The following is a 57,671-nucleotide window of genomic DNA, read 5'->3' as shown; positions in this document are numbered from 1 at the left end:
ATCTCGTCGTCGCCGTGGCCCCAGCCGAGCCGCAACAGATAATTGTTGAGCGCTTCGGGGAGGATCCCGAGCTCGTCGCGATAGGCGTCGACGCCGAGGGCGCCGTGGCGCTTGCTCAGCTTGGCGCCGTCCGAACCGTGGATGAGAGGGACGTGGGCATAGACCGGCTCGGGCCAGCCCATCGCCTTGATGATCGCCAACTGGCGGAAGGCGTTGTTGAGGTGGTCGTCGCCGCGAATGACGTGGGTGACGCCCATGTCGTGGTCATCGACCACCACCGCGAGCATGTAGGTCGGGGTGCCGTCCGAGCGGAGCAGGACGAAATCGTCGAGCTCGACGTTCTGGACGGTGACCCGGCCCTGGACCTGGTCGTCGATCACCGTTTCGCCCTCCTGCGGCGCGCGGAGCCGGACGACGAAAGGCTTATCGGCTTGGGTCTCGGTAACGTCGCGCCACGGGCTGCGGATGCGGAAGGGGCGGCGTTCGGCCTGGGCCGCCTCGCGCTGCGCCTGGAGTTCCTCCTGGGTCAGGTAGCAGCGATAAGCCTGCCCCTTGGCCAGCATCTCGTGCGCGACCTCGGCGTGGCGTGCCCAGAATTGCGACTGGTAGTATTCGTGCCCGTCCCAATCGAGCTCGAGCCAGCGCATGCCGTCGAGAATGGCGTCGATTGCCGGCTTGGTCGACCGCGCCTTGTCGGTATCTTCGATCCTGAGCAGGAACTTGCCGCCGTGGGCCCGGGCGAACAGCCAGTTGAACAGCGCGGTCCGCGCTCCACCGATGTGCAGAAAGCCGGTCGGGGAGGGGGCGAAGCGGGTGACGACGGAGCTTGCGCTCAAGCGGGCTTTCCTCTTTGATATAGCGGCCGGATCGCCCTTGCGAGTGAGACCTTGCGCGAGCAAGTCGCCACCTTTGGACGATGGGTTCCGGTGCTCCCGCACTGGCGCGTCCCGCCGCTCTTCGCAAGTGCGGAATCATTTCTCGACCGCGAGCGCGAGGCGCTGCCCTTATGGTGGGTCGTCAGCTTCGGAAGCGGGATCGCGCTGTGGCTGATCCTGCCAGGGCTGCGCAGCTGGCTGGCGATGCTGTGGGTGTGCGCCGGCCTGTCCGCCGCCGGCTGGGCGCTGAAGGGCCGGCTGCGGCGATCGGTGTGCGGCGGCGCCGTTGGGCTGGCGCTCGGCCTTGTGGTCGTCTGGTGGCAGGCGGATCGCGCGGCCACCGCCCGGCTCGACCGACCGGTGATCACGACGCTGACCGGCACCGTCGACAGCGCCGAGCCCTTGCCGGCGCGCGACCTCGTGCGCCTTCTGGTGAGGCCTGACGATCCCGCCTTGCCGCCGCTCATCCGGATCAATGTCGCGACCGCCGACGCGCCTGCCGGCCTTGGCAGCGGGGCGCGGCTGACGGTCAAGGCGCGGCTGACCGGGCCGATGGATATGCCATTGCCCGGTGCGCACGACTATGCCCGCGACCTGTGGTTCGCCGGGATCGGTGGGATGGGGAAGGCGCTCGGTCCGGTCGAGCTGCTGACGCCCGCGGAGGCCAGCGGGCTCGACAGCTGGCGTGCTCGGCTCGATCGCCACATCCGCGCCCAGCTCGACGTCAGCAAAGGCGGCATCGCGACCTCGCTGGTTACCGGCGACCAGGGCGCCTTGCCCGAGGCCGATGCTGACGCCATGCGGCGCTCGGGGCTTGCCCACCTCCTGTCGGTGAGCGGGCTGCACATCGCCGCCGCGATTGGCGCGACTTTCCTGCTGACTCTGCGGCTGCTGTCGCTGTCCGAGCGGCTTGCCCTGCGGTTCAACTTGGTGCTGGTCGCGGCGGGCGTGGGTTCGCTCGCGGGGATCGCCTACACGCTGCTGACCGGGATGCAGGTCCCGACCGTGCGAAGCTGCCTTGCTGCGCTGCTGGTGCTCGCCGGGATCGCGCTCGGCCGGGAAGCGCTGAGCCTGCGGATGATCGCCACCGGGGCGCTGGTGATCCTGCTGATCAAGCCCGAGAGCCTGTATGGACCAAGCTTCCAACTGTCCTTCGCGGCCGTGACGACGCTGGTCGCGCTTTTCAGCTGGCCGTGGTTCAAGCGCCTGGTCGAGCCGCGCGAGGATGGGGCGGGGCGGCGGCTGCTTCGGCACGTCATCGAGCTGTTGATGACCGGTCTCGCGATCGAGCTCGCGCTGATGCCCTTCGCGCTGTTCCATTTTCATCGCGAGGGGCTGTACGGCGTCTTCGCCAATCTGATCGCGATCCCGCTGACCACCTTCGTGATCATGCCGCTCGAGGCCGGCGCCCTGCTATTCGACCTCGCGGGATGGGGGTGGCCCTGGTGGCAGGCGACAGGGATGGCGATCGGCCTGCTGCTCAAAGTCGCGCATGCGGCCGCCGCAGCCCCCGGCTCGGTGGCGCTGCGCCCGCAGATGCCCGACTGGGCATTCGCGGCGATGGTCCTGGGCGGCCTGTGGCTGGCACTCTGGCGGACTGGACGTGTCCGCCTGCTCGGGCTGGTTCCGATCGCGATAGGCGCGGTCGCGGCCCTCTTCAGCGCGCGTCCGGACCTCCTCATCACCGGCGACGGTCGACATCTGGCGATCGTCGCCGATGACGGCACTCCCCATCTCTTGCGGGAACGAGCCAAGGATTATGTTCGCAGCCTGTTGGGGGAGACGGCGGCTTTCGACGGCGAATTGCCGGCGCTCGACAACTGGCATGCCGCGCAATGCAGCCTCGACAGCTGCGTCGCCCGGATTTATCGCGCCGGGCAAAGCTGGACCGTGCTAGCGGTCCGCTCGGGCCAGAAGCTCGAATGGGACGAGTTGACCGCCGCTTGCGACGGTGCCGACATCGTCGTCGCCGACCGCCGGCTGCCGCGCAATTGCCAGCCGCGCTGGCTGCGGCTGGATTCGCAGGCACTGCGGCAGACCGGGGGAATGACGATCAAGCTGGGCAGCGAGCCCGTCATCAGCACGGTGACCGGCGAGACCGCCGGCCATCCGTGGAGCGTGCGCCCCTGATCAGTTGAGGCCGACCGAGAGGAAGCTGGGGAGGGGGCCGTTCCAGCCGTCGTCGCCGGCGCCTTCGAGTTCGGACGCCGGTTGAGACCGTGCCGGCTCGGCACGGGGCCGCTCGGGACGTGAACGCTCAGCCCGTGCCGGCTGCTCGGTCGGCTGATCGTCCTTCCGCGACTTGGCGGCGGGCTTGTCCTCACGCGGGGCGCGGTCGGTCTTGCGGGCGACCGGCTCGGCTTTTGGCTTCGCGTCGGCGGCCTTGCCTCGGGCGCGCCGTGGGGCCTTTTCCTCCGTCGCCGTATCGTCACTGACCGGCTCACCGCCGCCTAGCTTGACCCGCGCGATTTTGGTGCCGGTGAGATGCTCGATCCGCGCCAGCGCCTCGGCATCTTCCTTAGTGGCCAGCGTGATCGCGGTCCCCTTGGCGCCCGCGCGGCCGGTCCGTCCGATCCGATGGACATAATCGTCGGGCTGCCACGGCACGTCGAAGTTGATCACATGGCTGACACCGCGGACGTCGAGCCCGCGCGCGGCGACGTCCGACGCCACCAGCACGGTGATCTCGTCATTCTTGAACCGATCGAACTCGGCGATCCGGTCCGACTGCTCCATGTCGCCGTGGATTTGTCCGACGGCGAACCCCGAGCGCTTCAAGCTGGTGTAAAGATCGCGGACCATCGTCTTGCGATTGCTGAAAATAATCGCGTTCTTGACCCGGTCGCTGCGGAGGATGTCGCGCAGCACGTCACGCTTCTTGTCGGTGCGAACCTCGATAACTTGCTGGTCGATGTTGACGTTGGCGGTCGCCGGGCGGGCGACCTCGACCGTCTTCGGCTCCGACAGGAATTTCGACGCAAGCTTCTGGATCGGTGGCGGCATGGTCGCCGAGAAGAGCAAGGTCTGACGCTGCTTGGGCAGGCGCGAGCAGATTTCCTCGATGTCGGGGATGAATCCCATGTCGAGCATTCGGTCGGCCTCGTCGATCACCAAGAGGTCACAGCCGGTCAGAAGGATTTTGCCGCGGCCGAACAGGTCCATCAGCCGGCCGGGGGTAGCGATCAGCACGTCGACGCCCTTCTCGAGCGCCTTGACCTGGTCGCCCATCTGCACGCCGCCGATCAGCAGCGCCATCGAGAGCTTGTGATATTTGCCGTATTTCTCGAAATTCTCGGCGACCTGCGCGGCAAGTTCGCGGGTCGGTTCAAGGATCAGCGAGCGCGGCATCCGGGCCCGGCTGCGGCCGTTGCCAAGGATGTCGATCATCGGCAGCACGAATGCGGCGGTCTTGCCAGTGCCGGTCTGGGCGATGCCGACCAGGTCGCGCCCCATCAGCACGGACGGGATCGCCTTGGACTGGATCGGCGTGGCTTCGGTGTAGCCGCTGTCCTCGACAGCGCGCAGCAGTTCGTCGGAAAGGCCGAGATCGGCAAAATTCATGTAATTATCCGGAATAAGCCCGCGCAGGCGATCGTCGCCGCAGGCGCTCTGCGCCGTGCGTGATAAGTCGTTCAAAGTCAAGAAATGTCAGCGGATGGGGTGGGGGACCATCCGCCGGAAACGTTCGATCGCACACGATCCGCCGATCCGACTGCGCACTTCGTCGCGGCGGGCGCAGATCGCCCCGTCGACCGACTGTAGATAGAGGCCGCCGTAGAAATCGAGCGTCGGACACTGATTTTCGAGCTGGCCCCGGATGCGCTCGCGGCTGCGCATGAGGAAATCGATGCTGCCGTCGTCGGCGAGCGCGGTCGCCAGGATGTTGTCGGCCCTGATGCAGCGCGGCCCCTTGGCCTCCTCCCAGCGGATCGGCACGGGGAAGCGCGGGCGGATCACCGGCACGCGCATCACGATCTCCTCGCTGACCGTCACTCGCGCAATGCTGACGGCTTCAGGCGGAGCGCCGAACAGCGTGAGCAAGGCGGTAAACAGGGGAAAGGCCGAAAGGATCAACCGGGGCACCGATCAGGAAGGCAAGGAGCATGGGCTTCGTTGGCCGCCGTTGAACACCCGATGAACCCGGCCGCCCTTGCCAGATGCAGCCGGCGCTTTTAGAGCGCGACCCGCGTCCTACCGGGGCCTTTTTTCCAGGAGTTTCTTGATCATGGCGACTGCCGCGCCGACTGCGCTGCCGATTCTGTATAATCAGCTTGAGCCGCTCAATAGCCAGGCGCACGGCTCGCTGAAGGTGCGCGGGATCGAGTCTCTGCCCGCGCTCGCCCAGATCCATGCCATCCCGCTGACGGTGGACGAGTTCTCGTCGGCCCAGCGTCATTACCCGATCATCTTCTCGGTCGGCGACGAGCCGGTGCCGCTGGCGCTGATGGCGCTCAACGAGGGGCTCAACACGTTCGTCGACAAGGACGGCAAGCCGCTCGACAGCAGCGTTTACATGCCGGCCTATCTGCGCCGCTACCCGTTCCTGCTCGCGCGCCTAGCGCCCGACAGCGACGAATTATCGCTCTGCTTCGACCCGACCGCCAATGCGATCGGTGATTTCGAGGACGGCCAGGCGCTGTTCGACGGCGACCAGCCGAGCGAGGCGACCCGCGCCATTCTCGAGTTCTGCGAGCAGTTCGAGCAGGCCGGGCAGCGCACCCAGTTCTTCATGACCGAACTCAAGAAGTCGGGCCTGCTAATGGATGGCGAAGTTGCGATCCAGCCCGAGGGCAGCGAGCAGCCGTTCGTTTATCGCGGTTTCCAGATGATCGACGAAGAGAAGTTCCGCGAGACCCGCGGCGACGAGCTTCGCAAGATGAATCAGAACGGCATGTTGCCGCTGCTCTACGCGCACCTGTTCAGCTTGGGCCAAGTCCGCGACCTGTTCAGCCGTCAGGTGCAGCAGGGCACGGGCCCGCTGCCCGCATCGTTCCAGCCGCAGGCGACCGCCGTCCAGTCGTGAGTCTGGCGCGGCGGGCCGTGCCCTAGGGGCTTGGCGGCGACGGCCCGGCTTCCCATCTGGGTGGAGCCGGGCCGCGTGTCCCCCCTTCGTGGCCCGGCCTTCGCAGTCGTCCACCGCGACAGCTGCGTTCTTCCCTGAACTCGGCCATCTTGCCTGCGGGCGAGGTGGCCGTTTTTCTATTCAGCAGCTTCGAGCGACGCCTGGCGGTCGAGCAAGGCTTCGCCAGCGTCGCGCGCCATTTGTTCAAGCAGCCGGGCAACGCGGTCGAAACCCGCTCCGGGCGAGCGCCCGTCCGCCGCCAAGTAACAACCGCGATCAAACTCGAGCTGAAGCGCGTGGACCCCCGTGCGCGGGCGACCGTGGCGCTCGACGACATAGCCTCCGGCGTAGGGGTCGTTGAAGGCGGTCGAGACCCTGGCGCCTTCCGCTGTGCGGCGCACGAGGTCGCCGAGCCAGGCAGCGGCGCTGCGGCCGTGGCGGTCTCCGATCACAAGGCGCGGCAATCCTGCCGCGCGCGCCGGCATCGAATGGACGTCGAGCAACAGCACTTCGCCGTGGCGGCGATGGAGAAGTCTCAGTTGCTCCGCCAGCGCGTCGTGAAAGGGGGTCCAGGCGCTGTTCTTGCGGCGCTGGAGCTCGCTGCGGCTGAGCGGTCGCCGCCACAGTTCGCCGTGACGCGGGGTGCGGGTCGGGACCAGGCCGAGGCCGCCGCGGGCACGGGGACCGGGGTCGTGCCCCGGCTCAGCATCGATCATCCGCGCGTCCATCTCGAGCGGTCCGCGATTGCAGTCGATAAGCCCGCGCGGCGCGCGCGCGATGACCGCCCCGATACCGAGCGCTGCCGCCCGCCAGATTAGCCGGTCGACCAGCGGATCCTCGAGCGCCTCCAGCGCGCGGCGGCCGTGGCGGGAATCCGCCAGCAGGGCCGGGGGATAAGAGGTCCCGGCATGCGGAACTGACAGCAGCACCGGCCAGCGACCGGTCCCGGGCCGGACGATCGGCGACAGCGGCGTTGTTTCCGTCATCGGGCTGCCGTTCCTTGTTGTGTGCCGGCCATGCTATAACGAACTGCTGCCATCATCGATGGCATCGCCTCCCTTGGCGCCTTTTTGCGCAAGGTTCACGTGCCAGATTGGGAGGGGCCGCTACAAGGCATGGAAAATGTTAAGCAGCGGGCGCATAGGAGCGGTCATATGTTTCGAATCCTGCTGGCCGAAGACGACACTTCGATGCGCGAGTATCTGGCGCGCGCGCTGACCCGCGTCGGTTACGATGTGGCCGCCGTCGGCTGCGGCACCGAGGCGATGCCCCTGCTTGAGCAGGAGCGCTTCGACCTCCTGCTGACCGACATCGTCATGCCCGAGATGGACGGGATCGAGCTGGCGCAGAAGGCGGCGGTGATCGATCCCGCGATCCGGGTGATGTTCATCACGGGCTTCGCCGCCGTCGCGCTGCAAAGCGGCCGCACCGCGCCTGAGGCCAAGCTGCTGAGCAAGCCGTTCCATCTCAAGGACCTCGTCGCCGAGGTCGATCGCATCTTCCAGACCGAAGACCAGCACAGCCGGCTTTAGTGCGCTGACAAGGCTTGCACCCCCGGCCAAGTCCGACTAGGTGCCGCGTCGAGTGGGCGTGTAGCTCAGTGGTAGAGCACTGTGTTGACATCGCAGGGGTCGCAAGTTCAATCCTTGCCACGCCCACCATTTTTCCATCTTTCCTATTCGCCGAGCCGAGCCGAGCCGAGCCGAGCCGAGCCGAGCCGAGCCGAGCCGAGCCGAGCAGAGCCGAGCTGAAGCGAGCGTCGTAGCGCCCGCTCGGGCGGCGGTCGGGCATCAACTATTCGGCTGGCACCAGGCTCGGCTCGCCTCCGCCTGAGCGCGGCGCCTGCCGCCAGCGGGCGCTGCGTTCGGCGAGGCTGCGGCAGACCACGTAGAACGTGGGCGTGAAGATCAGCCCGAAGGCAGTCACTCCGATCATCCCGAAGAAGACCGCGGTGCCCAATGCCTGGCGGAGCTCGGCGCCGGCGCCCTTTGCTACCAGCAGCGGCAGCGAGCCGAGGATGAAGGCGAAGCTGGTCATCAGGATCGGCCGCAGGCGGTCGCGGGCGGCGCGGACGGCCGCTTCGATCGGCGACATGCCCGCCGCCTCGTCCTGCTGGGCGAACTCGACGATCAGGATCGCATTCTTGGCGGCCAGCGCGATCAGCACCACCAGGCCGATCTGGGTCAGCACATTGTTGTCCATGCCGCGGAGGGTCACGCCAGCCATTGCCGCCAGCAGGCACATCGGCACGATCAGGATGATCGACAGCGGAAGCACCAGGCTCTCGAACTGCGCCGCGAGCACAAGGAAGATGAACAGGACGGCCATGGCGAACACCAGCCCGGCCGTGCTTCCGGCGGCCTTCTGCTGATAGGCAATGCCGGTCCACTCGGTGTGGAAGCCGGCGGGCAGGACCTCGGACGCAATCCTGTCCATCGCATCGAGCGACTGGCCAGACGAATATCCGGGCGCGGTGTCGCCGTCGATCTCGACCGCTGGGAAGCCGTTGTAGCGTGAGACGCGATAGGGGCCGGTGCGGTCCTCGAAGGTCGCGACCGAGCCGATCGGGACCATCGCGCCCGAGTTCGAGCGGGCGCGGAGGTTGGCGATGTCGGATTCGCTCGCCCGATAGGGGGCGTCGGCCTGCGCGGTGACGTGGTAAGTGCGGCCGAGCAAGTTGAAATCGTTGACGAAGGCCGAGCCGAGATAGACCTGGAGCGCCTCGAAAATCCGCTCTGGCGGCACGCCGAGCAGGTCGGCCTTTGTCCGGTCGATGTCGGCAAACACCCGCGGCGTGTTGATGTCGAACAGCGTGTAGACCTGCTTGAGGCCTGGGGTCTGATTGGCCTTGCCGATGATCCCCCACGACAGGCCCGACAATTGCTGGAAGCTGTGACCGCCGGTATCCTGAACGATCATCCGATAGCCGCCGGCCGAGCCGATGCCTTGGATCAGCGGCGGCGGGACGATCAGCAGCCGCGCCTCGTTGATGTCGCCGGTGCGCTTCTGCGCCTCGGTCATGATGTCCGCGAGCTTGACGCCGAGCTTCTCGCGCTCGGCGAACGACTTGAGCGGGATGTAGGCGGCGGCGGCGTTGGGCGCCTGGGTCTGCGAGGCGCCGTCGAAGCCGGCGAGCATCACCGCGCCCTCGACGCCCTTGATCGGCAGGATCCGGTCGACGACCTTGCGCATCACCGCGTCGGTCCGCTCGAGTGACGAGCCGGGCGGGAGCTGGATGACGGTCAGAAAGTAGCCCTGGTCCTGCGCGGGGATGAAGCCGGTGGGCGTTATCGTGAACAGCCCGACGGTGGCCGCGATCAGCACCGCATAGGCAGCCATCATCCGCTTGGGCGCGCGCACCAGCCGGGCGGTCAACGCCGCGTAACGCTCGCTGAAATGCTCGAACGCGCGGTTGAAGCGGTCGCCGGCCGCAGCCGCCAGCGCGACCAGCCGATTGCTCGGCGCGACATGGCTGTGCGGGCGGAGCAGCAGCGCTGCCAGCGCCGGCGACAGGGTCAGCGACAGGAGCAGCGAAATGAGCGTGGCGGCCGAGATGGTCACCGCGAACTGGTGGTAGAAGGCGCCCGACAGGCCGTTGAGGAAAAGCGTCGGCAGGAACACCGCGCACAGCACCAGCACGATCGCGACCAGCGCGCCGGCGACCTCGTCCATCGAGGTACGCGCGGCCTCGAGCGCGCTCATCCCTTTGGCGAGATTGCGTTCGACATTTTCGACCACGACGATGGCGTCGTCGACCACGATGCCGATCGCCAGCACCAGCCCGAACAGCGACAGGCTGTTCAGCGAATAGCCGACCAGCTCTAGCACCGCGAAGGTCCCGATCAGCGAGACGGGAATCGCAACCACCGGGATCACCGCCGCGCGCCAGCGCTGGAGGAAGACGATGATCACCAGCACCACCAGCCCGATCGCCTCGAGCAGGGTGTGGCCGACGGCGTCGATCGACTGGGCGATGAACTCGGTCGGGTTGTAGATGACCTTATACTCGAGGCCGGGCGGAAAGGACTTGGACGCCGCCTTCATCTCGTTCTGGACCGCCGCTGCAGCCGCCAGCGCGTTCGAGCCGGGCCGCTGGAAAACGCCGAGCAGCACCGTCGGCTGACCCGACAGATAGGTGTTGGAGGCGTAATCGGCCGCCCCGAGCTCGACCCGGGCGACATCGGACACGCGGACCTGGCGGCCGTCAGAGTCGCTGCGGATGACGACGTTGGCGAATTGCTGCGGGTCGGTCAGCCGACCCTGGGTCTCGACATTGAGCTGGTAAGCGCTGCCCGTGGCGTAGGGCGGCTGGCCGAGCGTGCCGGCGGCAACCTGGACGTTCTGCGCCTGCAGCGCCGCGACGATCTCGCCGGCGGTCAGGTTCAGGGCGGCGGCGCGGTCGGGATCGATCCACACCCGCATGGCATAATCGCGCGAGCCGAACAGCTGGACGTCGCCGACCCCGTCAAGCCGCGCGATGCGGTCGCGGATCTGGCTCAGCGCGTAATTGGACATGTAGCCGCGATCGAGCTTGTTGCCCGGTGAGACGAGGTTCACGACCATCAGGAAGTCGGGCGACGTCTTGCGGGTGACGATGCCGAGCCGCTGCACTTCTTGCGGCAGCCGCGGCGCGGCGATCGCGACGCGGTTCTGGACGAGCACCTGCGCGGCGTTGAGGTCGGTGCCCTGCTTGAACGTCACCGTTATGGTCAGGCGGCCGTCGCCGGTCGACTGCGACGACATGTAGAGCATGTTGTCGACGCCGTTGATTTCCTGCTCGATCGGCGCCGCCACCGTCGAGCTGACCGTCTCGGCCGAGGCGCCGGGATAGCTGGCGTTCACCGTCACCGTCGGCGGCACGATGTCGGGATATTGCGACACCGGCAGCGCGAAATAGGCGATGCCGCCCATCACGGTGATTAGCACCGCAATGACCGCCGCGAAGATCGGCCGCGTGATGAAGAAACGGGATAGGCGCATGACGAAGGCTCCACGCCCGGAGGCGTTGGGTGAACGGGAAGGAGAGTTTCGGTGCTAGCGGGAGAAGGTCGCGGTGCCGGAGACCGGCGCCACCGGGCCTGGCGCGGGGGGCGCGGCCGCGGGGGCGATCGTGCTCATCCGGACCTTGACCCGGGTGCCCGGCATCGCGAGCTGCGCGCCGTCGACCACCACATGATCGCTGGGGCTGAGCCCCGAGCGGATGACGCGCAAGCCGTCGATCAGCGGTCCGACCGAGACCGGGTGCGGCGACAGGTTGCCGTCGCCGTCGACCACGGTCACGACCTTGCGCGCCTGATCCGTCGTCACCGCCGCGTCGGGCACGAGCAGCGCGCTGACCGGCGCGCCCGAGGCCAGGCGAAGGTTGCCGAACATCCCCGGGGTCAGGAACTGCCCGCCGTTGTTCACCACCGCGCGGAGGCGAATGGTGCCCGAGCGCGTGTCGAGGCCGTTGTCGGTGAACTCAAGGCGCCCCTTCCAGCGATAGTCGGTCTCGTCCTGCAGGCGGATGGCGACTTCGGTCGGCGCCTGGCCGGTCTCACGTGCCCGCCGCGCTTTGAGGAACAGCGCCTCGGACGCGTCGAAGGCGAAATAGATCGGGTCGAGCGCGTTGATGGTGGTCAGCAAGGTCGCCTCGCTGCCAGTGGCGCCGCCCGCGACCAGATTGCCCGGATCGATCCGGCGGTCGGAAATCCTCCCGGTGATCGGCGCCCGCACCTGGGTGAAGCCGAGGTCAAGTTCGCGCGAGCGCACCCGCGCCTGCGCGGCGGCGAGCTCGGCCTGCGCGGCCTGGACCTTGGCCCGCAGCCGGTCGATATCGGCGCGCGACACGAAGCCTTTGGCGACCAGCGCGTCGGACCGCGCCAGCTCGGCATTGGCGAGCGCGAGATCGCTGCGGGCACCGGCGACGGCGGCGCGAGCCTCAGCCACCGCCGCGGCGAACGGCCGCGGGTCGATGGTGAAGAGCAATTGGCCTTGGCGGACCACCGCGCCGTCCGTGAAGTGAACGCCAATGATGGCGCCCGAGACGCGCGGCCGCACCTCGACCGCACGGCTGGCTTCGAAGCGGCCGCTGTAATCATCCCACTCGGCGATCGAGCGGATGAGCGGAGTCGCGGCGGTCACCGTCACCGGCGGCGGTGCCGCCGGAGCGGCCGAGCCGCCGCTACGCGCCAGCAACAGGCCACCCGCGAGGGCGACGGGAAGCGCGCCGAGCGCAACTTTCTGCCGCGTCGACCAGCGCCGGAGGCCGGCGGGCGGGGGAACCCTTTCGAGCGTCTCCTCGCGGGGAGGTGTGGTCGGGGCATTCATCGACGATAGCTCCCGCGGCGGCGGCGCGACTGCTGATGGCTTTTGGCGATGCTGAGCTGGATGAGTTCATACTGGTCGAGCGTGAAACCGGCATCGGTGAAAGCGCGCAGCTCATCGCCCGGCACTTTCCAGCGATTGCGCCAGACGTGGACGGAAACGCGGCGCAGGGCCTCGAGCCGCGGATCGGCAAGCCGATTGGGGCGGGCGAGGCCGAACAAACTCTCGAGCGCGGCGGCGATGCGCCCGGGCTCGCGCAGGCTGGCGAGGCTGTCGCGCTCGGCCAGCGCGACGATCGACCACTCGAGCGCGGACAGGCGCGCTTCGGGGACAATGCTGACGCGCTCGACCGGCACCACCTTGGGGGCGACAGCGGGGAGGACGGTGGGGCGGGGGGCGGGCAAAGCGGTGATGGGCAGGCTGGCCATGGGATTGTTCCTGTTCGGCGGGCAAGGCTCGACCGATCGCCGCGGCCGGGGCCGGCGGACGGAGGTCGAAACGGAGGTTTGGCGGGCGCGGACCGGACATCCCCGGCGTCAAAAAAGACGTCGGCGATGAGCGAGCCGCTGGTGAGTGATGCTAGACGCCCCTAGCGGGCGTCAGACGGATCCACAGTACAGAGTTTGAGCATCGGCGCTTCTCTCGACGATTGTTCTATACTGAGCGGTATATAAACGCGGAGGGCGGCGGTCAAGGGTTTTGTACCGCTTGGTAGAAAACTTTTTTGGCTATTTGCCGGGCCATATGGCGATCGTGGTCCTGACGACCTCGGCCAGCTGTTCCTTCGTCGCGCCATTGCCGGCCTGCACGGACATGCCCTGGAGTACGGCCAGGAGATAATTGGTGATGCCCGCGACGTCGGTATGCGCCGGCAGATCGCCGTCGGCCTTCGCCTGTTCCATTCGCTGGAGAATAGCCTGATGCGACGATGCCCGGCGCGCCTGAAGGTCGGCTTTGACCGATTCGGCTTCCGCGCCGCAGGTCACTGAGCTGATCACTCGGAGGCAACCGCGCGGCTCGCATTCACTGGTCTGCGTCGCCAGCGCGCCGCTGAGCAGCCGGTGGGCGACTTCGCGCGAAGTCGGCGCGGCGAGTGCCTCACCGATATAAGCGAGCTTCTCGGATTCGTAGAGGTCGAGCGCCTTGCGAAACAGCGACTCCTTGTTGCCAAAGGCGGCATAGAGACTCGGGCGGGTGATCCCCATCGCCTCGGTCAGATCGGTCAGCGAGGTGCCTTCATAGCCCTTTTGCCAAAACACGCGTAGCGCTGCCGCCAACGCATCGTCGACGTCGAATTCGCGGGGACGACCCTTGCAGGCCCGTTGCAGAAGCGCTTCCATATCGATCGGTATATAATGGCTAAGTGGTTGATGTCCAGAGTCCTTCCCGGCCGGGGCGCCGACAGTGCCAAGCTATGCTGGAGCGCCTGGCCCGGGTATCCCGGGCGACGTCGTCCGACCATCGCCGGTCGGTCCCTGCCGCCCGCCCGTCGAAGGTCATGCACCGGTCACCCGACGTTCACCCCTTTTTGGTGTAGCGACGCGGCCATGACCCGTTTTCTCCTGACCGGCGGCGCCATTGCCGCGCTCGCAATCCCCATTCATGCTCAGACCACTCCGGCACCCGCGCCAGCTCCAGCTCCAGCTCCAGCTCCAGCTCCAGCTCCAGCGGAGGGGCCCGCAACGACGGCCGCCCCAACTTCGACCACGGCGCCGGTGACCACTGCTGCGCAGGTTCCCTCCGCCAGTTCTTCCACCGCCGTCGACGACGAAGAGGGCGAGGAAGTGACGGTGATCGGGCGCCGCGATCCGACCGCGGTGATCGGCGACATTCCGCCTGAAAATACGCTCACCTCGCGCGACATTCGGGCCTACGGCGCCAGCAGCGTCGCCGAGCTGTTGCAGCAATTGAGCCCGCAGCTCGGCAGCATCCGCGGACGCGGCGGCGAGCAGCCGGTGGTGCTGCTCAACGGCCGGCGGATCTCGGGCTTCCGCGAAATCCGCGATCTGCCGCCCGAGGCGATCCTCCGCCTCGACATCCTGCCCGAGGAAGTCGCACTCAAATATGGCTACAGTGCCAACCAGCGGGTCGTGAACATCGTGCTTCGCTCGCGTTTCCGCTCGACCTCGGTGCAGGCGCAGGGAACCGTCCCGACCGCGGGCGGCAACAGCAGTGGCCAAGCTGACGTGACGCGGCTTCAGATCGGCAAGACCAGTCGCACCACCCTTAACGCGCACGTTGAGGGCAATAGTGCCATCACCGAAAATGAGCGGCTGATTATGCTCAGCGGCCCCGGACCAGATCCGCGGCCGTATCGCACGCTAGTGGGCTCGCAGGAGTTGGCGCGCGTCGGGGGGACGCACAATTTCAGTATCGGCAAGGCCTCGGCGACAGTTGATGGGCAGGTGCAGCAGCAGAGCGGTGACAATCTCCTCGGACCATCGCTGATCGTCCCGGGAGTCGGCCTCGACCGGCACAGCAACACGCTTTCGGGTCAGCTCAACTTCGCCCTCAACGGCAATCAGGACGATTGGCGATGGTCGTTCACGGGCGGCTATCAGGCGGCGCGGACGACCACCGAGACCGACCGCGAAACGGCGGCGCTCACGGGCTACACCGACAATGCCCGGGTCAATACGCAGACCGGCAACATCGACGCGGTGCTTAACGGCAGCCTGTTCAAGCTGCCGGCGGGCGAGCTGGCAGTGACGCTCAAGGCCGGGGCCGACGCCGAGAGTATCTCCAGCCGCTCGTCCCGCCAGGGCGTGGCAGTCGATCCGACCCACTTCACGCGCCAGTCGGTCAACGCCGGCTTCAGCGTGGATATGCCGCTATCGCGTCGCCGCTCGGATTTCGACGCGCTCGGCAATCTAACCCTCAACCTGAATGGCAATGTCGAGCACCTGTCCGACGTCAAGTCGCTCAACACCATCGGTGCGGGGGTTAACTGGTCGCCCTCCGTCCCGTTCAATTTCATCCTCAGCTACACCCGCGACGAGTCTGCTCCGACGCTCGACCAGCTTGGTGACCCGCAACTCGTCACGCCGGCCACCCGCGTGTTCGACTTCGTCACTGGAACGACCGTACTGGCCGACGTGGTAAGCGGCGGCAATCCGGCGCTGACGCCCGACCGCCGCAACGTCACCAAGTTCGGCGTGACCTGGAAGCCATGGGCCGAAAAGGACATCAACCTACGCGCCGATTACAGCCATACGCGGTCGAGCAACGTCATCAGCGATTTCCCGGGCGTGACCGCGGCGGTGCAGAGTGCGTTCCCGGACCGGATTACGCGCGACCCGGTCACCGGTACGCTGCTGCGGGTGGATGTGACGCCGGTGAACCTCTACCGCGCTAGCCGGGACGAGCTGCGCTGGGGGATCAACTTCTCCAAGCCCCTGACGTCGGCACGGCCGACCCAAGCCGTGATAGACGCCTTCCGCAAGCAATTCGGACTGCCGCCAGGCGGTGGGCGGCCCGGCGCAGGTGGGCCGCCAGGTGGCGGCCGAGACGGCGGGGGCGGCGGTGGACGCGGCGGCGGCGGCGGCAACTTCCGCCAGGGCGGGCGCCTGCAATTCTCATTGTACCACACCTGGGTGTTCCGCGATGACGCGCAGATTGGTCCGGGTGGGCCGATCCTGAGCTACCTTAACGGTGAACTTGTCAGTGGCGGCTTCCAGCCGCGTCACAAGCTCGAAGCCGAGGGCGGCTATTTCAATAATGGCCTGGGCTTGCGGCTGTCGGGAACCTGGCAGAATGGCGGCGACGTCCAGAGCGGCACCAGCAATCTACGCTTCTCGCCGCTCGCGCAGCTCAACATTTCGGCATTCGCCAATCTCGGGGAGAGGCCCGACCTGGTGCTCAAGCATCCCTGGCTGCGCGGGGTTCAATTCCGCCTTGGCGTCAATAACCTGTTCGATTCCAAGCAGCAGGTCCGCGACAATCTTGGGGCCATCCCGTTCAACTATCAGCCCGACCTGCTCAATCCGGCCGGACGGACCGTCTCGATCAGCTTGCGGAAGCTGTTCCTGCCGCCACCCTCCTTCTTCCGTCGCGCCGCGGCGGATGGCGGCGGAGCGCGCTAGCGACCGACGATTCGGTGGGGCAGGGGCGGCGGCGCGCTTGCCCCCACCGGATCGCACGGGCAGGATGGCGGCCTCATCAGAAGGGGAGTGCCGATGTCCGCGCGTGTCTGGCTGTTGCCGTTGTCGCTTGTCACTGCCAGTCCGGCTGCTGCGCAGATCGTCAATGCCGCGCCGGCGGAGCTTGCGGCCAACCCCGTCATCACCCTCGTCATAAGCGAGCAATTGCGCACCGCGCCGGACCAGGCGACGTTGACAATCTCCACCGAGGGGCGGGCACCCAAGGCGACCGATGCGCTGGCGGAGAACCGGATCAAGACCGAGGCGCTGCTCGGCGCCATCCGCCGCGCGGGTATCGCCGACAAGGACGTGCAGACCCAGGGCATCTCGCTCAACGCCGATTACGTCTACGAAAATGTTGGCGGGGTCGGGCGCCAGCGCTTCAACGGCTACATCGCCAGCAACAGTGTGCGCATCAAGACCCGTAACCTCGATCGCCTGACCGCGCTGCTCGATACGTTGACCAGCGCCGGTGCGACCGGGATCAGCGGGCCCTATTTCGAGATTGCCGACCCCCTGCCGATCCGCGCCCGGGCACGGACGCAGGCGATGGCGCGAGGCGTGGCCGAGGCGACCGAATATGCCCGCAGCGCCGGCTTCGCGAAGGTCAGCCTGCTTACGGTGCAGGAGGGTGTTTCCTACCGCGCTAGCGAAATCGTGGTGACCGGCAGCCGCCTCCGGGCCGGCGCTCCTCCGCCGCCGCCGCCGCCGGCTCCCGAGCGCGATAGCATCGCGCCCGGCCAGATCGAGACGGGCGTCACGCTGACCCTGCAATATCGGATGGAGCGCTGACGGCATCACCCGGGCACGATTGCGACGAATTCATCTCGAGCCGCCGCCTCCAAATCGTCCCTCCATCGTTGAGTGGGCAAAGGAGTGATTATGGCCGACGGCGCGGAGCGAACGAGCGATCAGGTGCAGACGGTGAACCCGGCGACGGGTGAACCGGGCAAGAGCTACCAATCAAATTCCTTGGACGAGGCGCGGGCGGCGGCGCGGGCGGCCAAGGCGGCCCACCAGGCGTGGCGCCGGACGAGCTTCGCCGACCGGGCGGCGGTCATGCGCCGAGCGGCGGGGCTGCTGCGCGAGCGGGAGGGCGATTATGCCGCGCTGATGACCGCCGAGATGGGCAAGACCTTGACCGAGGGCCGCGCCGAGATCGAGAAGTGCGCTTTCCATTGCGACTGGTTCGCCGATCATGCCGAGCATTACTTGGCCGAGGAGCCGGTCGATCTCGGCACCGATGCAGAAGCGTTCGTCACCTTCAATCCGATTGGCGTCGTGCTGGCGGTGATGCCGTGGAACTTCCCCTTCTGGCAGGTGATCCGCTTCGCCGCCCCGGCGCTTATGGCGGGGAATGGTGCGCTACTCAAACATGCCAGTAACGTGCCTGGCTGCGCCTTGGCGATCGAGCAGGTGCTGCACGATGCCGGAGTGCCCAAGGACCTGTTCCGGACGCTGATCCTGCCGAGCAAGGAGGTCGCCGCGCTGATCGAGGACGAACATGTCGCGGCGGTGACGCTGACCGGCAGCGTGCCGGCGGGGAAGAGCGTCGCTACCGCCGCGGGAGGTGTGCTCAAGAAGTGCGTACTCGAGCTTGGCGGGTCGGACGCCTACGTCGTGCTCGAGGATGCCGACGTGGCGGCTGCGGCAAAAGTCGCGGCGACCGCGCGGATGGTCAACGGCGGGCAGAGTTGCATCGCCGGCAAGCGCTTCATCGTGGTCGAGGCGATCAAGCCCGCCTTCGAGCAGGCGCTGGTCGAGGCGATGCGCGGGTTTACAATGGGCGATCCGACACAGGAAGCCACCAAGCTCGGGCCGATGCAGAGCGTCGCGGCGCGGGACGAGATCCACGAGCAGGTGGAAAAGAGCGTGGCGCACGGCGCCCGGCTGCTACTCGGCGGTGAGAAGCCCGACCAACCCGGGGCCTGGTATCCGGCGACGGTCCTAACCGACGTCAAGGCCGGGCAGCCGGCGCATGACGAAGAGGTATTCGGACCGGTCGCGGCGATCATCTCGGCCAAGGACGAGGCGGACGCCATTGCCATCGCCAATGCCAGCGAATTCGGTCTTGGCTCGGGCGTGCTAACCGGCGACCTCGCGCGCGGGCGGCGGATCGCGGCGGAAGAGCTCGAAGCGGGGATGAGCTTCGTCAACGAGAACGTCCGTTCGGACAGCCGAATGCCATTCGGCGGCGTCAAGCATTCGGGCTACGGCCGCGAGTGCGCCGCCTTCGGCATTCGCGAGTTCGTTAACATCAAGGCGGTGCACGTGAAGCCGCTTGAAATCACCAAAACGTCGTAGGTTTGTAGTACGGTCGGATCGTAGTACTAGTTTTTAGGGGTGGCTGCCGGCGGACCCCGAACTACCCTTGGCCGCGATGACGACCGACCTTCACCGACTGACCGAGAAGGAAAAGCAGACGCTGCGTCTGATCGTGCGCGGGCACGATGCCAAGTCGACCGCGCGCGAACTCGGCCTTTCGGTGCACACGATCAACGAGCGGCTGCGCGACGCCCGTCGCAAGCTTGCCGTATCAAGCAGCCGCGAAGCTGCGCGCCTGCTCCTCGATCAGGAAGGGGCGGACCCCGAAAAGTTGGGGGACAAGGCTTTGCGGGATGACGAAGTTGCGGAAAGCTCCCCATCCTCTGCCGTCGCCGATCAAGTGGCACCCGACGCACAGCGTCGCGCGCTAGCTTCACGGCTGATCGAAGGAGCGATTGCCATGTCATTGTTGTTCGGACTTTTTCTGCTTGCCGCAGCTCAGCCGTCGTCGCCGGTAACGCTGGCGCCGGCCACCTCCCAGCCGGTCGCCGAAGGCGCAGCCGCGGCCGCCGCCCGCGGCTTCCTCGAGCTGGGCGACGCGGCGCGCTGGCAGGACGCCTATGCCGCGACCAGCACTTCGTTCCGGTCGCTCAACACGCTGCAAAATTGGACCGGCGCGGCTCAAAAGGTACGGGTACCGCTGGGCGCGGTCGTTTCGCGGACCTTTGTTGCCGAGAGTGACGTCCCGGCGCCGCCGGCAGGGGTCCACGTCGTCCAGTATCGGACCCGCTTCGCCAGCGGCCGCGAGGCGATCGAGACGGTTTCGCTCGACCAGGAGCAAGGCGCTTGGAAGGTGGTCGGAATCTACGTTGAGTGAGAAGGGGGAGGGGCTGTCCACCGGGGACGGCCCCTCCTGGATTTCAAAGTCTTACAGGCACGCTTCAAGGTAAGGCTGGTCGAAGCCGTACTGCTTGGCCTTTTCGAGCGTGTAGGGGCGCAGGCCCATCGAACGATATTCGCCGATGATCTTTCCGTCGGCGGTCTCGTCGAGATATTCGAACTTAAACAGCTCCTGGGTGACGATAACCTCGCCCTCCATGCCGATCACCTCGGTGACGTTGGTGGTGCGACGCGAGCCGTCGCGGAGACGCTTCACCTGGACGATGAGGTCGACCGAGTCGGCGATCTGGCGACTGATGGCCTCTTTCGGGATCTTGATGTCGCCCATCATCACCATGTTCTCCATACGCGCGAGGCATTCGCGCGGGGAGTTGGAGTGGAGCGTCGCCATCGAGCCGTCGTGGCCGGTATTCATCGCGGCCAGGAGATCGAACGCTTCCTGACCACGAATCTCGCCCAGGATGATCCGGTCGGGACGCATACGCAGGGCGTTGATGACGAGGTCGCGGATGGTGATCGCGCCTTGGCCCTCAAGATTGGGCGGGCGGGTTTCGAGTGGCAGCCAGTGCGGCTGCTGCAGGCGAAGTTCGGCCGCGTCCTCGATGGTGATCACGCGCTCGCCCGGGTCGATCATCTTCGACAGGGCGTTGAGCATGGTCGTCTTGCCCGAGCCGGTACCGCCCGAGATGATCACGTTCATCCGCGCGGCGCCGGCGATCTTGAGCACGGTCGCCATCTTCTCCGACATCGACCCGAAGCCACGCATCATGTCGAGCGTGATCGGCTTTTCGGAGAACTTACGAATCGAGATGGCGGTGCCGCGCAGCGAGAGCGGCGGGATGATGACGTTGACGCGGCTGCCGTCGGCGAGACGGGCGTCGGCGAGCGGGGTGGTCTGGTCGACGCGGCGGCCGACCTTGTTCACGATCCGCTGGGCGATCTGGAACAGATGCTCCTCATCGCGGAACTGGATTTGCGCGACCTCGAGCTTGCCCTTGCGTTCGACGAAGGTCTGGTCAGGTCCGTTGACCATGATGTCGCTGACCGCCGGGTCGGCGAGCAGCTCTTCCAACGGCCCGAGGCCGAGCAGTTCGTCGACCAGCACCTTCTCCAGCGCGAACTGCTCGCGCCGGTTGAGGTTGATCTTGAGCTCGGCGAGCACCTCGGAAATGATCGGGCGGAATTCCTCGGCCAGCTCGTCCTTGCCGAGCGTGGCGGCGGCTTCCGGGTCGACCCGCTCGAGCAGGCGCGGGAGCACCTGCTCCTTGATCTTGTGGACGCTGGCCTCGAACCCTTCGGTCTTGGACGAAGCGGCATCGCCGCTGCCGTTCATGCGGTTGTTAAGACGATCCATGGCGTCGGCGTTGGCCGGCATGGAGCTGTCGAACGGGGTGGGAACGTCGTCGACCGGTGCGGGTGCGGGCTCGCTGCCGGGACCAGCCTTCATCGGCCGGGCCACGCCGAAGGCGGGGCGTGCTCCCGCTCCGTTCATGCCGCCGCGCTTGCCGAATGCGTTCATTGTTTCACCTGAAATCCGAGAATTCGCGGAGATGGTGAATAAGCGGCAAACTTAAACGAATGGATAATTGGGGAAAACGAACGAAAAAGGGCGCCCCTCGCGGAGCGCCCTTTCGAATCACAACGGACGGATGCGTCAGGCGGTGACGGCGCTTTCGGCGAGGACAGTAAGGCCGTTAGCGCCGACTTCGGCGAAGCCACCGCTGACTTGGATGCGCTCAGGCGTGGCCCCGGCGGTGCGGTAGACCGCCAGCTCGCCGTCGCGGAGCGTGGTCGTGAAGGGCGCGTGGCCGACCATGACCCCGAATTCGCCCTCGCTGCCGGGAACGACGACCATATGGACGTCGGCCGACAGCACCTGCTTCTCGGGCGTGACCAGCTCGAAGTGCAGCTCGGCCATTTAGGCTTCCGCCGCCATCTTCTCGGCCTTGGCGATCGCCTCGTCGATGCCGCCGACCATGTAGAAGGCCGCCTCGGGTAGGTGGTCGTAGTCGCCGTTCACTACCGCCTTGAAGCTGCGCACCGTCTCCTCGACCGCTACGAACTTGCCCGAGATGCCGGTGAAGACCTCGGCGACGTGGAACGGCTGGCTGAGGAAGCGCTGGATCTTGCGGGCGCGGGCGACGGTGAGCTTATCTTCTTCCGACAGCTCATCCATGCCGAGGATGGCGATGATATCCTGCAGCGACTTGTACTTCTGCAGCGTCTCCTGAACGGCGCGGGCTGTCTCGTAGTGCTCCTGACCGACGACCGCCGGGGTGAGCACGCGGCTGACCGAGTCGAGCGGATCGACCGCCGGGTAGATGCCGAGCTCGGAGATAGCGCGCGACAGCGTGGTGGTCGCGTCCAAGTGGGCGAACGAGGTCGCCGGAGCCGGGTCGGTCAGATCGTCCGCGGGGACGTAGATCGCCTGCACCGAGGTGATCGAGCCCTTGTTGGTCGAGGTGATCCGCTCCTGTAGCGCGCCCATGTCGGTCGACAGGGTCGGCTGATAGCCCACCGCCGACGGGATGCGGCCGAGCAGCGCCGACACTTCCGAACCCGCCTGGGTGAAGCGGAAGATGTTGTCGACGAAGAACAACACGTCCTGGCCTTCGACGTCGCGGAAATATTCGGCCTGCGTGAGGCCCGACAGCGCGACGCGGGCGCGTGCTCCCGGCGGCTCGTTCATCTGGCCGAACACGAGGGCGACCTTCGAGCCCTCTGGGGTCGGGTTGCCGTCGGCGTCCTTGGCGATGACGCCGGCGTCGAGGAACTCGTGATAGAGGTCGTTACCCTCGCGGGTGCGCTCGCCGACGCCCGCGAAGACGCTGACGCCGCCGTGGCCCTTGGCGATGTTGTTGATCAGCTCCTGGATGAGCACGGTCTTGCCGACGCCGGCGCCGCCGAACAGGCCGATCTTGCCGCCCTTGGCGTAGGGGGCGAGGAGGTCGATGACCTTGATTCCGGTGACCAGAATGGCGGCTTCGGTCGACTGGTCGACGAAGGCCGGGGCCTGAGCGTGGATCGAGGACTTGAGGTCGCTGCCGATCGGGCCGCGCTCGTCGATCGGCTCACCGATGACGTTCATGATCCGGCCGAGGGTCTTGGGACCGACGGGGACCTGGATCTGCTCGCCGGTGGCCTTGACCACCTGGCCGCGGGTGAGGCCCTCGGTCGCGTCCATCGCGATGGTGCGGACGACGTTCTCGCCGAGGTGCTGGGCGACCTCGAGGACGAGGCGCTGACCGTTGTTCTCGGTCTCGAGCGCCGAGAGGATCGGCGGCAGCTCACCCTCGAACGACACGTCGACGACGGCGCCGATGACCTGCGCGACGCGGCCGGTCAGGTTGCTGGTGGCGCCCGTGGGGGCGATGGTGTCGGCGGCGGTGGCCATGGCTTTGCTTCCTTGCCTTGCTTGGTCGGTTAGAGCGCTTCGGCGCCCGAGATGATTTCCACCAGTTCGGTCGTGATCGCGGCCTGGCGCTGGCGGTTGTAGATGATGCCGAGCTTCTTGATCATGTCGCCGGCGTTGCGGGTGGCGTTGTCCATCGCGGTCATCTGGCTGCCGTAGAAGCCGGCCTGATTCTCGAGAAGGGCACGATAGATTTGCACCGCGACATTTCGCGGCAGAAGCGCGGCGAGGATGTCCTCCTCGTCGGGCTCGTATTCGACCGCGGCCGAGGCGGCGCCGATGCCGGAGTCGTTGGCCGCGGCGGGCTTGACCGGGATGATCTGGTCGACCGTCGGCTCCTGCAGGAGGACCGAGCGGAAGTTCGAGTAAGCGAGGTCGACGACGTCGCACTGGCCCGAGTTGAAGCGGTGCATGACCTCGGCCGCGATCGCCTGCGCGTCGGCATAGGTCGGGTTCTTCATCTCCGACGTGTCGTACTGGCCGACGATCGCCTTGGCGCCGTAAAAGCGCTGGATGACCGGGCGGCCCTTGCGGCCGACGAGGTAGAATTGAACGTCCTTGCCCTGGGCGATCAGCTCATCGGCGGCGCGGCGGACGGCGCGGACGATGTTGGTGTTGAACGCACCGGCGAGGCCGCGGTCAGAAGCGGCGACGACGATCAGGTGACGCTGGTCGCTTCCGGTCCCGGCGATGAGCTTGGGGCTCTGCGGACCGACGGTGATCCGCGAGGCCAGGCTGGCAACCACCTCCGACAGGCGCGCCGAATAAGGGCGGCCATGCTCGGCGTTCGACTGCGCCCGGCGCAGCTTCGCCGCGGCGACCATCTTCATCGCCTTGGTGATCTTCTGCGTCGACTTCACCGAGCCGATGCGGAGTTTCAGGGCCTTGAGACTTGCCATCTGCTTCCTGTCGTCATCCCGGCGGAGGCCGGGATCTCAGCGGGATTCTTGCGGCCAGAGGCCCCGGCCTGCGCCGGGGCGACGGGCGTTTACGCGAACTGGTTGCCGAACGTCGTCAGCGCATCCTTGAGCGCCGCCGCCGTATCGTCGTCGAGCGCCTTGGTGTCGCGGATCTTGGCGAGAACCTCGGGCTTCTCCGAGCGGAGGAAGCTCAGCATCGCGGCTTCGTAGCGGGTGACGTCGCGGGTCTCGACCTTGTCGAGGAAGCCCTGCGTCCCGGCGTAGATCGAGGCGACCTGCTCCTCGACCGGCATCGGCTGATACTGCGGCTGCTTGAGCAGCTCGGTCAGGCGGGCGCCGCGGTTGAGCAGCTTCTGGGTCGAGGCGTCGAGGTCCGATCCGAACTGCGCGAAGGCAGCCATCTCGCGATACTGGGCGAGCTCGAGCTTGATCGAGCCGGCGACCTTCTTCATCGCCTTGGTCTGCGCGGCCGAGCCGACGCGGCTGACCGAGAGGCCGACGTTGATGGCCGGACGGATGCCCTGGTAGAACAGGTCGGTCTCGAGGAAGATCTGACCGTCAGTGATCGAGATGACGTTGGTCGGGATGTAGGCCGACACGTCGCCCGCCTGAGTCTCAATGACCGGCAGCGCGGTCAGCGAACCGTTGCCGTTGGCGTCGTTCATCTTGGCGGCGCGCTCGAGCAGGCGGCTGTGGAGATAGAAGACGTCGCCCGGATAGGCCTCGCGGCCCGGCGGGCGGCGCAGCAGCAGCGACATCTGGCGGTAAGCGACGGCCTGCTTGGAGAGGTCGTCATAAACGATCACGGCGTGCATGCCGTTGTCGCGGAAATATTCGCCCATCGCGCAGCCGGTGTAGGGCGCGAGGAACTGCATCGGGGCCGGCTCCGAGGCGGTCGCGGCGACGACGATGGAATATTCCATCGCGCCATTCTCTTCGAGCGCGCGGACGATCTGCGCGACGGTGGAGCGCTTCTGCCCGACCGCGACGTAGATGCAGTAGAGCTTCTGGCCCTCGTCGTCGCCGGCGTTGGCGGCCTTCTGGTTGATGAAGGTGTCGAGCGCGACGGCGGTCTTGCCGGTCTGGCGGTCGCCGATGATCAGCTCACGCTGGCCGCGGCCGACGGGGACCAGCGCGTCAAGCGCCTTAAGGCCGGTCTGCACCGGCTCGTGGACCGACTTGCGCGGGATGATGCCGGGGGCCTTGACCTCGACGCGGCTGCGCTGCTCGGCGACGATCGGGCCCTTGCCGTCGATCGGGTTGCCGAGTGCGTCGACGACGCGGCCGAGCAGGCCCTTGCCGACGGGAACGTCGACGATAGTGCCAGTGCGCTTGGCGCTCGAGCCCTCGGAGATGTCGGAGTCCGAACCGAAGATCACGACCCCGACGTTGTCGCTCTCGAGGTTGAGGGCCATGCCCTTGGTGCCGTTCTCGAACTCGACCATCTCGCCGGCCTGGACGTTGTCGAGGCCGTGGATGCGGGCGATGCCGTCGCCGACCGACAGCACCTGACCGACTTCGGAGACCTGCGCATCGGCATCGAAGTTCGCGATCTGGTCGCGGATGACGCGGGAGATTTCAGCGGCGCGGATGTCCATGATCAGCCTTTCATAGCCGTGGCTAGAGTGTTCAACTTGGTGCGGATGGAAGCGTCGATCATCTGGCTGCCGAGCCGGACGACGATGCCCCCGAGGATGGCGGGATCGACCTTGCTGTCGATAGTGACCTCACGCCCGGCGCGAGCGCGCAGGCTGGCCTTCAAGGCAGCGACCTGGTCGTCGTCGAGCGGGCGGGCAGTAGTGACTTCGGCGGTCGTCTCGCCGCGATGATCGGCGGCGAGCCGCTCGAACAGGCGGACGATCTCGGGCAGCTGACGCAGACGACCGTTGCCCGCCACGACACCGAGGAAATTGGTCGTGGTGGGATCGAGCTGAAGCGAGCCGGCGGTGGCGGCGATCGCCTTGGCGGCGTCCTTTCGCTGGATCAGCGGCGAGGAGATGAGCTCCTTTAGGTCGGCCGACTGGGCGAGCGCGTCCTTCAAGGTCTTGAGGCTGGTCGAGACCGCGTCGATCTTCCGCTCGTCGCGAGCCAGTTCGAACAGGGCCGAGGCATAGCGACCTGCTAAGCTTGCCCGAATGCCGCCGGATGTCTCCACGCGCCTGTAAGCTCCGAAAAAGATATGCAAAGCGGGGCGCCGCGACTGGTGAAAACCGCACGCCCCCGCTGGGTTGCGAGGCCCCTAGCAGCGCCTCCCCAGCGATGCAAGGCGGCTAGAGATGGAGCGCGAGGAAGCGGGTGAAGGGGCTTGGCGGATAGCCCCCAAAGGCTTCGGTTTCGACGAAGCCGGCCCGGTCGTAGAGTGCGTTGGCCGCGGCGAACTCGGGGCCGGTCCCGGTTTCGAGCAACAGGCGTTGGTAGCCGCGCTGGCAGGCTTCGGCGACGATGGCGCGCAGCAAGGCTGCGGCGACCCCGCGCCGGAGGGCAGCGGACGCGGTGCGCATCGACTTGATCTCGCCCTCGGTCGGACTGAGCGCCTTGAGCGCACCGACGCCGAGCAATCGGCCGTCCTCACGCGCGGAGAGGAACAGGATGTCGGGGCGGTCGAGCGCGGTGGCGGGAAGGACGTGGCACGCATCGGCGGGCGAATGTCCGCGCATCGCGGCGACGTGGAGGTCGAGCAGCGCCTGGACGTCGGGGGCCGCCAGCTCGCCGCGATGGATGGTGATCGCCATAGCGGTCGCCTAGCCAAGGTGGCGGAATCCGACGAGGTGAAGGTTTGACCGCAAGTTTCGGGAAGGCGGCGAGGGCTCGGTGCTGGCAGGAGAGGGACATGACCTACCGCATCACCGGGCTCGACCCCGCCGCCTTCGCCCCGCTGCATCTCCTCTCCGATGCCGAGCTCGCCGAGCGAGAGATCGTCCGGATGACGGTCACGCAATGTCCTGATGCGCCGTGCCGTATCACGCTCGACGACGTATTGGTGGGCGGGGAGGTGCTGCTGCTCAACCACCAGAGCGTGGCGAGCGGACCGTATCGCACCTCGCACGCGATCTTCGTCAGCGAGGCCCAGCAGGCGGCCAGCTATCGCGACACAGTCCCGCCGGCGCTGGCCCGGCGGGTGCTGTCGCTGCGGGCGTTCGATGCCGCGCATGACATGCGGCAGGCGGTGCTGGCCGCGCCCGGCGAGGCAGATGCGAAGCTGACGGCGCTTCTGGCCGACCCCGAAACCGCCTATATCCATGCCCATTATGCGACCCGCGGCTGCTTCGCCGCGCGGGTGGAGCGAGACTGAGCATGGTCGACGAACAACTCGCCTGGCAGGCGTTCGAAGAACGCAGCCGCCGGTTCGACGGTCAATTCGTCGGCGCGGTTGTCACCACCGGCATTTATTGCCGGCCATCCTGTCCGGCCCGACGGCCCAAGCGCGAAAACGTCCGCTTCTTCGAATCGGGCGCAGAGGCCGCCGCCGCCGGCTTTCGCGCCTGTCTCCGCTGTCGACCCGACGCGGTCACCCGGGACGAGCAGGCGGTGGCCGAGGCGGTAGCGCTGCTCGACCGGGCCGAGGAACCGCTGCGGCTCGAACCCTTGGCGGCGCAGGTCGGCTATGCGCCGCACCATTTCCAACGCCTGTTCACCCGGCAGATCGGCCTGTCGCCCGCGGCTTATGCGCGCGCCGTGCGACGCAAGCGTGCCGAGCAGGCTCTCGAGGAGACCGATACCGTGACCGAAGCGATCTACGAAGCGGGCTATTCGGCTCCGAGCCGGTTCTACGAGGAAGCGGGCAGCCAGCTCGGCATGACCCCGTCGGCATGGCGCGACGGCGGCCGCGGCGAAACGATCCGTTGGGCGGTTGCCGACAGCGCGGTGGGCAAGCTGCTGGTCGCGGTGACCGATCGCGGAATTTGCCGGTTGACGTTCGACGAGAGCGTCGACGCACTCAAGCGGCGCTTTCCCAACGCGGACCTGGTTCACGACCCCGATGCGCCGCTGATCAACGCGGCGCTGGCGGCGGTGGCCGAGCCCGCGCGGCGCCACGACCTGCCGCTCGACGTCAGCGGCAGCGCCTTCCAGCAGCGGGTGTGGGCCGAACTGCGCAAAATACCGCCGGGCGAAACCCGTAGCTATGCCGACATCGCCGCCGCGGTCGGCCAACCGGGGGCGGTGCGCGCGGTGGGGACGGCCAACGGCGCCAACCCGGTCGCGGTGGTGGTACCGTGCCACCGCGTGGTGCGCTCCGACGGTAGCTTGGGTGGCTACGCCGGCGGGCTCGACCGCAAGCGCCAGCTGCTCAAGGCCGAGGGGATCGAGCTCGAGGCGCCGACGCTGCTCTAGTCGGTGCGCGCCCAACCCGGCGCGGCGGGCTCGAGCCGGGCAAGGATGCGTTCCGCCCAATCGCGATAGGCGGCCTGTTTCTCCGGCCCGAGGCGGTGCCAGGTGGCATATTGATTGCGAAGGCGGTGATTGGCCTTGAGCCGTTGCTCGTGGCGAGCGAGGAAGTCCCAGTAGAGCGCGTTGAAGGGGCAGGCGCGGGGACCGACTTTCTTCTTCACGTCGTAGACGCAGTTGCGGCAATAATCGCTCATCCGGTCAATGTAGGCGCCCGAGGCGGCATAGGGCTTGGTCGCGATGTGGCCGCCGTCAGCCCACTGGCTCATGCCGATGACGTTGGGATGCTCGACCCACTCGTACGCGTCGGCGTAGACCACCAGGAACCAGTCGCTGATCGCCTTTGGGTCAATCCCGGCGAGCAGCGCGAAGTTGCCGAGCACCATCAACCGCTGGATGTGGTGGGCATAGGCGTGGTCGTGGGTGGTGCGGACGCACTCCGACATACACTTCATGTCGGTCTCGCCGGTCCAGTAGAACTCGGGCAGCGGACGATTGGCGCCGAGCGCATTGGCGTCGCTCAAGCCCGGCATCTCGCGCCAGTACATCCCGCGCATATATTCGCGCCAACCGAGGATCTGGCGGATGAATCCCTCGGCGGCGTTAAGCGGAGCATGGCCGGCGCGAAAGGCGGCTTCCGCCCGGCGGCAGGCGTCGAGCGGGTCGAGCAGGCCGCAATTGAGCGAGGTCGAGATGGCGGCATGGAACATCCAGTCCTCGCCGACCAGCATCGCATCCTGGTAGGTGCCGAAAAGCGGCAGGCGGCGGGTGATGAATTCGTCGAGGCGCGCCTCGGCTTGGGCCGCGGTCACCGGGAGGCTGAAGCTTTCGACGCGGCCGAAATGCTTCGAGAAGCGGCGCTCGACGAGGGCGATGACCTCGTCGGTCATGGCGTCGGGGGGAAAGGGTTCGATGGACGGAAAGTTCGACTGCGTAGGCGGGCCTTCGCGGTTGAATTTGTCGTAATTCCACTGGCCGCCGGTCGGCTTGCCATTCGACTCGATCAGCAGCCCGGTGCGACGGCGCATCTCCCGGTAGAAATATTCCATCACGGGATGCTCGGTCTCGCCGGCCCAGGCGAAGAAGTCGGGCAGCGGGCAGATGAAGCGGTCGTCGGCGAGGATCTCGACCGGAACGCCCAAGCTTTTCTGCCAGCGTTCGAGCGCTTGCTGGACGCGCCATTCGCCGGCCTCGACGACGCGGATCGCCTCGGCGGCATGGCGGTCGAGCGCACGGCGGACCTCGCCGGTGAAGCTACCGGTGTTCCCCTCGTCCTCGAGCTGAACGTAGTCGACCGTCCAGCCGCGCTCGCGAAGTTCGGCCGCGAAGTGGCGCATGGCCGAGAAAATCAGGATGATCTTGTGCGGGTGATGGCGGACGTATCGCGTTTCCTCGACCACCTCCATCAGGAGCACGACCGTTTCGCCGGGGTCGACGTTGCGGAGCGAGGCGAGGCCGTGGCTGAGCTGGTCGCCGAGGACGGGAATGAGAAGCTTGGGCATGGATTGCAGGGCTAACGCGTCGCTCGACTGAACGGCTCACGCCAGCTGGACCTTCGGCTCGGCGAAAACGGGCGCCGGTCGTGCTTGCGTTGCAGGGCGCAGTGCGCATCATTTGCGGCCGGGGCGAGGGCCGGGGGCTCTCGCGAGGTTGGGGTCCAGTTTTCGATGCGTTTGGGTGCAGCGCTGGCCGCGGTGGCGGCCATGGCGATGGTTGGCGGACCAGCGAATGCCGTCAGCCGGATCGTCTATCCGATCTCGATGCGGCTGCTGGCCCCGCACAATATCGAACGGTCACGCTGGGGCGTCGCCCCGCTGCAATGGGATCAGGGCTTGGCCGAAGCGGCGGATGGCTATGCCGCCGAGCTGGCGCGCACCAATCGCTGGCAGCATAGCGCCAAGGCCAGCCGCCAGGGGCAGGGCGAGAACCTGTGGATGGGCAGCCATGGCGCGTTCAGTCCCGAGCAAATGGTCGGGCGCTGGCTGAGCGAAGGCGGCGCCTATCGCCGGGGCGTCTTTCCGCAAGTCAGTCGGACCGGACACTGGTCGGACGTCGGCCATTTCACGCAAATCATCTGGCGTCAGACCACCAGGGTCGGTTGCGCGATCCGCTCGAACGGGCAGTGGGACTATCTCGTCTGCCGCTACTCTCCGCACGGCAATGTCGACGGGCGGGTCGCCGCCTAGGCCTTTAGAGAAAGCTGTACGGGTCGACGTCGACCGCGACCCGGACCTTCGCGCCCCATTCGACCCCGGCAAGCCAGTCGCGGATGACGTCCTGGACGTCGAGGCTGCGCGCGGCGTGGACCAGGAGCCGGTAGCGGTGGCGGCTGCGCAGCATGGCGAGCGGGGCGGGGGCAGGGCCAAATACCGCCATGCCTTCGATGGCGGGTGCGGCGCGGCCGATGCGACGGGCGACGGCCTCGGCCTCTTCCTTGTCCTCGCTCGAGATGATCAGCGCGGCGAGGCGGCCGAACGGCGGCATCGCGGCCTCGCGGCGGCTTTCAGTCTCTGCGGCGACGAAGCTGTCGGCATCGCCACTGACCAGCGCGGCGATCACCGGCGCCTCCGGATCGTGGGTCTGGACCAGGACGCGACCGGGCTTCTCACCGCGCCCGGCGCGGCCGGCGACCTGCGCGATCTGCTGGAAGCTGCGCTCGGCGGCGCGCAGATCCCCGCCCTGAAGGCCGAGGTCGGCGTCGACCACGCCGACCAGCGTGAGGTTGGGAAAGTGATAGCCTTTGGTGACGAGCTGGGTCCCAATCACGATGTCGATCGCGCCCGCTTCCATCGCTGCGACAAACTCGGCCGCCTTGACCGGCGACCAGATGGTGTCGCTGGTGACGAGCGCGGTCCGGGCTTCGGGAAAGAGCGCCTGCACTTCATCGGCGATCCGCTCGACCCCAGGACCGCAGGCGACCAGGCTGTCCTCGTCGCCGCATTCGGGGCACAGCCGGGGCGGTGGCATGACGTGGCCGCAATGGTGGCAGGCCAGCCGATGCATCAGCCGATGCTCGACCATCCAGGCCGTGCAGTTGGGGCATTGAAAGCGATGGCCGCAGGTCCGGCAGAGCGTCAGCGGAGCAAAACCGCGGCGGTTTAGAAACAGCAGCGACTGCTCGCCCGCTTCGAGGTTGGCGGCGAGCTCGGCGACCAGGGTCGGCGCCAGCCAGCGTCCGCGCGGAGGCGGGTCCTGGGTGAGATCGATCGCTGACAGATGCGGCAGGCGGGCGCCGGCAAAGCGGCTGGCGAGCTTGACCTCGCGGTAGCGGCCGAGCTCGACCATGTGACGAGTCTCGATCGCGGGCGTGGCCGAGGACAGCACCACCGGGATGTTCTCGAAGAAGCCGCGCATCACCGCGACGTCGCGGGCGTGATACTGGACGCCATCCTCCTGCTTGAAGCTCGGTTCATGCGCTTCGTCGACGACGATCAGGCCGAGGTCGGCATAAGGCAGGAACAAAGCGGAGCGGGCACCGATCACGACCTTGGCCTCGCCGCTGGCGATGGCGCGATAGTCACGGCGGCGCTGGGACGAGCGGAGGCCCGAGTGCCAGGCGGTCGGGGTACAACCGAAGCGCGCCTCGAAGCGCTTGAGGAACGGTTCTGTGAGCGCGATCTCGGGGAGGAGAATGAGCGCCTGGCGACCTTGCCGCACCGCCTCGGCGATCGCTTCGAAATAGACTTCGGTCTTGCCCGAACCAGTCACTCCGTCGAGCAACACCGGATCGAAACCTTGGCCGACCGCGGCGACCAAGCTGGCGGCGGCGTCGGCCTGCTCGGAGTTGAGGTCGGGCGCAGCGAAATCCGGGTCGGGACAGCCCACCGGCTTGTCGGCATCGACCAGCACCGGCTCGAGCGCGCCAGCGTTGACGAGACCGCGGAGCACGGCGTCGCTGACCTCGGCATGCGCGGCGAGTTCGCGGATCGTGCCTTGCCGGCCTTCGAGCTGCTCGAGCGCGGTACGGCGCTGCGGGGTCAAGCGATCGGGCAGGAGGCCGGTCGGCCGGTATTCGACCAGCTGGCGCTGATCGTGCAACGCGTAGGAAGATGGCAGCACCATCCGCAGCACGGCGGCCAGCGGACTGAGGTAATAATCCGCGGTCCATTCGCACAGGCGACGGAGGGCGGGAGCGACGACCGGCTGGTCGAGGACCGAGGTCAGATAGCGCAGCCGATTATCGCCGACCTCGTCAGTCGGCAGCCGTTCGGGCTCCCACACCACGCCGATCATCGGCCGCGGCCCGAGCGGCGCGACGACGACCTGACCGGGCGCGGCATCAACCCCGTCGGGAACGCGATAGTCGAGCGGCCCCAGCGCAGCGTTCAGGGTGACAATGCGGACGCGGCGGACGGACATGCCGGGGCGACTTGGGGAAAGCAGACCCCGCTGGCAAGCGCGACAGCGGGGTTCAGCCGGTCAGCGCGGCTCCGCTCAGTCCGCTCACCATCTCGGCACCCCAGAAGCGGACCGTGAAGAACCAGGTTGCCAGAACAACGAAGGCGGAGGCCGCTAACAACACCGCTGCGGTTGCCCAATCGATGACACTGCCACGACGATTGTCGCGCCGCCGCGACCGAATGAACAGTTCGGCAGCGGCCAAGTTCGGGAGAAAAAAGAAGACATCCATGACGAGATCGAAGCCGCCACGGAAATTGTGCGTGTGACCGGCATGGCCGACCGTCATAAACCACAATCCATATTCCATCCGGTACAGCCACGAGCCGACGACCAGCGCGAAAAGGCGGATGGCCCAGGCACGGTGGCGCTCCACCAGGCGCGCCCGGGCAAAGCGATAGGTGTTCGCCGCGGCCACGATCATCAGCGCACCGTAAAGACCGAAGCCGGCGCTCATGGCCGGGCCTCCAACGGTGCCTCCGGCAAGGATGAATGCAAGTCCACCTGCTCCGGCCAGAGCGGCCGACGCAACGTATAGGCGACCCAGCCAGCGATGGAGCCACGGCCACCGCTCCCGGACAGCGGCAACCAGTTGGACCGGGCCGAGGATCAGTAGCAGCCCGCCAGCGGCGAAATGGGCGCCGATACCGGCAGTGGCGGCCGGCAGTTGAGGTCGGTAGAGCGCCGACACCGACCGTTCCAGCGCTCAAGAGCTCCGTGGAGCGCGTTGCCCCCGAAGAAAAGCAGGATGTAGAGGCCGAAGACCGCGCCGCTTGCCCATACCACTGCCGCGAGGACCCAGCCGCTCCAGCGGACAGCGGCGGCCGATCTTGTGAGCGGCGGAGCAAAGGCCTGGTTCACCGCGCCAAATTGACGGTCAACCCAGCGCAAAAGCAAGCGAAAGCGGCTACAGCCCCTTCTTCTTGCGATGGCTATCGAGGTCGAGGACCGCGAATTCCTCGTCGCGAAGCAGGCCGAGGCGGCGGGCGACTTCCTGATAGGCTTCGGCCTCGCCGCCGAGGCTCTGGCGGAAGCGGTCCTTGTCGAGCTTCTCGCCCGACTTCATGTCCCACAGGCGGCAGCCGTCGGGGCTGATCTCGTCGGCGAGGATGATCCGCGGATAGTCGTTCTCGTAGACCCGCCCGAATTCGAGCTTGAAGTCGACCAGGCGGATGTTGATGGCGGCGAAAAGCCCGGCCATGAAGTCGTTCACGCGGATCGCCATGTCGGCGATGTCGTTCATCTCTTCCTGGCTGGCCCAGCCGAAGCAGGCGATGTGCTCGTCGGCGACCATCGGATCGCCGAGCGCATCGTCCTTGAGATAATATTCGATGATCGTGCGCGGGAGTTGGGTGCCTTCCTCGATCCCGAGGCGCTTCGACAGCGAGCCGGCGGCGACATTGCGCACGACGACTTCGATCGGCACGATCTCGCACTGGCGAATGAGTTGCTCGCGCATATTGAGACGACGAATGAAGTGCGTCGGCACGCCAATCATCGCCAGCGAGGTGAAGATGTGCTCGCTGATGCGGTTATTGATGACGCCCTTGCCGCTGATCGTCCCGCGCTTCTGCGCGTTGAACGCGGTGGCGTCGTCCTTGAAATATTGGATGAGGGTGCCGGGCTCGGGACCCTCGTAGAGAATCTTGGCCTTGCCTTCGTAAATCTGCCGGCGACGAGCCATACGGGCGGGTTCCCCTGCGCGAAAAGACGGCGCCCCGGCCGCTCTGGACGATGCCGAGAGGCCGGGGCGAATATGCTCTGCGCTATAGGGTAGTAGGCTTACAGAGGCAACGACCGCTTGGCGTCTCGCAGGCTCGGCGTCCGCCACGGCGCCGACCAGAACACGCGCTGATGGGCGCGACCGACGGCGCGGAGCGACACCAGCAAGCGCCGGAGGCCATGCAGGAAGTGAGCGCGGGCCAGCTGGAAATCCCGGTCGAACAGCTCGTCTTGCATGATCGTGATCCTTTCGGGCTGGGGTCAGGCGTTACGCAGGTGAAGGTCGACGGCGGCCAGGCGAGCGTCGCGCGGGAGCTGTTTCCAGGCTGCGCTCGCCGAAGCGAGCGCCGGTGCGGGTGTTGGGCGCGGCTCGGCGGCGAGGAACATGCGGGTGCTCGGTCCATAAGCCATGGCAATTGTCTCCTCATACTTGAGCGGCGGGGAAGGCGGGGTCCGGTGAGCGCCCTCACATCCTCGTCGGTGACGGGTTCGAAATAGGGCAGGGGAGATCGTTACGCCAATCGAACGCTTGGCTTCATCCATCAGTATGGCTTATGGGTGCGCCATGCGAAAGCTGCCACCGCTGACCGCCGTTCGAGTTTTCGAGGCTGCCGCACGGCTCGAAAATTTCACCTCTGCCGCGAGCGAATTGGGGATGACCCAGGCGGCGGTCTCCTATCAGGTAAAGAGCCTCGAGGAGCGCCTCGGCGCCCCGCTGTTCTTGCGCGAGAAGGGACGCGCGCGGCTAACCCCGCTCGGTCGGCAATTGCTGCCCGCGCTGAGCCAGGCGTTCGACACGATCGAGCAGGCCTTCGCCAGCGTCCGCGCCGAGGACGAGGCGCTGCTGACGATCGCCACGACCTACACTTTCGCCAACACCTGGCTGGCGTGGACCCTCGGCCGCTTCCAGATCGCCCATCCCGACCTAGCGGTTCGGCTCAACACCGATGACCGGCTGGCCGACCTCCGCAACGGCGAGGCCGATGTCGCGATCCGCGCGGGGCGCGGCGACTGGGACGGGCTCGAGCAGCAGTTGCTCATTCGTAGCGAGTTCACGCCGGTTGCCTCACCCGACCTGATCCGGCGGGTCGAAACCAACCTCGGGCGGGCGCTGCGCCCGGCGGACTTGGTCGACCTGCCACTGCTCAGCCCGCACGACGAATGGTGGCGAATCTGGTTCGCCGACGCCGGCGTCGCCTTCGACTCGACCGCCAAGCGCGGTGGCATCCGGCTCGATAACCAGGCGAATGAGGGACATGCAGCGATGGCCGGGCAGGGGGTGGCGCTGTTGACGCCCTTTCTGTGGCGTCACGACCTTAGCACCGGGCGGCTCGTCCAGCCGTTCGCGCAAAGCTCTACCGCCGGCTACGCCTATTGGCTGGTCTGGCCGCCCGAGCGCCGCAATGTCCCCAAGATCAAGCGCTTTCGCGAATGGTTGCTGGCCGAGCTGAACGTTAATTAATGATTTACCAAGTTGCGCTGGCGGCGTACGTCTCCCGTCTCGGGGGACTTTGCTCGTGTCACAAATTCTCGTCGTCGGTATGTCAGGTCCGACGATCAATTATCCTGAGGTCGTTGCCAGCTCCTGCCGCGCGGCAGGGTGCTCGGTGGAGGTCGCAAGCCAGCCATTTTGCTATCTGTCTGAAATTCGACCGAAACATGTTCGCGCGTGGCGGCAAGCGATTGCGAACGCAGGTGAGGGCATCTTCACTGTCTTCGTGGCCGGTCAGGCTGAGTACTTTCTCGGCAGCGCCGATCTATCGCTGCACTTCTCGGGCTATACGCGGTGGTTCGACAGTAGCCGGATGCGGGTCATTCCGCATCCGTGGAGCAGTGCCGAGCGTCCGGACGAAACAGCGATCGAGTGGGCAGACAAGCCGTCGCTGCACGTCGGCTTCATGGGCTCGACATACGAGGGCTCGCGGGCGGGGCAGATCGTCAATCGGGCGCCGGGGGCGGTGCGCGACTGGGTGTTGACCGGGCATCATCTGCGATCGGCCGACCTTTACGCCGCCGCCCTCACGGCTCGATTACCGCTCACTTACGCGGGAACGTTCGTACGTTCGCGGACGATGGCGGCGATGAGAAAGACGCCGCTCGCGAAGGGAGGCGAGTTTCGCTGCGAGGCGCGCAATGGGTTTGGAGGAACGGCCGCGGAAATTGCGGCCTATGCCGAGCATCTCGTGTGGTCGACATATGTCCTCTGCCCGCGCGGCATCGAGAACTACAGTTTCCGTCTGTACGAGGCCCTTCGTTTCGGGCGGGTGCCGGTGATTATCGACACCGATATGGTGCTGCCCCCCGACGTCGACTGGCCTAAGGTTGCGCTGATCGTGCCGTTCGGCGAGCTCGATCGCCTACCAGAGATCATCTCCGCCGACTGGAAAGTGCGCTCGGCATCTGCGTTCCGCGAGCGGCAGGCCTTGGCGCGCGCCGCGGCGGCGAGCCTTGATTCCGGTCAATGGCTGGAACGTGTCGCCAGCGAGATCGCCCGCCGGGCAGTGTCCAAAGGGGCCGTGGCGAGACGGTTCGGCGAGCAGTTGGCGCCAGCACTGGGCTGAGCCGACTAGCGCGTCCCTACCTAGAATCGATTGTTGCGGGGGAAGCCAAGGGGGGCGATTCGTCCGCTGGCGCCGCGGATGCCCTTCCAGGCGCTGAGGTCGGTTTCCGAACGGGTGCGGCCGCTGTCGCCGCCCATGCTCCAGCTGAGGCCGTCGCTGAGCTTGAGCGGCTTCACGTCCGCAAGGCCGCCATCACGATAGCGCTGAAGCTGGACGCCCGAGCCGCGGCCCATCTCGGGCAGCTCGCCGAGCATAAAGACGAGAAGCTTGCGGTTCTCGCCGACCACCGCGACGGCATCGGCGTCGACGGGAATGGGGCGGAGCGAGGCGAGACGGGCACCCTCCCGCAGGTTGAGCAATTGCTTGCCTTTGCGGGTCTCGGCCAGCACGGCCTCGCCCGAGGTGACGAAGCCGCGGCCATCGCTCGACGCGACCAGCAGTCTCATCTCGGGGCGGACGACGAAAAGATCGGCGATCTCGATCTCGGCGGGGAGGTCGATCGTCAAACGCACCGGTTCGCCAAAGCCGCGGCCGCCTGGCAGTTTGTCGCCACCGAGCGTGTAGACGCGCCCGTTTTCGGCGACGAGCAGCAGCCGGTCGGTGGTCTGTGCGTGGAAGATCTTGTGAAGGGCGTCGCCCTCGCGAAATTTGAGCGTCTCGGCATCGTCGAGCGCGACATGGCCGCGCATCGCCCGAATCCAGCCGCGCTGTGACAAGATGACGGTGATCGGCTCCTTCTCGATCATCCGCGACCAGTCGATCTCGGCGCGGGCGGCAGGGCCTTCCTCGATTCGGGTGCGGCGCTCGTCGCCGAACTTGTCGCGGACGGCCGCCAGGTCCTTCTTCAGGCGATTGCGCTGCTTGATCGGACTTTCGACCAGCCTGGCAAGCTCCTCGCGCTCCTTGGCGAGGGCTGTTCGCTCTTTGCCGATCTCCATTTCCTCGAGCCGGCGGAGCGAGCGCAGGCGCATGTTGAGGATCGCCTCGGCCTGGCGGTCGGTCAGGCTGAACTCGGCGATCATCACCGCCTTGGGCTCATCTTCGGTGCGGATGATCTCGATCACGCGGTCGAGATTCAAATAGGCGATGAGGAAGCCGTCGAGCAGCTCGAGCCGGTCGTCGATCTTGCCGATGCGCGTCCGCGAGCGGTTGAGCATGACCTCGATCTGGAAGGCCAGCCAGGCGGTCAGGCACTGTTTGAGGCTCATCACGCCCGGAGTACGCTGGGCGTCGAGGACGTTGAGGTTGAGCGGGAAACGGATCTCGAGATCGGTAAGCCGGTAGAGGCTCTCGAGCAGCAACTCAGGCTCGACCGTGCGGCTACGCGGCTCTAGGACGATGCGGAGGTCCTCGGCGCTTTCGTCGCGGACGTCGGCGAGGATCGGCAGCTTCTTCGTGGCGATCAGATCGGCGATCTGCTCGATCAGCTTGCCCTTCTGGACGCCGTAAGGGATCTCGGTGACCAGCAGGTGCCAGCCGCCGCCCTTTTCCTTTTCGTGGGCGATGGTGGCTCGCAGGCGGAAGCTGCCGCGCCCCGTCTCATAGGCGAGGGCGATCGCCTCCTTGCTGTCGACCACCGCGCCGCCGGTCGGGAAGTCGGGTCCCGAGACGAAATCGAGCAGGTCGCGAGTTTCGGCATGCGAATTGTCGATGAGGTGGGTGGCAGCATCGAGCAACTCGCTGACATTGTGCGGCGGAATGCTGGTTGCCATGCCGACCGCGATCCCGCTGGCGCCGTTGGCGAGCAAGTTGGGGAATAGGCCAGGGAAGACCTCGGGTTCTTCCTCCTCGCCATTGTAAGTCGGGCGAAAGCCGACGGTGCCCTCGTCGAGCCCGCTCATCAGCTGCATCGCGATCGGGGTCAGCTTGGCTTCGGTGTAGCGGTAAGCCGCGGCGTTATCGCCGTCGATGTTGCCGAAATTGCCCTGGCCGTCGACCAGTGGGTAGCGGAGCGCGAAATCCTGGGCGAGGCGGACCATCGCGTCATAAACCGACTGGTCGCCGTGCGGATGATATTTGCCGATCACGTCGCCGACCACGCGCGCCGACTTCTTGTAGGAACCCGCAGGGTCGAGGCGAAGGAGGCGCATCGCCCAGAGCAGGCGGCGATGGACCGGCTTCAGCCCGTCGCGGACGTCGGGCAGCGAGCGGGCCGTGATCGTGGAAAGCGCATAAACGAGGTAGCGCTCCGACAAAGCAGCATCGAAGGGCGTGTCGATCGTCGAGGAAGAGTCCGGTTCCATTGCCCCGACCCTAGCAAGCGGCTGGGGAGGGCGGAAGCGGGCGGTGCATGCCCGCTGAAGCCGTGGCGGTCAGGTTACAGCCAGTGCCGGCGCGGGCGTGGCGTCAGACTTCGACGCCGTAGCCCTGCGCGTAATAGCTTTCGACGCCATAGCCGTCACTGACGACACCGCCGCGGAACTTGTTGAGGATGACCCCGGTTAGCCTCTCGCGGCCAAGCGCTTCGACCGCATCGCGGATCTCACGCTCGGTGGTGGTGCCTTCCTCGGCGACGAGGATGTAGCTGTCGAGATTGGCCATGGTCGCGACCGCATCGTCGTTGGCGAACACCGGCGGCAGGTCGCAGATGAAGATGTTCGACGAATCGCTCTCGCGCATCGCGGCGAACAGCGCCTGCGCCCGCACGGTGGCGAGCAGCTCGGCCGAATGGAAAGGACCGCCGCGGGTCGGAACTACAGTCAGCCGCTCACCCGAGAGATCGAACACTTCGAGTTGACCGTCGCCGTCGAGATAGGCGCTGAGGCCATTGTTCGGGGTAAAGCCGAACTGCTGGCTGAGCGAGCCGCGGCGCAGATCGAGATCGACCGCGAAGGTGCGGACCTGCGGATCGCGGCTGAGGCTGGCCGAGATATTGGCCGAGACGAATGACTTACCGACGTTCGGAGTGGCCGAGACCACGCCGACCATCCGCTGGCCGCGCTTGCGCTTGCGATCGAGCAGCTTGCCGCGGATGAGGTTGAAGCTGCGCGAGCGCGGGTCGATGCTGTTGAAGCCGTAAATGCCGCCGTCGAGCGCCTGCTGCGAACCCCATTCAATGGTGATGGGGTTGGCAAGCGCGCGACGAACATCGTCGAGCACCCTGGCCGAGGAGGCGGTGCCCTGCTCCTGCGGAGCGGAAAGGCTGCTAGGCAAATTTCGGATCCTTCTTGCGGAAGGGAAGCCGGAGCCACCGCTTGCGCTGCTTGTCTTCGATGAGCGGCACTACGCCGAGGATGGGTAGGCCCATGCCCTCGATCTGCGCCGGGCTGCGGAGCGGCTTGCGGAGCAGCTCAACCGCAAAGACGAGGATGAGGCCCAGCAGCAGCCCGGCGACCGCACCGGCCGCGATCAGGATCGGGCGGTTGGGCGAGTAGGGCGTGTCGGGCAGGCTCGGCGCCTCGACCAGCGAGAGGCGCTCGGCGCGCTGCTCATTGGCGAGACGGGCAGTGTTCTGCGCCTTGAGAAGGTCGTCCGACACCTTGTTATACTGGTCGCGCAGCGCGGATGCCTGATTCTCGAGCTGCATCGCCTGCTCGAGGATCGCAGGCGCCCGTGCCGAACCGGCCATGGCGGCCTGAGCCCGCGCCATAGCCTGGCCCTTGGCCGACTGCAGCGAGGCAATGGCGCTGTTGTTCGACGCGATCTGGGCGCGGATCATCGCGGCGTCATCACTGCCGGGGTTGGCGCGCGCCATCTGCTGGACGGCACGGAGGCGCTCGCGAGCGGCCTGCACGTCGGGATGGCTGTCATTGTAGAGCGCCTGCGCCGCCGCGAGCGCGCTTTCAGCGGCCACGACCTGCGGATCCTTGCCGCCCGTACGGCTGGCCTGGACGAGCAACTGACGGTTCTGGTTCTCGAGGCTGGCGATCTGCGCGCTGTAGCTGCCCAGATCCATCATCATGCCGCCACCGCCGGTGTTGGCGAGCGCGGAGCCGTTGCGGGCCTTGAGCTCGGTCAGCTGACCCTCGAGCGCCGAAATCTGGCCGCGCAGCTTATTGGCTTGGTCCTGCAGGAAGCGGACGCCGATGCGCGCTTGCTCGGATACATCCTCGGTGTCCATCGACAGGAAGCTGTTAACGAAGCTCTGCAGCACGACCTGCGCCTGGGCGGGATCGGGATAATCGAAACTGATGTCGATCGCGACGGTGTTGGGCCCACCACTGGCTTGCCCGCCAAGGTCGTTGGCCTGAGCCCCGACCGTGGTCGAATCGCGCATCTTGTCGACGACCTTGGACATCGGCTTGGAGCGCCGGTCGCTGGCGTAGAGGTTGTTCTGCTCGATCAGCTGGATGAGGTCGCCGCGGCTCAGCACCCGCTCACGGATACGGGCGATCAGCTGCTCGATATCGCCGGCCACGGGTGCTTGGACATAGTTGCTCTGGATCTGTTGGCCCTGAACCAGCAGCGTTGCCTTGGAGCGATAGATGGTCGGCAGCGAAAAGGCCGCGACGATCGCGGCCAAGGTCAGCACCACGAACGGCCAGACCACCAGCATCCGCCGTTGCCAGAAAATGGTCGGCAGGTGGTTGAAGAACCAGCCCACGCCGCCGCCTTCTGTGCGGTCATACTCAACAGGGTTCACGGCATTCATCTAAGGTCACCCAGGCGATATCGGAGATACACCGATCCACCGATATCAGTCTTCGGATCAGGTCCGGTCAGGGTAAGCTTACGCCAGGCAGCGTTAACACCTGCTGAAATCCGATCGTTGATCAGGCGGTCGTAGGCAGCGCTCACAGTGTAGAAGGTCGAGCTGCCGCCCTGATTGGCGATCCGATAGGCGCCGGTCCGCGAGACAGACGCCGTGCCCTGGATCGAATCCTTGGCCCCGAGCTTGCGATAATAATCGAGCGATGCGGTGGTCGAGACTGGGGCAGCACCGACGACGGAGCTTTGCGTCCGGCGTGCGGCGCGAGCGCAGATGCGCTCATACTCGAGCTGGCGACACAGCGAGGCGTCAAGCGCCAAATTGACCGACGAACTGTTGTCGACGCCGGCGATTCCGAAATCCTGTGTGGTGCGGACGAAACCGATCGCTGCGCTCAGGTCCCACTGCTCGCTGAGCCGCGCGCTGATCGTTGCCTGCGGACCGATCTCGAAAATCGACCGGCCAAATTTATAATCGGCATATTGCACCAACAGACGGCCACCGACCGTCAGACGCTCGCGGACTTGCCGATTGTAGCCGATGGTGGTGTCGTAGGAAGTGTAGTCGAGAACATTGTTGCCGCTGACGAACAGGTGCTGCGCGCCGACCGTGATGTCCATCGCGTCTTTGGCGGACAGCCCGATGCTGGCCCCGCCATTGGCCGACAGCGTATATTGGCGCTGGTTGAGGCCATAAAGGTTCGGATCGACGATCACGATCGTTGTCGGAATGGTCGGATCGGGAGTTACAGAGCCAGCCGGCACGCCGTAGAAGCGCGACCCGAGCTGACCGCCGATGTCGCCGGAGAAGCCGAGGCTGCCGAACAGCTTGACCTTCTCGTTGGCGGCGTAGCTGGTGTTGGCCGCGAGGCTGAACACTTGCTTGTTGCCGTAATTCTTGAAGTAGCTGCTGTTCTCGACGAAAGCCGAGATGCTGCTGCTGGTCCGCTCAGTCGTCCAGCCATGATAGCCGTAGAGCGAGAAGCGGCCGAAGCCGCTGCCCGTATTGTCGCCGAGTGCGAGCAGGGGATTGGTCGAATAACCGAGCCCCGCCGTCACATCGACATAGGTCTGGCTCTTCGCCAGGGCGGTCGCGGGAAGTGCCAGCGCGGACGCAGTCAGAAGCCCGGTCGTCAAACGTCGCATCATCATGGGACCACCAAGGTATCGCCGCTGAGGATCTGGGGATTTTCGGCTGGGGTCAGCCGCGCACCGCTGCCCTTGATCGCATTGCCGAGACCGATGCGAATGGTGGTGAGACCTTCACCGACCTTGCGAATGATGCGGATGTTGTTGAGGTCGGCAAATTCGGTCGGGCCACCGGCAATGCTCAGCGCCTCGAGCGCGTTGACATAGCGACCGGGAGTGAAGGTGCCGGGGCCCTTTACCTTGCCGATCACTGAAAACTGGAAGCCGGACGGGTTTTTGACCGACACGGTGACCTGCGGGACCTGGCCGCGATATTGCGGCTGGAGGCCGAGGGTGATGATCTTCTCCAGCTCGACCGGAAGGCGACCCGCGGCGACGACTTGGCCGACCAAGGGAAAAGCGAAGGTGCCGTCGGGGAGCACGCGAACGGAGCGTTGCAGCCGTTCGTCACCCCATACCAGGATATCGAGCTCGTCGCCCGGATTGATGCGGTAGGCAACGCCGGGCACGGCCGCCGACGCTTGGGCGTGAGCAGTTTCGGCAACGCCGCCGACCGCCATCGCGAACATCATGAAGAAAAAAGTAAGCAGCCGCACGCTAGATCCCCTTGCACAAGCCATTATGCGCCAAAGCGCTAGCCCGTCTGCTTCTGGTCACAATTCACTCAAAGGTCTAGTGGCACCGTCTCATGAATCTTCCATTTCGTTCCTCTGTGTTCCTCTTTGCGACGGTGGCCGCAAGCCTGTTGCTCGGGGGCTGCAACTCCCGCGCCGCGAAGACCCAAACGGCTTACAGCCAATATCAGACTGCGCTCGCGCAGGGTGACCTCAAGGCCATCCGCAAGGCGCTGCTGGCGCTGGTCGCCGCCGACGACACGCAGGCCGACGCCTGGGTCGAGCTGGGCAAAGTCCAGGTTCAGCTGGGCGATCTCGGAGCGGCCTTTAACGCGTTCCAGCGGGCCTATGAGCTAAACCGAGCAGACCCGACCGTGCTTGGATTTCTCACTCAGATTTCCCTCCGAGCGGGGCAGCTCGACCAGGCCGATCAATATGCGCGCGAGCTCGAATTGGTGAATGCGAGTGATCCCGCGGTTCCACTGACCCATGGATATGTGGCGTTGCGGCGCGGCGATCTTGAGGAAGCCGACAAGCAGGCCGGGATCATTCTTGCCGCCAACAATTTCGATCCCAGTGGTCGAGTGCTTCGGTCGCGGGTCCTGCTGCAGGGCGGTAAAGCGGATCAGGCAGTGGCGCTGCTGCGCGAGCAAATCCAGGCGCAGCCGTCCGACCAACTCAGCCTGCGTGCGCTGCTGAGCCTGTTCGAGTTCCGCGAGCAGTGGGCCGATGCGGCTCCAGTCGCCCGGCTGCTGCTCAACTGGGTGCCCAAGGACCAAGACGTCCGCCGTCGGCTGATCCTCGCCGAAATTCGCGCAGGCAAGCCACAGGCGGCGCTGCCCGACCTCGCCGCCGGACTTGAGCAGGCCTCGCCGCAGGACACGTCGGCGCTCCTCGAGCCGTGGCTGGCGACCGGACAGGCCAAGCTGGCGTTGCCGGTAGCGCTCAAGGCGGGGGAGTCTGCGCCGCCCGACAAAAAGACGGCGGTCGCCAATTTCATCCTGCGTGCGGGCGAGCCGAAGCTGGCCGGCGACCTCGTCGCCGACATGGCGACCGAACCGGTCACCGCCGCCAACATCAACGCGAATGCGATTTATGCGACCGCGATCGGGCTGCTCGGGCAGTCTCAGCCGGCAATGCAACGGCTAAATGAAGCGCTGGCGCTCGATGGGGGCAATGTTGCTGCGCTGCGCGGCCGTGCTGTGCTGCGGAGCAAGGCCGGCCAGCACCAAGGGGCCATCGAGGATGCGCAAAAGCTGGTCGCAGCCGACCGCGGGGTGGCGGACTCGCGCATGCTGCTCGCGAATATTTATGTTGCCGCTGGGCAACCCGATGCGGCGAAAAGGACACTTTGGGATGGATTTCATGACATCCCCGCCGACCAAAGCATTTACCGGGCGTTACAAGTCTTCGTGCAACGGACCGATGGACCTGGGGCAGCACAGTCGCTCACGGAAGAGTATAATGACCAGCGGAACGACGCGATGATTCGGAGCTTCGCATGAATGTGAGGGCCGATACGGCAGTGGACGCCGGCGATGCCGCGCGGCCTGCGCCGCTCGTCGGTGCAGCGCATGCAATGGATACGAGCGTTCGCTTCACATCCAATATCGTTGGCCCGCTCCTGTTCCTGCGCGACATCCTGAGTTGCGCGCTGGCAGTCCCGATTGCGCTGTTTTTCTACGATCGGCTGGTCGGCGCTTCGCTGGTGCCCTCGGTCCACCTGTTCGCCGGCACCTGCATGATCGGCACTTTCGTCCTGCTGCGGGCGAGCAAAGACAGCTACCTCCAGAATCTGTTCACCATCAGCGAACGCGGCGACAGCGCGGTGTTCGATGCCCTGCTGGCAGGTCTGGTAGCGACCGCTTTGGTCTTCCTTTCCGGGATGGTCGACGGCTTCTCGCGCGGCATGAGCTCGCTCTATCTGGTCACGACGGTCGCGTTGCTGGCGGCATCGCGACCGGTCTTCCGTTCCATCCTCAGCCGGCTTGCCCGCCGAGAGGTGATCGGCCAGCGGATTGCCTTCTACGGCGCCGACGGGGATTCGATCGAGGCGATCCGGCGGGTGCTCGGGACGAGCGGGCTGGCGCATCTTCGTTTCGTCGGGTTCGCCGACGACCGGCCAAAGCTTAAAAGCATCGACCAACTCCCGTTCCTGGGTGGCAGCGACGAACTCGCCGACATGGCGCGTCGGGGCCAGGTCGACCAGGTCCTCATCAGTGTGCGCAACCTGCCTGCAGAGCGGCTCCACGAGATCATGGACCGCCTGAGCTCGGTCTGTGTCGACATTTCCCTGATCCCCGACCAGGCGGTCGACCTTGCCCCCGACTATCGCGTCCGATTGCTCGGCGCACTGCCGGTGCTGACCCTGTGGCAGCGCCCATGGCGCGACGTCAGCGGGATGGTGAAGCGCCTCGAGGACCTCCTGTTGTCGAGCATCGCGCTGATTCTGCTGTCGCCGATCATGCTGGGCACCGCCCTGCTCATCCGCCTGACCAGCCCCGGGCCGATCCTATTCGTGCAGCCGCGCGTAGGCTTCAACAACGAGGTCATCCACGTCTTCAAGTTCCGCTCGATGTATGCCGATCGGAGCGACCTCGAGGGTCATCAGACGACGACCCGCGCCGATCCGCGGATCACCCCAGTGGGTCGGGTGCTCCGCCGGCTCAGCATCGACGAGCTGCCGCAACTCCTGAACGTGTTCAACGGCGACATGTCGATGGTCGGCCCGCGCCCGCACGCCACGCACATGCGGGTCGGCGACCTCTACTATCAAGAGGCGGTCAAGGGGTATGCGGGGCGCCACCGCGTCAAGCCGGGGATCACCGGACTGGCGCAGGTCAAGGGCCTGCGCGGCGAGATTCGCACGATGGAACGAGCCAAGCGCCGGGTCGAACTCGACCAGGAATATATCACCCGCTGGTCGGTCGGCCTCGACATCTGGATCCTGTTCCTGACGGTGCGGGCGGTCTTCCTGGACAGCGATGCCTACTGAGCGTGTCGAGTTTCTCGGCGTAGGCTTCGATCCGCTGACCATGGAGCAGGTCCTCGCGCGGATGGCCGCGGTCACGAGCGAGAGCCCGTACGGCTATGTGGTGACGCCCAACGTCGACCATGTCGTCCAGCTCGATACCGCACCGGACCGGCTGGCGCTAAGGAGGGTATTTGCGCAAGCGACCCTCTCGGTGTGCGACAGCCGGGTGCTGAATCGTCTCGGCAGGTTGCGCCGCGTTGCTTTGCCGGTGGTTCCCGGCAGCGACCTTACGGTTCGACTTTTCGACGAAACGGTCCAGCCGGGTGACCTAATCGCCGTGGTCGGCGGCGATTCCGCGCTGGTTACGGAGTTGCAACGGCGTTTCCCGCAAGTGTTGTTTGCGCACCACCGGCCACCGATGGGCCTTCGACATGACGGCGAGGCTCGCTCGGTCGCCGCGGCATTCGTCGCGCGAACAAAGGCAAGGTTCACGTTGCTGGCAATCGGGTCGCCGCAGCAGGAACTGGTCGCCGCCGAAGTCAGGAATTGGCCCGAAGCAGTTGGCATGGCGCTATGCATCGGCGCGTCCCTCGAATTCATCACCGGGCGGCAGCGCCGGGCGCCGAAGGCAATGCAGCGCCTCAGCCTCGAATGGGCTTTTCGCCTATTTTCAAACCCTCGCCGCCTGTGGCGTCGCTACCTCGTCGAAGGTCCGCACGTGTTCCGGATGGCTTTGCGCGAACGGCGGCGTGGCTGATGCTCGAGCTCGAAACCATGACCGGGGCACGGCACCTGCAATTGGACGCCGCCACACCGATGCCGCCCATACGTCCTGTGCGTGCGCGCCGCCGCCGGTGGCTGGCCATCGCGCTGGCCGGGGCGGGTACCGCGGTAATTGCTGCCGCGGCGCTGTGGTGGACCAAGCCTTGGCAACCGACAGCGAACTCGCCTGCCGGCGGCAGCAGCGATACACTGACCACGGCGGCTCCGGCGGGACCGTTGCCGGCCCTGCCGCCACCAGACCTGCTGCGTCCGCTTACTCCCGAGGATGCGGTCGCGCTCAACGCCGAGCGCCCGCTGGTCAAGCGACCCGACTCGCCGGCGGCGGCGTTTCGCCTGTCGGGCGACGCCATCAACAAGCTGCGCGCGGTCGATTGCATGACCCAAGCGGTCTATTACGAAGCGGCGTCGGAAGGGGTCGAGGGGGGCCGTGCGGTCGCGCAGGTGGTGCTCAACCGGATGCGCCACCCTGGCTACCCGAACAGCGTTTGCGGGGTCGTCTATCAAGGCAGCCCGCGGCCAACCGGCTGCCAGTTCACCTTCACCTGCGACGGGTCGCTGGCGCGGATCCCGGCCGGCTATCTGTGGACGCGGTCGCGGCTGATCGCGAGCGAGGCGTTGGCCGGGCGCGTGTTCGCGCCGGTCGGGCACGCCACTCATTATCACGCCAATTACGTGGTGCCTTACTGGGCCGATTCGCTCGACAAGGTGGCGGTCATCGGCCGGCACATATTTTATCGCCTGCGCGGCACAAATGGGTCGGGAGCAGCTTTCAGCCAACGCTATGCCGGCGCCGAGCCGCTGCCGCCACCGCCACCATCCGCGACCGACATCGTTGAACAGGGCCTTGATTCGCTGGCACCGCCGGTCGCGATCGATCCGAACCTGCCGCCGGCGGCGAAGGTCGCCGAGGATCAGGTTAAACAGTTGGAGGTGGCGCCCAAGCCGGCTGCCGAGCAATCGACGCTGCAGGCTGATTTGGCGCGCGGCCAGCTGATCCTGGGCGAACCCGGAACTGCTGCTTCGTCGCCGAAGAAGAAAAGCGCGGCCGCCGCGCCGGATTGCGGCAGTGGCGGCGTCACCCGAGTGAAAGCAGTTGGGGCTAACGATCTCAGCGCCGTGGTCAGTAAGACGAGCTGCTGAAGCGGTCGCCCAAGACTGCGAAGCTCGTGCCGACAATCGTTCGCCGACAGTGCACAAAAGAAAGGGGAGGTGCGGCGAACCGCACCTCCCCGACTTTTAAGGTCTGATGCCGTGCTGGCTTAAGCCATCTGCGGAAGCGCGTTCGCCGAACGGCGCCGGCGCATCGCGACGCCCATGCCACCGAAGCCCATCAACATCAGCGCCCAGGTCGCCGGCTCCGGCACCGCCGGGGTGGCGCGATAGATCACCGCATCCGAGAAGCCCGACGAGCTGGTCAGGTTGAGCGTGCCGAGCGTGGCGCTGTTCCACAGGTAAACGCCCGAGACGTTGCCGTACGGGATGTTGCCGCTTTCCGGCACATTGCCCCAGTGGATACCGAGGATGACATTGCCGCTCAGGCTCGCCAGAGCCGTCTGGAGGTGAGCGAAGGCGTTGGCATCGGTGCTGGTCGAGAAGACGTTACCCGCCGACACGAGCGCGTTATAATTGACGGTGTAGTTGCCCGCTCCGATCAGCGAATCGATCGCCGATTGCTGCTGAGCAACGCTCGCGCCCGAGTTGTTGAAGGTGTTGCCGGTGAAATAGCCCGCGCACTTATCGGCGGGCGGTGCCACGGGAGCCGTCGAGCAGCCGACATTGGATCCGACCTCAACCGTCGCCGAGGCAGGCGTGGCGGCAAACGCCGCGATGGCGAAGACCGCGCCGATGGCGGCCTTCCGAACGAGTGCATTCATGACGAGTCCCCTAGGTTACAGCCGGCGGCCCGCCGGAGTTCATTCAGATGAAGAACAACGATGCTGTTAACTTCGCTTTAACTGCCTGACAAGGCCGGAAAAGCGCCGTTCACCCGCTTTGGATGCGTCCGTTGCGCCTTGGTCACAAGGGGGAGGGAGGGCGCGCGCTGTACCGTCGTGGGACAGATGTGAGAGTTTAACGACGACGCTTAATGAGCCCGATGACTTCCAGCGCAAGTGGATGGCGGAGGCGCCAAAGTGCGGTCGACCACAGCAGGCCACCGAGCGCGACCGCCCCTGCGATGGCAATAAGCGACGTACTCGCGGAGAATCGGGTCCAAATCATCAGTAGCAGCGAGGGGAGGGCGGCGATCAGCCCTAGGCCAAAGCTTTCCCCATACATCTTCGCGAGGACGTGGTTCGGGCCTTCGAGCATCCGATTGAGGGGGCGTCGGTAAAGCGCGAGTGCGAGCACGGCCTCCGCGAGCTTGGCTCCGGCCGCCGCCGTCAGGCCGACGAACGCGCCGAGCACGAACATCGAGAGCCCGGCGATGGTTCGCACGGTCTCAATCCCGAACTGCTGTTTGGTCTGATGCCGCAAGATGAAGACTTCAGGGACCAGTCCCAAAGCGATCGTCACAGCGGTCGCAAGCGCAAGAAAGGAAAGCGGCTCGGCAGCCGGCTGCCATTTCGCACCGTAAAGCAGATTGATGGCCGGCTTTGAGAGCACTGCCAGGCCGAACATCATCGGCCACATGATCCCCAGCAGCAATCGCATGAAGCGGATGTAGGTCTGGTGGAACTGCCCAGTCTCGCGCAACTCAAGTGACATCCGCGAATAGATGACGTTGCCAGCGGCGCCGAAGACGTTGTTGAAAAGGGTATTAGGCAGGCTTGAGGCGCGCGAATAAAGCCCCAGGCTGGTCAAGCCGAGCAGCGAGCCCAGCGCCATCTCACCCCCGCGGGTCCCGAGCTGCGCAAGGCCCCGAATACCGATCATCTGTGACCCGAAATGTAAGATTTCGCGGATGCCCTTGAATCTCAAGCGCCAGGCGTCAGGACGCCAGACCAGAACGTTGAAGCAGGTCGCCGTTACCGCCCACGCAAAAACCTGCGCCCACGCGAAACTTAGAAACGCATATCCATTCCACGCGAAGAACAGCGTGGTGACGGCGATCACGATCGCCCGGACGATCGACAGAAGAGATATTACTCCGAAGCGACCGTCGCGTGAGCAAATCGCCTCCGGGATGAATTCCATCATGGCGAATAAGGGAAATAAGGCGAAAACGTAGAGAAAGCGCCCGACATCCTGCGAGCCGACAAAATGCTCGGCGGTGACTGCCCCGACCAGGATCGCGGCCACGTAAAACAGGCTGAGCAGGACGTTGACCGTGAACAGCGAGCGCAGCAACTCGCGTGTGATCTCGGCTTCGCGCATCAGATATTTGGCGAGCCCGAACTGCATGAAGACGTTGATCACGGTGGTGACTGCCGTCGCCATGGCGAAGATGCCGAAATCCCGTGGGCTTACCAGCCTCGCGACCACGATGGTCGAGCCAAAGGTGATTACGAACCCACTAATCTGCGCGAGGTAGCTCCAGAACAGGGATAGCCGGACTGACATCGCGATCTCTTAGATTCTGGTCGGTTGAAACTGCTGCTTCGTGAGGCGGCAGGAGAAGGGACGAAGGACGATCAGCCTGTCAGGCCGGCAGCAATCGTCCTTCCGACGGAGCGGGGGTCAGGGAACCGAGGCTCCTAACCATCTGCTGGTGGCGGCGCTCGCGCTCGCGCTTCGCCAGGAAGCGACTGCGCATGCCGACGATCAGGCCGAGCGAGCAGGCGAACACATATTGGACCGGAAAGACCAAGAACATCCACTCAGCAAAACCGTGCGCGACGATGGCAAGCAGGCCAACGCCGACGCCAATCAACACCTCGGCACCTGGCTCGCGTCGGAATTTTATGGCGGTCGAGAAAGCTAGCCAGATCGATGAGGCGAGCAGCAGGACCATGGTTGCCAGGCCGAGATACCCAGTTTCCGCGGCGACCAGCAGGTAACTATTATGGACGTTGGCGTTCCGATTGCCGACAGCCCAATTCACCCCCGCGCGTTCATTATAGCCCTCAGTATTGGCAATGAAGACGTAATGGTTTGGCCCGACCCCCATCGGCTTCGCCGCCAGCATGGCTTTCGCCGCCGTCTCGAAAGCGATCCGCTCGGCGTCACCGTCGAGCAGGTTGATGTTCTGGACCGCCGCGCGGCGTTGCAGGGCCTCATAGGCAAGCGGAGCGCTCAATCCGAGGAGCAGGATGCCGAGCATGCCGACGGCTGCCTTGCGGGCCGTCATCCGCACCACCAAAGAAATCAAAAGCGTAAGAACGAGGCCCGCCCCCGCGATCGCGATGGTAGCACGAGAAGCGGTCAGCGACACGACGATGAGGCCCGCGATTGAGCCAAGCAGCGCCGGCTTGGGCCAACGACCCGCCAGAAGCATGCCGAACGAAGGGATCAACACCATGTGCGACACGAAGCCGAGCAGGTTCTGGTGGCCGAGCGAGCCACCGGTCTGCAACGCGCCGCCGGCGCGGGCCGCGATCGCGTAAAGTGCTTGTACGGTAATGCCGGCGATCAGGCCGACCAGGATGGCGCGCTCGCCCCGTTCCATCATGGCAACACGCGACGCGGCCAAAAGAACAAGACCGACGCGGGCCAATTGAAGGGGATAGCCTAGCGCGAGGTTGAAGAATCGCGCCTGGAACAATGCGAAGAATACGGCCACGAAATAGGCAAGGAACGGCAGCAGGAATTTTAATTTGGGCCGTGGCCCGCGCGTTCCGAAGAGGACGCCGATGGCGACGGCGTCGAGCAGTGAAAATTCCCAGCCCTTGACGTATCCCGACCAGCCCGGCGTGGCATAGGGCGCGACCGACAAGTGCCAAGGAGCGATAACGAAAGGCAGGAATGAGAGGGCCGACCAAGCTAGATGTGCGCGTGGCGGGTTCGTCCTGAGCCAGGCCATGATGGCCGGCCCGGCGAGAATGAACAGAAATAGAACCGGCCACTTCACGTTGCGTTACCTTGCTTCAGCCGCCCTCGCTGCGCCCTAGCGTCTTAAAGAACCGAAAAGAAGGACTTCGCATCCTTCCCGTGCCATTTGCTGACAGGCGCCAGAAGTTGCTAGCGCCAGCGCCCCGCTCCAGTGAGTTGCGACCCAGAACCGGAGATCCGCAAAGTGACCATCGCCGTCTGCATCCTGGCGAAGAACGAATCTTCGTCTATCGGGCCGACGCTTGCGCAGCTCGCAAACCAGACGCTGCTGAAGACGTCCGGCGGATCGACCACGGTGCACGTCGTGGCGAATGGCTGTACCGATGATACCGCGGCGGCAGCCGAGCGGTCGCGCGACCTCTTGGCGAAGAGCGGCACCGCGCTCAAAAGCTACGACCTTCACCCGGGCGGGAAGAGCCGTGCGTGGAACCGCATGGTTCATGACCTGGCCGAACCCGACACCGACTTCTTCATTTTTTGCGACGCCGACATCGAGTTCGTCGATGAGCGGGTGCTCGAGGAGATGCTGGCCAAGCTCAAGCGCCGGCCCGACCTTGAGGTGTGCACCGGATATCCTCTCAAGGACGCCACGGCCAAGCCCCGCAAGAATGTCTACGACAAACTGTCCCTCGCGCTGTCGCGCGAGACGAGGCACATCAACGCGATCGCTGGCTCGCTGTACATTGCCAGAGCCGAGGCATTGCGGGCCATCTGGCTGCCGAATGAAACCCCTGCTGAGGACGGTTTCCTCAATGCCATGCTCAACACGGACGGATTTTCACAGAAGAGCCGGCCACGGGTAATCGAGGAGCACGATCGACCAACCCATTATTACGAGCAACTCGATCCGGTGGCCTTTATCGCCCACGAGCGACGGTTGATCGTCGGCACGATCATCAACCGCTGGATCTTTGAGCATTTGTGGAGCTTGAGTCTCACTTCGCCGGCCGGGCCACTTATCGACCAAATGAACCATGATGATCCCGACTGGGTGGAGCGCATCATCCGCGAGCGGTCGCAAGCGAAAAGCTGGCTGATCCCCAACGCCATTCTGTTCGCGAGGCTCACCGCCAATCAGAACCGGGCGCTGTGGCGACGACTGGCGTTTTTCCCGCTAGCGCTGGCCGGCACCATGATGACCATTTTGCCTGCCGTGTCTGCCAACAGGCGGCTCAAGGCCGCGGGCGCGTCGTCGGTCTGGTGAGCTCGGTCCAGATCCTGTACCGCTGGGCCGAAAGGAACGGTCGTGGATCGTAGAACCCTGTTGGCTGGCGCCGTGGGGCTGGTCGGAGCGGGCGCCACCGTGCGGCTCGCGCGGCTCCATCCGAAAAATGCGCTGGCCGTCCCGAGCGGGCCACCGGCGTCGGCGGCGCCGGCGCGCCAATCACCCGGTGTGGGACCCATCAAGTCGATCGCCCTAGCCCAAGTACCGCTTGGGGCAGGGGGCTTCATCACCGGGCTCGATATCAGCACTGACGGCCAACGCTTCGTTTGTAGAACTGATGTCGCTAACGCCTATGTGCGTGACAGCGGCGATGCTTATTGGCGCCCACTCTTCTCACCGACCTCGCTGCGCCTGCGAGGTTTCGAGGACATTCCGGACGCCAAGGACAAGGCGGACGCCAACGGCGCTGCCGGCGTTCGCATCGCGCCTTCCAACAAAGATGTTATCTACGCGACCTATCACGGTTTTGTGTGGAAATCAGACGACGGCGGGCGAACCGTCCAGCGATGCGGACTGCCGCAGAAGACGATGCACACCAATCGGGGTTGGCAGCGGCTGTTCAATCGCACGATCGACGTCCATCCGCGCTCTCCCGATCGGGTTGTCGTGGGAACGTGGGGAGAAGGCGTCTGGTATTCACTCGACGGTGGCAAGGCCTGGTCGTCGGTAAGCGTGCCAGCCGCAGGTAAATCGACCGATGACCAGCCCGGACTGTCCTTGATCGCTTACGATCCGAACGCCAACGATCGGATCTACATATTCGTCACTGGTGCGGGTCTGTTCCGCTCGGATACTGGTCCGGGCGGCCAGTTCCAGCACCTCGACGGCGGCCCTCTTGCGGCATCGCAGATGGTCGCTTCGATTGATGGCAGCATCACTCTGTGCGAGCACACGCGAACTGCCGAAGGCGGACGCATCCATCGATACTTTCCCGACAAGGGGTGGTCAGCCACCAAGCCGCCCTACGAGGCACTCACGATCGCGATCGATCCGCGGCGACCGGCGCGGGCTATCCTCATCAACCCCAATGGCTTCTTCATGGAGTCACTCGACGGTTGCGCCACCTTCCGACCGATCGAAGGTGGACACTTCGTGCCGGGCGGCGAAATTGGATGGGTTGCCGGCCTCAAGACTTTCTTTCCTTCGGAAGCTCAATTCGACCCCAAGATTCCCGACCGACTGTGGGTGGCGCAGGGGGTCGGCGTCGTCCGCACCAAAGCCGGGGGCGATCATTACGAGCTGACCGATTGGTCGGCCGGCATCGAGGAGCTTGGGACGACCTCCATCGTCGTTCCCACTGGAGGCAAGGCGCTGATCTCGGCGTGGGACAAGCCCTTCTGGAAGGTCGACCAGCTCACCGGATACGGGAACGAGTTTCGCTATCCGCTTCGCTCGGGCAAATCCTATTCGGCCGACTTGGTGGCGTTCAGTTCGGCGCTCGACGTCGCGGGCGACAATCCGTCGGTGATCGTCGGCATCGTCGCACCCGATGCCACTACCGGGCCAGGAATCAGCGTCGATGGAGGAACCAATTGGCGAGTCTTCGAAGGACAGCCTGCCGCCGGATGGGGCAATGGCGGATGGATCGCTGCAAGCACGAGCAAGAACATTGTGCTGTTGCCGTCAAACAACGGGGTCGGGGCTTACACGCTTGATGGCGGCCAATCATGGGAGCCGATCAAGCTCGATGGTGTGACGCCCACGGCGGGCTTCGCCAATGCTTTCTACACGCCGCGGCGCAATCTTTCGGCCGACAAGACCCGTCCGGGTTGCTTTGCGCTGGTCTACACGACCCTTCGCAACAACGAATATGGTGAGCCGCGCGGGGGGCTGTGGCTGACGCAAGACGGGGGGCGGTCCTGGAAGCAGGCGCTGCAAGGCGTCATCACGTCTGGCCGGCGCGACCCGCAGAGTGTCTCGCAGACCGGAGCAGATCCGCGCCAGTTCTGGGCGTGTCAGCTATCGTATGTGCCAGGCCGAACGGGGGAACTGGTCTACACATCGCACGCTGATTTCAAGGAGGACCGTTTCTTCTGGTCAAAGGACGACGGTGCGAACTGGGCGGAATTCTCAGGGAAGATTCGCAATGTCGCCTGCTTTGGGTTTGGCAAGGCATCAGAAGGCCAGGTGCGACCAGCGATTTACTTCTGGGGCGAGGTCAATGGCACGAAGGGGCTATACGCCAGCCTTGACTGGTTCGCGACACCACCGCTTTTAATTTCTCGCCTCCCGAGCGATCTGCTGTCCGAAATCTCGTGCATCGCCGGCGATCCCGATCGTATCGGCCGCATCTATGCGGGCACCGGCAGTGCCGGGTGCATCCGCATCGATCTGACATTCTAGCCGGTGGCCGTCGCTAAAACGCGCTCAGCCCTGTAATAGCGCGGCCAAGAATGAGCGCGTGGACGTCGTGGGTGCCCTCGTAAGTGTTGACCGTCTCGAGGTTCATCGAGTGCCGCATGACGTGGAATTCGGCGCTGATTCCGTTGCCCCCGTGCATGTCGCGAGCGACCCGGGCGATGTCGAGCGCCTTGCCGACGTTGTTGCGCTTGATGAGACTGATCGTCTCGGGGATGAGCTCGCCGGCTTCGAGGCGCCGGCCGACCCGCAGCGCGGCCTGGAGGCCGAGCGTGATCTCGGTCACCATGTTGGCGAGTTTGAGTTGGACGAGCTGGGTGGCGGCGAGTGGGCGGCCGAATTGGTGGCGATCGAGCGTGTATTGCCGCGCGGCGTGGAAGCAGGCCTCGGCCGCCCCCATACTGCCCCAACCAATGCCGTAGCGCGCGCGGTTGAGGCAGCCGAATGGCCCCTTTAGGCCCTCGACGTTGGGGAGCAGTGCGTCCTCACCGACCTCGACGCCATCCATCACCACCTCACCGGTGATCGAGGCACGCAGGGACAGCTTCTGCTTGACGGTCGGGGCGGACAGGCCGGCCATGCCCTTTTCGAGGACGAAGCCGCGGATCTTGCCGCCGTGGGCGTCGGACTTGGCCCAGATGACGAAAACATCGGCGACTGGGGCGTTGGAGATCCACATCTTGGCGCCCGACAGGCGGTAGCCCCCGTCGATCTTTTCAGCGCGGGTGCGCATCCCGCCGGGGTCGGAGCCGGCGTCGGGTTCGGTCAGGCCAAAGCAGCCGACCAGCGCCCCGCTGGCAAGGCCGGGGAGATACTTCTGCCGCTGCGCTTCCGAGCCGTAGGCGAAGATCGGATACATGACGAGCGAGCTCTGGACGCTCATCACCGAGCGATAGCCGCTGTCGACCCGCTCGATCTCGCGGGCGATGAGGCCGTAGGCAACGTAGCCGAGCCCGGCGCCGCCATATTCGGTCGGGATGGTCGGCCCGAGCAGGCCCATCTCGCCCATCTCGCTCAGCAGCGAGCGATCGAATGTCTCGTTGAGAAACGCGTCGGTCACGCGCGGGCGCAATTTCTCGGCCGCGAACGCGGCGGCGCTGTCCCGAACCAGCCGCTCCTCGTCGGTCAATTGCTCTTCGAGGGCGAACGGATCCTGCCAATCGAACGGCAGCAGGGTGGGCTCGTGGGCGAGGGCGGGGTCGACGGGCTTCAGCATGGCGCCCATTTAGTCCCGCTACGGTGACGGCGCCACCCCCGCCAGCACGGCACCGGATTCCCGGTGGCGAAGGCATTGCGGTTCGAGTCGAAACGCGATGACTTAGAGCGCACAGGAATGCAGGACTTGATGTAGATCAAGCCAACGACTTGCGCGATTAGGTGGCGGTTAAATACCGAACCACTTTAATGCTGCACTGCACTCGTTTCGCCGATGGTTCGCGGGAGCTCACCGATAACTAATTAGGTCCGCACTGGTCCTGACGAGCCCGCGGTTTAGCGCCGTTTCGGGGCGAGGGTCGGGGGCGGCTCTCTCGGGGCTTCCTGCGCCGGGTGAATGACTCAATCACAGACATGAGAAGTTACCGAGAGGTTATTCGCGGCAAAGGCGAATCTTAACCCTTTCGGCCGCACTTCCACCTTCGAGCCCGATGTCAAACCGCGGCCAGTCGCGCCGCAACTCCGTCGGGGAGGGTGGAGATTTTAATGGGTACGATTTCCGCAATGGATGCTGCCTGGAAGCCGGTGAATATCGGTGCGGGTGGGTGGATCACCAGCATCGACATTGCTCCGGACGGGACGATGGTCGGGCGTACCGACACTTATGGCGCCTACCTGTGGAATGGCACGGCCTGGACCCAGATCGTCACTGTTGCCAGTATGCCCGCAGGCACCTTCTATTCGGCTGGCGTGTACGAATTGAGGGTCTCGGCAAGCAATTCGAACATCTTCTACATGGAGATGGGTGACGGCATCTACAAAAGCGTCGACAAGGGTCAGAACTGGGTCAAGACCACCTTCCCAGTCATCACCGACCTGCCCAATCAGGAC

Annotated in this window: 48 protein-coding genes and 1 tRNA gene (2 of these 49 cut by a window edge); 20 read left to right on the top strand and 29 right to left on the bottom strand. The window is 65.7% G+C overall.

All coding sequences use genetic code 11. The features are described 5' to 3' along the window. A protein-coding gene (gene gltX, locus GCU42_RS03485) for a glutamate--tRNA ligase (protein WP_114229011.1) crosses the window boundary here: on the bottom strand, positions 1-836 show its 5' portion. Its footprint begins 583 nt before the window's first position; 836 of the gene's 1,419 nt are visible here — the first part of the coding sequence; its start codon is at positions 834-836; its stop codon lies beyond the left edge, outside the window. A 51-nt stretch (positions 837-887) separates the two neighbouring features. Between gltX and GCU42_RS03480 the strand changes: the two genes are divergently transcribed. Beyond that, positions 888-3,005 carry a ComEC/Rec2 family competence protein gene (locus GCU42_RS03480; RefSeq protein WP_114229012.1) on the top strand — a complete coding sequence of 706 codons (2,118 nt, stop codon included), beginning with the start codon at positions 888-890 and terminating at the stop codon, positions 3,003-3,005. Here GCU42_RS03480 and GCU42_RS03475 read toward each other — a convergent pair whose 3' ends face one another. Both GCU42_RS03475 and GCU42_RS03470 read right to left on the bottom strand, forming a co-directional pair. Continuing rightward, on the bottom strand, positions 3,006-4,436 hold the full coding sequence (locus GCU42_RS03475; protein WP_114229013.1) for a DEAD/DEAH box helicase: 1,431 nt from the start codon (positions 4,434-4,436) through the stop codon (positions 3,006-3,008). Positions 4,437-4,523: 87 nt separating this feature from the next. After that, the gene (locus GCU42_RS03470) at positions 4,524-4,958 is read right to left on the bottom strand and encodes a hypothetical protein (RefSeq protein ID WP_152569435.1); all 435 of its coding nucleotides are present in this window, start codon (positions 4,956-4,958) and stop codon (positions 4,524-4,526) included. Positions 4,959-5,100: 142 nt separating this feature from the next. Between GCU42_RS03470 and GCU42_RS03465 the strand changes: the two genes are divergently transcribed. After that, positions 5,101-5,898, top strand: coding sequence for a SapC family protein (locus GCU42_RS03465; protein WP_114229015.1), 798 nt, complete (start codon positions 5,101-5,103; stop codon positions 5,896-5,898). A gap of 176 nt (positions 5,899-6,074) precedes the next feature. Here GCU42_RS03465 and GCU42_RS03460 read toward each other — a convergent pair whose 3' ends face one another. Beyond that, entirely contained in the window at positions 6,075-6,923 is an 849-nt protein-coding gene (locus GCU42_RS03460; RefSeq protein WP_114229016.1) for an N-formylglutamate amidohydrolase, read from the bottom strand. A 168-nt stretch (positions 6,924-7,091) separates the two neighbouring features. Between GCU42_RS03460 and cpdR the strand changes: the two genes are divergently transcribed. Next, positions 7,092-7,469 carry a cell cycle two-component system response regulator CpdR gene (gene cpdR, locus GCU42_RS03455; protein ID WP_114229017.1) on the top strand — a complete coding sequence of 126 codons (378 nt, stop codon included), beginning with the start codon at positions 7,092-7,094 and terminating at the stop codon, positions 7,467-7,469. A 54-nt stretch (positions 7,470-7,523) separates the two neighbouring features. Continuing rightward, positions 7,524-7,598: transfer RNA gene (locus GCU42_RS03450), tRNA-Val, on the top strand. Between the two features lie 133 nt (positions 7,599-7,731). On the opposite strand, the gene GCU42_RS03445 is transcribed toward GCU42_RS03450, so the two are convergent. The 4 genes from GCU42_RS03445 to GCU42_RS03430 form a co-directional block, all read right to left on the bottom strand. Beyond that, positions 7,732-10,917 carry an efflux RND transporter permease subunit gene (locus GCU42_RS03445; protein ID WP_114229018.1) on the bottom strand — a complete coding sequence of 1,062 codons (3,186 nt, stop codon included), beginning with the start codon at positions 10,915-10,917 and terminating at the stop codon, positions 7,732-7,734. 54 nt (positions 10,918-10,971) lie between these two features. Then, positions 10,972-12,246, bottom strand: a complete 1,275-nt coding sequence (locus GCU42_RS03440) for an efflux RND transporter periplasmic adaptor subunit (RefSeq protein ID WP_114229019.1) — start codon at positions 12,244-12,246, stop codon at positions 10,972-10,974. Continuing rightward, positions 12,243-12,671, bottom strand: coding sequence for a hypothetical protein (locus GCU42_RS03435; RefSeq protein WP_114229020.1), 429 nt, complete (start codon positions 12,669-12,671; stop codon positions 12,243-12,245). The genes GCU42_RS03440 and GCU42_RS03435 overlap by 4 nt, the downstream gene beginning before the upstream one ends. Positions 12,672-12,971: 300 nt before the next feature. Beyond that, on the bottom strand, positions 12,972-13,583 hold the full coding sequence (locus tag GCU42_RS03430; RefSeq protein WP_114229021.1) for a TetR/AcrR family transcriptional regulator: 612 nt from the start codon (positions 13,581-13,583) through the stop codon (positions 12,972-12,974). 375 nt (positions 13,584-13,958) lie between these two features. Between GCU42_RS03430 and GCU42_RS15215 the strand changes: the two genes are divergently transcribed. The 4 genes from GCU42_RS15215 to GCU42_RS03405 all read left to right on the top strand — a co-directional run bounded on the left by GCU42_RS15215 (position 13,959) and on the right by GCU42_RS03405 (position 19,524). Further along, positions 13,959-16,325, top strand: a complete 2,367-nt coding sequence (locus GCU42_RS15215; protein WP_205215025.1) for a TonB-dependent receptor plug domain-containing protein — start codon at positions 13,959-13,961, stop codon at positions 16,323-16,325. A gap of 93 nt (positions 16,326-16,418) precedes the next feature. After that, entirely contained in the window at positions 16,419-17,174 is a 756-nt protein-coding gene (locus tag GCU42_RS03415) for an SIMPL domain-containing protein (protein ID WP_114229022.1), read from the top strand. A 90-nt stretch (positions 17,175-17,264) separates the two neighbouring features. Then, entirely contained in the window at positions 17,265-18,686 is a 1,422-nt protein-coding gene (locus GCU42_RS03410; protein ID WP_114229023.1) for an NAD-dependent succinate-semialdehyde dehydrogenase, read from the top strand. A gap of 76 nt (positions 18,687-18,762) precedes the next feature. Next, positions 18,763-19,524 carry a helix-turn-helix domain-containing protein gene (locus tag GCU42_RS03405; protein WP_114229052.1) on the top strand — a complete coding sequence of 254 codons (762 nt, stop codon included), beginning with the start codon at positions 18,763-18,765 and terminating at the stop codon, positions 19,522-19,524. 51 nt (positions 19,525-19,575) lie between these two features. Here the strand turns inward: GCU42_RS03405 and GCU42_RS03400 are convergent, their stop codons facing one another. From GCU42_RS03400 to GCU42_RS03370, 7 genes are all read right to left on the bottom strand, one after another. Further along, positions 19,576-21,066, bottom strand: a complete 1,491-nt coding sequence (locus tag GCU42_RS03400; protein ID WP_205215026.1) for a TadA family conjugal transfer-associated ATPase — start codon at positions 21,064-21,066, stop codon at positions 19,576-19,578. Positions 21,067-21,201: 135 nt separating this feature from the next. Continuing rightward, positions 21,202-21,465: an ATP synthase F1 subunit epsilon gene (locus tag GCU42_RS03395; protein WP_114229024.1), complete on the bottom strand. Its 264-nt coding sequence runs from the start codon at positions 21,463-21,465 to the stop codon at positions 21,202-21,204. Further along, on the bottom strand, positions 21,466-22,941 hold the full coding sequence (atpD, locus tag GCU42_RS03390; RefSeq protein ID WP_114229025.1) for a F0F1 ATP synthase subunit beta: 1,476 nt from the start codon (positions 22,939-22,941) through the stop codon (positions 21,466-21,468). It lies immediately after the preceding gene. Positions 22,942-22,970: 29 nt separating this feature from the next. Then, entirely contained in the window at positions 22,971-23,858 is an 888-nt protein-coding gene (locus GCU42_RS03385) for a F0F1 ATP synthase subunit gamma (protein ID WP_114229026.1), read from the bottom strand. 89 nt (positions 23,859-23,947) lie between these two features. Next, positions 23,948-25,477: a F0F1 ATP synthase subunit alpha gene (atpA, locus tag GCU42_RS03380; RefSeq protein WP_114229027.1), complete on the bottom strand. Its 1,530-nt coding sequence runs from the start codon at positions 25,475-25,477 to the stop codon at positions 23,948-23,950. 2 nt (positions 25,478-25,479) lie between these two features. Continuing rightward, entirely contained in the window at positions 25,480-26,034 is a 555-nt protein-coding gene (locus GCU42_RS03375) for a F0F1 ATP synthase subunit delta (RefSeq protein ID WP_114229028.1), read from the bottom strand. A 115-nt stretch (positions 26,035-26,149) separates the two neighbouring features. Next, complete coding sequence (locus GCU42_RS03370) at positions 26,150-26,611, bottom strand: GNAT family N-acetyltransferase (RefSeq protein ID WP_114229029.1); 462 nt, start codon at positions 26,609-26,611, stop codon at positions 26,150-26,152. Positions 26,612-26,709: 98 nt separating this feature from the next. On the opposite strand from GCU42_RS03370, the gene GCU42_RS03365 reads away from it, so the two are divergent. After that, a complete protein-coding gene (locus tag GCU42_RS03365) occupies positions 26,710-27,171 on the top strand; it encodes a DUF1203 domain-containing protein (protein WP_114229030.1) in 462 nt (153 codons plus the stop codon). 2 nt (positions 27,172-27,173) lie between these two features. Beyond that, complete coding sequence (gene ada / locus GCU42_RS03360) at positions 27,174-28,211, top strand: bifunctional DNA-binding transcriptional regulator/O6-methylguanine-DNA methyltransferase Ada (protein WP_114229031.1); 1,038 nt, start codon at positions 27,174-27,176, stop codon at positions 28,209-28,211. Here the strand turns inward: ada and GCU42_RS03355 are convergent. Next, the gene (locus GCU42_RS03355) at positions 28,208-29,767 is read right to left on the bottom strand and encodes a cryptochrome/photolyase family protein (RefSeq protein WP_205215027.1); all 1,560 of its coding nucleotides are present in this window, start codon (positions 29,765-29,767) and stop codon (positions 28,208-28,210) included. The two genes, ada and GCU42_RS03355, sit on opposite strands and share 4 nt — an antisense overlap. 165 nt (positions 29,768-29,932) lie before the next feature. On the opposite strand from GCU42_RS03355, the gene GCU42_RS03350 reads away from it, so the two are divergent. Continuing rightward, entirely contained in the window at positions 29,933-30,451 is a 519-nt protein-coding gene (locus tag GCU42_RS03350; protein ID WP_240309575.1) for a CAP domain-containing protein, read from the top strand. A gap of 4 nt (positions 30,452-30,455) precedes the next feature. Here the strand turns inward: GCU42_RS03350 and GCU42_RS03345 are convergent, their stop codons facing one another. The 4 genes from GCU42_RS03345 to GCU42_RS14960 form a co-directional block, all read right to left on the bottom strand. Beyond that, on the bottom strand, positions 30,456-32,624 hold the full coding sequence (locus GCU42_RS03345; RefSeq protein ID WP_114229033.1) for a primosomal protein N': 2,169 nt from the start codon (positions 32,622-32,624) through the stop codon (positions 30,456-30,458). 52 nt (positions 32,625-32,676) lie between these two features. Next, the gene (locus GCU42_RS03340) at positions 32,677-33,354 is read right to left on the bottom strand and encodes a DUF2306 domain-containing protein (RefSeq protein WP_205215028.1); all 678 of its coding nucleotides are present in this window, start codon (positions 33,352-33,354) and stop codon (positions 32,677-32,679) included. A 216-nt stretch (positions 33,355-33,570) separates the two neighbouring features. Beyond that, positions 33,571-34,347 carry a phosphoribosylaminoimidazolesuccinocarboxamide synthase gene (purC, locus tag GCU42_RS03335; RefSeq protein WP_114229034.1) on the bottom strand — a complete coding sequence of 259 codons (777 nt, stop codon included), beginning with the start codon at positions 34,345-34,347 and terminating at the stop codon, positions 33,571-33,573. A 98-nt stretch (positions 34,348-34,445) separates the two neighbouring features. Next, entirely contained in the window at positions 34,446-34,622 is a 177-nt protein-coding gene (locus GCU42_RS14960) for a hypothetical protein (RefSeq protein WP_162789360.1), read from the bottom strand. A 328-nt stretch (positions 34,623-34,950) separates the two neighbouring features. Here GCU42_RS14960 and GCU42_RS03330 point away from each other — a divergent pair, with 328 nt between their 5' ends. Beyond that, the gene (locus GCU42_RS03330) at positions 34,951-35,847 is read left to right on the top strand and encodes a LysR substrate-binding domain-containing protein (RefSeq protein ID WP_114229035.1); all 897 of its coding nucleotides are present in this window, start codon (positions 34,951-34,953) and stop codon (positions 35,845-35,847) included. A 55-nt stretch (positions 35,848-35,902) separates the two neighbouring features. Next, positions 35,903-36,946, top strand: a complete 1,044-nt coding sequence (locus GCU42_RS03325) for an exostosin domain-containing protein (RefSeq protein WP_205215029.1) — start codon at positions 35,903-35,905, stop codon at positions 36,944-36,946. 20 nt (positions 36,947-36,966) lie between these two features. Here GCU42_RS03325 and parC read toward each other — a convergent pair whose 3' ends face one another. From parC to GCU42_RS03300, 5 genes are all read right to left on the bottom strand, one after another. Continuing rightward, the gene (parC, locus tag GCU42_RS03320) at positions 36,967-39,189 is read right to left on the bottom strand and encodes a DNA topoisomerase IV subunit A (protein ID WP_114229036.1); all 2,223 of its coding nucleotides are present in this window, start codon (positions 39,187-39,189) and stop codon (positions 36,967-36,969) included. A 103-nt stretch (positions 39,190-39,292) separates the two neighbouring features. Continuing rightward, complete coding sequence (locus GCU42_RS03315) at positions 39,293-40,099, bottom strand: CpsD/CapB family tyrosine-protein kinase (RefSeq protein WP_152569434.1); 807 nt, start codon at positions 40,097-40,099, stop codon at positions 39,293-39,295. Next, positions 40,092-41,489 carry a GumC family protein gene (locus tag GCU42_RS03310; protein WP_162789362.1) on the bottom strand — a complete coding sequence of 466 codons (1,398 nt, stop codon included), beginning with the start codon at positions 41,487-41,489 and terminating at the stop codon, positions 40,092-40,094. Before GCU42_RS03310 ends, GCU42_RS03315 begins: the two co-directional genes overlap by 8 nt. A gap of 44 nt (positions 41,490-41,533) precedes the next feature. After that, on the bottom strand, positions 41,534-42,730 hold the full coding sequence (locus tag GCU42_RS03305; RefSeq protein ID WP_152569433.1) for a hypothetical protein: 1,197 nt from the start codon (positions 42,728-42,730) through the stop codon (positions 41,534-41,536). Between the two features lie 11 nt (positions 42,731-42,741). Beyond that, positions 42,742-43,302, bottom strand: coding sequence for a polysaccharide biosynthesis/export family protein (locus GCU42_RS03300; RefSeq protein WP_114228358.1), 561 nt, complete (start codon positions 43,300-43,302; stop codon positions 42,742-42,744). 170 nt (positions 43,303-43,472) lie between these two features. Between GCU42_RS03300 and GCU42_RS03295 the strand changes: the two genes are divergently transcribed. From GCU42_RS03295 to GCU42_RS03280, 4 genes are all read left to right on the top strand, one after another. Beyond that, the gene (locus GCU42_RS03295; protein ID WP_162789218.1) at positions 43,473-44,861 is read left to right on the top strand and encodes a tetratricopeptide repeat protein; all 1,389 of its coding nucleotides are present in this window, start codon (positions 43,473-43,475) and stop codon (positions 44,859-44,861) included. Between the two features lie 74 nt (positions 44,862-44,935). After that, complete coding sequence (locus GCU42_RS03290) at positions 44,936-46,351, top strand: exopolysaccharide biosynthesis polyprenyl glycosylphosphotransferase (RefSeq protein WP_162789219.1); 1,416 nt, start codon at positions 44,936-44,938, stop codon at positions 46,349-46,351. Between the two features lie 40 nt (positions 46,352-46,391). Further along, positions 46,392-47,087, top strand: coding sequence for a WecB/TagA/CpsF family glycosyltransferase (locus GCU42_RS03285; RefSeq protein WP_240309473.1), 696 nt, complete (start codon positions 46,392-46,394; stop codon positions 47,085-47,087). Next, positions 47,087-48,253, top strand: coding sequence for a cell wall hydrolase (locus GCU42_RS03280; RefSeq protein WP_114227854.1), 1,167 nt, complete (start codon positions 47,087-47,089; stop codon positions 48,251-48,253). Before GCU42_RS03285 ends, GCU42_RS03280 begins: the two co-directional genes overlap by 1 nt. 119 nt (positions 48,254-48,372) lie before the next feature. On the opposite strand, the gene GCU42_RS03275 is transcribed toward GCU42_RS03280, so the two are convergent. The 3 genes from GCU42_RS03275 to GCU42_RS03265 form a co-directional block, all read right to left on the bottom strand. Then, a complete protein-coding gene (locus GCU42_RS03275) occupies positions 48,373-48,987 on the bottom strand; it encodes a PEPxxWA-CTERM sorting domain-containing protein (protein WP_114227855.1) in 615 nt (204 codons plus the stop codon). Positions 48,988-49,183: 196 nt separating this feature from the next. After that, positions 49,184-50,614 carry an oligosaccharide flippase family protein gene (locus GCU42_RS03270; RefSeq protein WP_114227856.1) on the bottom strand — a complete coding sequence of 477 codons (1,431 nt, stop codon included), beginning with the start codon at positions 50,612-50,614 and terminating at the stop codon, positions 49,184-49,186. Between the two features lie 79 nt (positions 50,615-50,693). Next, entirely contained in the window at positions 50,694-52,061 is a 1,368-nt protein-coding gene (locus GCU42_RS03265) for an O-antigen ligase family protein (protein ID WP_152569432.1), read from the bottom strand. 165 nt (positions 52,062-52,226) lie between these two features. On the opposite strand from GCU42_RS03265, the gene GCU42_RS03260 reads away from it, so the two are divergent. Together GCU42_RS03260 and GCU42_RS03255 are read left to right on the top strand one after the other, a co-directional pair. Beyond that, positions 52,227-53,246, top strand: a complete 1,020-nt coding sequence (locus GCU42_RS03260) for a glycosyltransferase family 2 protein (RefSeq protein WP_162789220.1) — start codon at positions 52,227-52,229, stop codon at positions 53,244-53,246. Positions 53,247-53,288: 42 nt separating this feature from the next. Beyond that, positions 53,289-55,610 (top strand): WD40/YVTN/BNR-like repeat-containing protein, encoded by a 2,322-nt coding sequence (locus GCU42_RS03255; protein WP_152569431.1) that lies wholly within the window; start codon positions 53,289-53,291, stop codon positions 55,608-55,610. A gap of 13 nt (positions 55,611-55,623) precedes the next feature. On the opposite strand, the gene GCU42_RS03250 is transcribed toward GCU42_RS03255, so the two are convergent. Further along, the gene (locus GCU42_RS03250; protein ID WP_114228359.1) at positions 55,624-56,841 is read right to left on the bottom strand and encodes an acyl-CoA dehydrogenase; all 1,218 of its coding nucleotides are present in this window, start codon (positions 56,839-56,841) and stop codon (positions 55,624-55,626) included. 485 nt (positions 56,842-57,326) lie between these two features. Here GCU42_RS03250 and GCU42_RS03245 point away from each other — a divergent pair, with 485 nt between their 5' ends. Then, a protein-coding gene (locus tag GCU42_RS03245; protein WP_168713093.1) for an Ig-like domain-containing protein crosses the window boundary here: on the top strand, positions 57,327-57,671 show its start. It continues 3,036 nt past the right edge of the window; only the first 345 of its 3,381 coding nucleotides appear in the window; the start codon lies at positions 57,327-57,329; its stop codon lies beyond the right edge, outside the window.

The organism is Sphingomonas ginsengisoli An et al. 2013 (genome assembly GCF_009363895.1).
Taxonomy (GTDB): domain Bacteria; phylum Pseudomonadota; class Alphaproteobacteria; order Sphingomonadales; family Sphingomonadaceae; genus Sphingomicrobium; species Sphingomicrobium ginsengisoli.
This window is presented reverse-complemented; position numbering and strand designations above follow the sequence as displayed.

Coding starts and splice junctions, on each gene's coding strand:
- GCU42_RS03475 (WP_114229013.1), bottom strand. CDS start 4,436: ATGAATTTTGCCGATCTCGGCCTTTCCGACGAACTGCTGCGCGCTGTC.
- GCU42_RS03465 (WP_114229015.1), top strand. CDS start 5,101: ATGGCGACTGCCGCGCCGACTGCGCTGCCGATTCTGTATAATCAGCTT.
- GCU42_RS03460 (WP_114229016.1), bottom strand. CDS start 6,923: ATGACGGAAACAACGCCGCTGTCGCCGATCGTCCGGCCCGGGACCGGT.
- cpdR (WP_114229017.1), top strand. CDS start 7,092: ATGTTTCGAATCCTGCTGGCCGAAGACGACACTTCGATGCGCGAGTAT.
- GCU42_RS03445 (WP_114229018.1), bottom strand. CDS start 10,917: ATGCGCCTATCCCGTTTCTTCATCACGCGGCCGATCTTCGCGGCGGTC.
- GCU42_RS03440 (WP_114229019.1), bottom strand. CDS start 12,246: ATGAATGCCCCGACCACACCTCCCCGCGAGGAGACGCTCGAAAGGGTT.
- GCU42_RS03435 (WP_114229020.1), bottom strand. CDS start 12,671: ATGGCCAGCCTGCCCATCACCGCTTTGCCCGCCCCCCGCCCCACCGTC.
- GCU42_RS03430 (WP_114229021.1), bottom strand. CDS start 13,583: ATGGAAGCGCTTCTGCAACGGGCCTGCAAGGGTCGTCCCCGCGAATTC.
- GCU42_RS03415 (WP_114229022.1), top strand. CDS start 16,419: ATGTCCGCGCGTGTCTGGCTGTTGCCGTTGTCGCTTGTCACTGCCAGT.
- GCU42_RS03410 (WP_114229023.1), top strand. CDS start 17,265: ATGGCCGACGGCGCGGAGCGAACGAGCGATCAGGTGCAGACGGTGAAC.
- GCU42_RS03405 (WP_114229052.1), top strand. CDS start 18,763: ATGACGACCGACCTTCACCGACTGACCGAGAAGGAAAAGCAGACGCTG.
- GCU42_RS03400 (WP_205215026.1), bottom strand. CDS start 21,066: ATGAACGCATTCGGCAAGCGCGGCGGCATGAACGGAGCGGGAGCACGC.
- GCU42_RS03395 (WP_114229024.1), bottom strand. CDS start 21,465: ATGGCCGAGCTGCACTTCGAGCTGGTCACGCCCGAGAAGCAGGTGCTG.
- atpD (WP_114229025.1), bottom strand. CDS start 22,941: ATGGCCACCGCCGCCGACACCATCGCCCCCACGGGCGCCACCAGCAAC.
- GCU42_RS03385 (WP_114229026.1), bottom strand. CDS start 23,858: ATGGCAAGTCTCAAGGCCCTGAAACTCCGCATCGGCTCGGTGAAGTCG.
- atpA (WP_114229027.1), bottom strand. CDS start 25,477: ATGGACATCCGCGCCGCTGAAATCTCCCGCGTCATCCGCGACCAGATC.
- GCU42_RS03370 (WP_114229029.1), bottom strand. CDS start 26,611: ATGGCGATCACCATCCATCGCGGCGAGCTGGCGGCCCCCGACGTCCAG.
- GCU42_RS03365 (WP_114229030.1), top strand. CDS start 26,710: ATGACCTACCGCATCACCGGGCTCGACCCCGCCGCCTTCGCCCCGCTG.
- ada (WP_114229031.1), top strand. CDS start 27,174: ATGGTCGACGAACAACTCGCCTGGCAGGCGTTCGAAGAACGCAGCCGC.
- GCU42_RS03355 (WP_205215027.1), bottom strand. CDS start 29,767: ATGCCCAAGCTTCTCATTCCCGTCCTCGGCGACCAGCTCAGCCACGGC.
- GCU42_RS03350 (WP_240309575.1), top strand. CDS start 29,933: ATGCGTTTGGGTGCAGCGCTGGCCGCGGTGGCGGCCATGGCGATGGTT.
- GCU42_RS03345 (WP_114229033.1), bottom strand. CDS start 32,624: ATGTCCGTCCGCCGCGTCCGCATTGTCACCCTGAACGCTGCGCTGGGG.
- purC (WP_114229034.1), bottom strand. CDS start 34,347: ATGGCTCGTCGCCGGCAGATTTACGAAGGCAAGGCCAAGATTCTCTAC.
- GCU42_RS14960 (WP_162789360.1), bottom strand. CDS start 34,622: ATGCAAGACGAGCTGTTCGACCGGGATTTCCAGCTGGCCCGCGCTCAC.
- GCU42_RS03330 (WP_114229035.1), top strand. CDS start 34,951: ATGCGAAAGCTGCCACCGCTGACCGCCGTTCGAGTTTTCGAGGCTGCC.
- parC (WP_114229036.1), bottom strand. CDS start 39,189: ATGGAACCGGACTCTTCCTCGACGATCGACACGCCCTTCGATGCTGCT.
- GCU42_RS03300 (WP_114228358.1), bottom strand. CDS start 43,302: ATGGCGGTCGGCGGCGTTGCCGAAACTGCTCACGCCCAAGCGTCGGCG.
- GCU42_RS03290 (WP_162789219.1), top strand. CDS start 44,936: ATGGATACGAGCGTTCGCTTCACATCCAATATCGTTGGCCCGCTCCTG.
- GCU42_RS03285 (WP_240309473.1), top strand. CDS start 46,392: ATGGAGCAGGTCCTCGCGCGGATGGCCGCGGTCACGAGCGAGAGCCCG.
- GCU42_RS03280 (WP_114227854.1), top strand. CDS start 47,087: ATGCTCGAGCTCGAAACCATGACCGGGGCACGGCACCTGCAATTGGAC.
- GCU42_RS03275 (WP_114227855.1), bottom strand. CDS start 48,987: ATGAATGCACTCGTTCGGAAGGCCGCCATCGGCGCGGTCTTCGCCATC.
- GCU42_RS03270 (WP_114227856.1), bottom strand. CDS start 50,614: ATGTCAGTCCGGCTATCCCTGTTCTGGAGCTACCTCGCGCAGATTAGT.
- GCU42_RS03250 (WP_114228359.1), bottom strand. CDS start 56,841: ATGCTGAAGCCCGTCGACCCCGCCCTCGCCCACGAGCCCACCCTGCTG.